The organism is Mycobacterium sp. Root265, from assembly GCF_001428895.1.
Lineage (GTDB): Bacteria > Actinomycetota > Actinomycetes > Mycobacteriales > Mycobacteriaceae > Mycobacterium.
On sequence record NZ_LMJA01000022.1, the window covers coordinates 1 to 57,251 of the forward strand.

Genomic DNA, 57,251 nt, shown 5'->3' on the forward strand with positions numbered 1-57,251 from the left:
CCGAGTTCGCGGCCGAACCCGGAGCGTTTGACTCCGCCGAAGGGCAGCTCGGCGCCTTCGGCGCCGACGGCGTTGACGAAGACCATGCCGGCCTCGATCTTGTCGGCCACCCGCTTGGCCTGCTCGGGGTCGGTGGTGAACACATAGGAGCCCAGCCCGAAGGGGGTGTCGTTGGCCAACTCGACCGCGGCGTCCTCGTCGGGCACCTTGTAGACGGTGGCCACCGGCCCGAACAGTTCCTCCTTGGCCGCCGGGGAATCCGGGGACAGCCCGGTGAGCACCCCGGGCGGGAAGAACGCCCCRTTRCGSKRGCCYTCRGWRGTCAGCGAGGCGCCCGCGTCCACGGCGCGCTKGACCTGCTCATCGAGGCGCTGCGCGGCGGCCACCGAGGACAGCGGGGCCAGCCCGTCGGCCTTGGCCAGTACTTTGGCGGTGAATTTGTCGAGGAACTCGTCATAGACGCCCTCGGCCACGATGATGCGTTTGGCGGCGTTGCAGGCCTGCCCGGTGTTCTCGAAACGGCCATCGACTGCGGCGTCCACGGTGGCATCGAGGTCATCGGAGGACAGCAGGATGAACGGATCCGAGCCGCCCAGTTCCAGGACGACCTTTTTCAGGTTGCGCCCGGCGATCTCGGCGACCGCGGCCCCGGCGCGCTCAGACCCGGTCAGYGAYACCCCCTGGATGCGGGGGTCCGCGATCGCCTCGGCGATCTGTTCGTTGGTGGCATARACGTTGACGTAGGCGCCCTCSGGRTAGCCGGCATCGAGGAACAGCTGCTGCAGGGCGGCGGCGGATTCGGGGCAYTGCGGGGCGTGTTTGAGCACGATCGTGTTACCCAGCACCAGGTTGGGACCGGCGAATCGGGCCACCTGGTAGTAGGGGTAGTTCCACGGCATGATGCCCAGCAGCACCCCGACCGGGCCGCGCCGGATCAACGCCGAGCCTTCCCCGTCGAGCAGGTCGATGGGCTCGTCGGCCAAAAACTTTTCGGCGTTATCGGCGTAGAACTCATAGATCGCGGCACTGAACTCGACCTCGCCGACCGACTGATCCAGCGGCTTGCCCATCTCACGCTGGATGATCCTGGCCAGCTCGTCCTTGCGTTCGTTGTGCAGCGCGGCGACCTTGCGGATCAACCCGGCACGATCAGCCACACTCGTGGTCTTGGACCACCCCGTGAACGCTGCAGCCGCCGCCGACACCGCCGCCTCGATCTGCTCATCGGTCGCGGTGGGATACTCCTTCACCACATCACCGGTCGCCGGNGACCACCCCGTGAACGCTGCAGCCGCCGCCGACACCGCCGCCTCGATCTGCTCATCGGTCGCGGTGGGATACTCCTTCACCACATCACCGGTCGCCGGRTCAACTACCGCGTACAGACTCATCGGTTCGCCTCACTCAATTTTGTTCGATTACAGCATGATTCAACGACTTTATGGACCGGCTATGACTGCGCTGATGAAGTCATGGCACGTCTGTCGCATCTGCGACAAGGGCATACTCGGGGATTCCAGCACCACCTGCACGGCCAGTCCGTCGAGCATGCCGATCAGCATGTTCGCCTGCACCGCCGAATCCCCCGGGCGGGCCAGGCCTTCATCCTGCGCTGCCCCGATCACCCCGGCGACGACATCTCGCCATTGGCCGTACAGACGATCGTTGATCTCCTGCAGCACCGGCTCCCGGCTGCCCTCCGCCCACAACGCCAGCCACACCTTCCAGGCGCGCACCGAGAGTTCGTCGTTGGGCAGATAGGACTCGACGAGATCGTGCAGGATCGCCAGGCTGTCCTTGCCCGACGCCAGCAGTTCCTGGCGCCGCGCCAGCGAGTCGGTCAGGTTGTATTCGAACGCCGCGGCGATGACCTCCCGCTTGGTCTCGAAGTAGTAGTGCACCGTCCCCGAACTGACACCGGCTTCCTTGGCGACGTCGGAGAGTCGCAGGGCCGGAATCCCGGCCGAGGCGATCACCGCGCATGCGGCGGACAGGATCTGCTGCCTGCGCTCGGCTTCCACGCTGGGGCGCGGCATCGGGTCCTCCAGTCAGCAGGGTGGGGTGCGGTCGCTCCGATGGTACAAGTGGGGATAACTGGCCGTCCGGTCAACTGCGCAGGTGTCAGCTCAGATTGCGCGAGATCACCAGCCGCATGATGTCGGAGGTGCCCTCCTCGATCTCCTCCAGCTTGACGTCGCGCATCCATTGCTCGACGGGGTACTCACGCGAGTATCCCCACCCGCCCAGCGTCTGCACCGCCGCGTGCGTGACGAACATGGCGGTCTCCGAAGCCGTCAGCTTGGCCATCGCCGCGATACCGCGAGCCGGTGCACCGCTGTCGATGATGCGCGCCGCGTGCAGCGTCAGCAGCCGGGCCGCCTCGATCCGGGTGGCCATGTCCGCCAGCCGGAACGCCACCGCCTGATGCTCGATGATGGGAACTCCGAACTGCTTTCGGGTCTTCGCGTACTCGAGCGCGTACTCGTAGGCCGCGCGCGCCGCGCCGACGGCGGCTGCTCCGAGCACCACCCGTGAGATGTCGAAGGTGCCCATCAGACCGTAGAAGCCCTGGCCCTCATCGCCGAGCCGGTCTTCCTCGGGAACGAACACGCCGTCGAGGAAGATCTCCCGGCACACGATCGCGCGCTGTCCCATCTTCTTCATCGGCTCGCCGAACGTCAGCCCCTCGGCATCCTTGGAAACCAGGAATGCGGTGATGCCCGCCGAACGTTTGGTGGGGTCCGTCTTCGCGAAGATCACATACTGCTCGGCGGCGCCGGCATTGGAGATCCAGGCTTTCTGCCCGCTGATCCGGTACCCGCCCTCGACCCGGCGTGCCGTGGTGGCGATGGAGGCGGCATCCGAGCCGGATTCCGGCTCGGTGGTGGCCAGCGAGGTCATCACCGCGTTCGGTCCGGTCAGCGGGGTGAGCCAGCGCTTCTTCTGTTCCTCGGTGCCCAGCACCATGATCGGATCGGAGAAGAAGCCGTTGGAACACACCAGGTTTCCGATGCCTGGGTCCCCGAAGCACAGCTCTTCCTGAACCAGACACTGCGTGAAGACGTCGGTGAAGCCGCCGCCGCCGTACTCCTCGGGGATCATGAAGTCGGTGATGCCGACGGCCGCCGCCTTGGCGAAGATGTCGACCGGGGTGACGGTGTCGGCCTCGTCGACCTCGCGCCCACGGGGGCGGATCTCCTTGGCCGCGAAATCGCGGCACAGCTCGACGATCTGGCGCTGCTCGTCGGTGAGCGGCCAGGCGGGGATGTTGGTGGTCACGGCGACCATGGGTGTCTCCTTCGGGTTAACGCGATGAATCGGTGTAAATGGACTTGCCGAGCCACTGCCCGCCGTCGGCGACCAGTACCTCCCCGGTGATGTATCCGGCGCGCGCACTGAGCAGGAACGCGGCGGACTCCGCGATCTCGGCGGGTTCGGCGAAACGGTTGGCCGGCACACTGGCCAGGACGTCACGGCGGGCCTGCTCGGTGCCCCACAGCGCGGCGCCGGCACCCGCGGTCTCGGTGGGGCCCGGGGCCAGGCAGTTGACCCGCACTCCGCGCGCACCCCACTCGACGGCCAGCGTGCGGGTCATGGCGACGACCCCGCCCTTGGCGGCGGCACTGTGCACCGTGCCGGGGTGTCCGTGCCAGGCGTAGCTGGCGATGATGTTGAGCACCGTGCCGCCACCCTGGGCCAGCATGTGCCGCGCGGCGGCGTGTGTGCAGTAGTAGGTGCCGTTGAGCACGATGTCGGTGACGGCCTTCCAGCCGCCCGGCGACAGATCCTCCGACGGCACCACGAAATTGCCCGCGGCGTTGTTGACCAGCGCGTCGAGACGGCCGTGGCCGGCCACCAGGGTGTCGACCGCGGTGGCGACGGCCGCGTGGTCACGGACATCGCACACCACCGCCTCGGCCCGGCCGCCGGCGGCGGTGATCAGACCCACCGTCTCGTCGAGCGCCTCCTTGCGCCTGCCGAGAACGGCGGCCACACCACCGGCCAGCGCCCAGCGCTGCGCGATGGCGCGGCCGATGCCCGAACCACCGCCGGTGATCAGGGCCACGCGGCCGGAGAATTCGGTCGAATTGTCCAGAGTGGCCGGTGCTGTCATCGTTGATTGCCTTCCAAATCGGTTTCTGCGCAATGGGTTACCACCAGGGCATCGACGGCGAGCGCCCCCGAGGCGGTGGCGCGGACGGGATTGAGTTCGATCTCGGAGATGTCTGGGCGTGCCGCGATCAGCTGGGACACGGCGACGACCGTGGCCGCCAGTGCCGCGACATCCACCGCGGCGCGGCCACGCCAGCCCTGGAGCAGCGGCGTCATCCGCAGTCCGTGCAGCATCGCCATCGCGGTATCCGTGGACAGCGGTGCGCATTCCATCCGGATATCGCGTAGCACCTCGGTCTCGGTGCCGCCGGCCCCGACGACCACCATCGGGCCCAGCTGTGGATCACGGCGGGCGGCGATCAGCACCTCGACGGCATCGGGTCGCCGGTCCTGTTCCTCCAGGACGTACTCCCCCGCGCCGAGACGCGCCCGCATGTCCTCGAATGCGGCGGCGGTCTCGTATCGATCGCGCAGGTTGACGCGGACCCCGCCCACCTCGCTCTTGTGTTCCAGCCACGCGGCTTTCAGGACCAGCGGCGCGGTGAGGTCGTCGACAGCCGCAGCGAGTTCGGCGCTGTCACGCACCACCGCACCGCGCGGGAACGCCACCCCGGCTTCGGCGAGCAACGCCCGCGCAGCCCAGTATCCGGGCTCGACACCGGGCAGGCCGATAGCGATCTCCGGCGCGGCGGCTTTCGGTGTCGGGGTGGTGTCGGCCAGCGCGGCGAGCACCCTGGTGACCGCCTCGATGCGGCCGTAGGTCGGCACACCGCCATCCCACAAGGTTTGTGCGGCAGTTGAATCCGGCGCCATGGTGTGCACAAGCACCGGTACGCCCATGGCGCGCGCGGCCGTCCCGATGCGCTGAGCCACCGCCACCTCCGCGGCGGTCAGGTCAGGAACGTCCTGTCCGTAGCACCCGAAGTATCCCGTCAGCACCACGGCGTCCACATCGCCTGCGGCGCCGACCTGTTCGACGATGCGGGCGTAGTTGTCGAGGTCCTGCTCGCCGGCCCCGGCCAGGTCCACGGGGTTGGTGTAGGCGGCCCCGGCGGGTAGTTGTGCGTCGAGCCGTTGCGACAGGTCTTCGGAGAACTGCGGCACGGCCAGGCCTGCGGCGGTGGCCACATCGGCGGCGATTCCGCTCTGCCCGCCGCTGTCACCGACGATGGCGACGCGCCGTCCGCGGAGGGCAGGCACGACGAGCAGTCCTCGCGCCACATCGATGAGCTCGGCGGGGGTGGCGACCCGCACCACCCCGGCGGCACGGCAGGCCGCGTCGACCACATCCAGCGAGGAGGTCAACGAACCGGTGTGGGTGCGGGCCAGCCGCGAACTGGCAGTGCTGGCACCGACGGTGAGCAGCACGGTCGGCTTCCCCGCCTCTCGCAGGGTCGACAAGGTGTCGAACAACGCCTCGCCGTCGGTGAAGCTCTCCAGGTAGAGCGCGATGACACGGGTGTCGTCATGACCGGCCAGGTCGGCGAGTACGTCGGTTGCGGTGACATCGGATTGGTTGCCGATCGAGACGAAGCGCGAGACTCCCAGTCCGTGCCGCCGACCGATCGCGATGAGTTCCGAGCCGAGTTGGCCGCTCTGCGACACGATGGCCATCGGTCCCGGTGTCGGGATGCCCCACATCAGCCGAAGCTCGTTGGTGGCGTCGTAGATGCCCAGGCTGTTGGTGCCGATCAGCCGGGCGCCTGCGGCCGTGATGCGGGCGGCCAGTGCCGCCTCGTCGGCGATACCGGAGGTGATTCCGAGGAATCCGCGGGTGCCACGCGTCAGTGCCGCGTCGACCACACCGTCCACGTGCGCAGCCGGGACACACAGTGCCACCAGTTCCGGCGTCTCAGGGAGATCGGAAATACTTGCCGCACAAGGATGGCCGAGTACGTTGTCAGCCCGTCCGTTGACCAGGTGCACCGCGCGGCGGTGTGCACCGGTCAGCGCGCCGGAGGCCAGCCAGTAACCCCACTTGGCAGAGTCCTCGGAGGCGCCGACGACAGCGACGGAGGACGGATCGCTGAACACTCGCAGATCCGTGGTGGGTGCGGCGATCACGACGTCAACTCGGCTTTGATCTCGGCGGCGGCGCGCCGGCCCGACGCGATGGCGCCGTCGATGTAGCCGTTCCACACGCTCGAGGTCTCCGAGCCGGCCCAGTGGATGGGCCCGCAGGCGGTGCGCCAGCCGGTCTCGCCGTGCTCGGACCAGACCCCCGGCGCCGGATTGGCGGCGTAGCCACCGCGCGCCCAGGCGTCCTGCGGCCAGTTCTTCTCGGTGTACAGCGACGGCGCGGCCGCGACGGCACCGAACAGTGCCGTGAGCGTGGCGAGCACGTCGTCACGGCGGTCGTCCTGTGACAGCTGCGACCATCGATGCTGGCGGTCGGCATAGACGAAGGACACCAGCACCCCGCAGTGCCCGTCCTCCGGCGAGTTGTCGAAAACGACTCCCACGGAGTGGTTTCCGTACACGGTGGCCTCACCCGAGTACCCGGCCTCGCGCCAGAACGGCGTGGAATAGACGGTGTGGATTTTGGCGACATCGCCCATCGGGCTGCGTTCCATCCAGCGGTTGCGGGCCTGCGGCAGCGGCGGGGTGAACGGGATGCGCACCGAGGCGCCGGGTGAGGTTGCGACCACGATGTGCTGCGCGCGGACCTGACCGCGCGCGGTGTCGAGCTGCACCGTCCCGTCGTCGAGGGTGTGGATGTGCCGGACCGCGGCGTCGAGGTGCACGGCATCTCCGAGGTGCGCGGCGATGGCCGCGGCCACCGACTGGGCGCCCGCGGTGAAGCGGCGCTCCTGGGCGCACCCCTCGGTCTCCATCAGCTGGTCGAAGCCACCGGCGGACGCGATGTAGAACAGGAAGTGGAACAACGAGATATCGCGGGGTTCGACGGTCCACACGCCCTGGACGGCCAGCGCCAACCGGATGCGGGCGTCGCCATCGGGCACCGCGTGGTCCAGATAGGACTGCACGGTCTGGCTGTCCCATTCCGAGATCTCCGGTGTCGCAGTGGGATTCTCGAGATCGATGGTGGCCGCCAGCGCGTCGATGGCCTCGGTGGCGGCAACGTACTCGGCGACGCCGGGGGCGTCGACGGGTCCGGCTCCCCGGAACGGCCGGCAGATACCGTCGGTCCACAGCTCCAGGTGATCGCCGGCGTTGTAGGTCGGGAATGTGGCGCACCCGAACCGCTCGGCGGTCGCCAGCAATCGGGTCTGGGTCGGCCCCACCCACTGACCGCCGTGGTCGAGTACCACCCCGTCGTCGAGGCGCTCGGAGAGCGTCCGCCCGCCGACACGGTCGGAGCCTTCCAGCACGACGACGTCGATACCGGCATCGTGCAGGTCCAGTGCTGCCGAGAGCCCGGCGTAGCCGGCCCCGATCACGGCCACGGTCGCCACGGCGGGCAGCGGTCCGGCAGGCGAACTGGGGGGAGAACTCGGGGTCATGGCGGCGAGCTTAATTATTAACTGGCTCACCAGTCAAGTATTTTCGTGATGTGCGCCAAGCGGTTGACAAGTAGTGGCGGCCGCCACACACTCTTTCTAAACTGGCCCGCCAATCAGAAATGAGTCGCTGTGCAAACTACCCCGCTGGATCAACAGCTCCAGGAGCGGCTGACCCTGATCGATACCGGAGACCAGACGGATACCACGCTGGCTGACCTGCCCCTTCGCGATTTTCTGTTGGCGGTCATCATCCTGGCCCTGTCGATCGCCGCACTGATGTGGTGGGCGTACTGATGACCGAGACCGCACGCCGGGGACTGCCGGCAAGCAACACCGCCACCGAACCGGACCCCACACTCACCGATCTGCCGCTGCTCCCCCGCGAACGGATCTGGGGTTTCTGGCAGCACTCGTCGGTCAATGTGGGCCTCGCGATCGCCACCTGGGCCTTCCTGCAAGGGGCCGCCGTCGCCTACTACGTGGGGCTGGCCCAGGCCATCGCCACCATCGTCATCGGGTACGGCCTCAGCGTGCTCGCGGTGGCGCTGGCGCCGTGCATGCCGTCGGTGAAGTACGGCATCGAGCAGTTCGTCGGGCTGCGCAGCACCTTCGGCGAGATCGGCGCCCGGGTGGTGATGGTGGCGGTGTCCACCGTGCTCGCCGCGGCCTGGTCGGCCGTGCTGGCCATCATGTTCGGCCACGGCATCGTCATCGTCGTCAATCAGTTGTTCGGCATCGAACTGTCCCAGACAGGTGCAGCGGCAAGCCTGCTGGCGCTGGTCGCCATCGCGGTCTCGGCGCTCATCCTGGTCCGCGGACCTGTCTCGGTCGAAACCGTCTGCCGCATACTGGCGCCCATGCTGATGGCCGTCCTGGTCGGCATCATCATCATCGTCTTCACCGACAACACCTGGTCGGAACTCATGGCCTTGGCCCCGTTGGGTGGCGTCAGCGAGGACAACCATCTGAGCTTCGTGCTCGCCGTGGAGCTCAGCATCGCCGGCGGTTTCGCGTGGTGGCCCAACCTGGGCAACCTCGCCCGCCTCACCCGGAGTTCACGCGCGGCGTTCTGGCCGAACTGGGTCGGTGTCTTCGGCGCCTCGGTGGTGGCGGCCGTGGTCGGCTCGATCGCCGCGCTGTCACTGCAGATCGAGGAACCCACGCAGTGGTTCATCCCGCTGGCCGGTGTCGTCATCGGCATGGTGGCGCTGGTCATCGTGTGCTTTGCGAACATCACCGCGATCCTGTCCCAGGGCTACGCCTCGATGGTGGCGCTCAAAGGCGGTGGCGGGCGGCTGTTCCGCGCCGCGGCCTGGCCGTGGCTGGTCGCCGCGATCCTCGGCCCGGCCGCGATCCTGGTGTTCTTCCCGACCGCGGTGTACGAGAACTACGGACGCTTCCTGTCCTGGGGTGCGATCGTGCTGGCCCCGCTGTGTGCGGTGCAGATCGTCGACTACTTCATCCTGCGGCACCGTCAGCTCAGCGTGCGCGACCTGTTCCTGCCCGCCGACCAGTCGGCCTACGGGTACTGGAAGGGGGTCAACTACGTGGCCTTCGCCGCGGTCGCAACGGGTGCGGTCACGTATTCACTGCTGCTCAATCCGGTCACCTATGAACCCAGCGCGCTGTTCCGCTACACCACCGCGTCGATACCGGCGTTCGTCGTCGCCGGCATCACGCACTACACGCTGACCCGGCTCGTGGTGCAGCGCCTCGGCATCGGCGGATATCCCCTGCGGCACAACACCGCTCGATAGGTCAGCCGCCGGTGCCCGTATCCCGGCCCGTGTTCTGATACCCGGCCACGAGCTCGACGCTGTCCCCGACATCCACGGTCACGACGTCCTCCTGGGGCTGCTCGAAGAAGGGCAGCTCCAGCAGGCCGTGGAAATCGCCGGTGTCGACGAAGGTGTGGGCGCGGGCGAACAACGGTTGCACGTCGAACACCCGGACCCGCAGCTTCTCATGGCTGAGTCTGCCGAGTTCCCTGCCGGACTCGGGATCGGTGATCACCTGACCGGTGCCGGACTGCACCGCGAAGATCATGCCGACCGCGAGGCCGCACTCTGCCCCGCGGTTGATGACGAGCGTGTAGTCGTCCTCGATCAGCGCGACCTTGCCGGTGATCGGCTGCGCATTCACGAAGCCGCCAGGGAATTGCTCTCTGACATGGCCATTTTGGCGGCCGACCCGGCCTGGATGCGGGGTCGCAGGCGGTACGCGTCGACCTGGACAGGCGCGTTGTCACGGTCGGCTTCGTCCTGTTCGGTGCCCAACGCGAGTTCGACGGCCGTCTTCGCCTGGAAGAGCGCGATGACCGCCTGCTGATGCCGTTCGGATCCCAATGAGTTGAGCGCCAGCGTCAGCTTCTTGTCGACGTAGACGACCGAGCGGGACAGGTCGGACTCGGTAGCCGCCGGCTCGGCAGGACTCCTGTTGAACCAGCGGTGCCCGAGCGCGCCGAGGGCGATCGAGCAGACCGGAACCACGACGACGCTGCACATCAAGCCCAGCGTGCCGGTCGCGGCGATGGAGCCCACGACGCCGAGCAGCATGCCGATGGCGACGACGGCCAGCACCTGGAGGGCAGCCGGTACCGCTTCGATGGCGCGCCAGATCTGGGCGACGAGGTGCGCGGAGAATCGTGCGACACCGGCGACCGCCTTGCCGACGGCCGATGCGGTCGTGGCCGTTGCCGTGGCGACGGTGCGCCCGAAGTCGTCGACCTGTTTGCGGCTCATCGGAGCCTTCGGCATCGACCACGCGCGCTGCTGCGCCGCGGGCTGCTCGGGAGCAGGAGCCGCGGCCTCAGCAGCGGTCGGGGCACCGGGCTGCGGGTCTGCAGCCTCGGCGGACGAGTTCACATTGATCACATTTGCATCAGCAACCACACCCGTATCATCCCCCGACGGGCGCTCGATCAGCCCGTGGCGCGCCGTCTCAGAGACGAATCCACTGGCCGAGGAACCAGAATCCCCAGCCGTCGCCATTGCCCGCGCGCATCGGTTCCACCCGCTGACCGTTGTGCATGAACGGCTGGTGGTCGTTGCGGGCCTGGTCGATATTTCGTCCCTGCCAGTTGTTGTTCTGCGGCGCGTTGTTGTTGTTCTGCGGTGCGGGAGCGCAGGCCTGCGCGTTCGGCTGCCCGCAGGGACGGCCGGGATCGGCGCTCGCAGTGCCGAGGCCCACGCCGAGCAGACCGGCCAGGGCGATACCGCCGGCGAGGATCGGGGCGGCGGTCCGACGAGTGAGCAACATGGGCGACTCCATTCATTCGTGTGTGTTCACGCGGCACCTCACCGCCACACGAGAAAGACGCTATGGCCGCCGATTGGGTCGCCACTGTGGTGACGTTAGGCGCCCGCTGTGCATTCGATAACAGAACGAAATACGTTCGGCTACAGACCTATTGAGTACTATCGACCGTCTACACCCGGCGCGGGTGAGGCCGGGTAGGTCGGCGGGATCACATAAACGGGGCCGGCCGGGCGGTAGCCGTCATCCGGCTGGTTGAGTAAGGGCGGCTGCAACGGCGGTGGCGGCGCACAGTCGGTGCCGACCAGTTCACACCATCGGGCTTCCACGTCACGGGTGAAGTTCTCGTCGGCGCAGCCGGCCGTGGACAACAGGATCAGCGAACCCACCAGAGCCGCCGGAAACGTCCGCACAGTCGATCCCCCTCTTGCGCCCGGGCCTCCCGACGGCAATGGTTACACGCCCGTGGCGATCTGCGGGAATCTGCGGTTGATCCCGTCGATCATGCCGTGCAGCTGGTAGAGCTCTTTGCGCAATTGCGCGGTGTTGACGCGGTGGGGGCGGGCCGGCGATCCGACGGGCCTGCGGGCGACCCGGGCCTCTTCGTCCTCGATCTTGCGCGAGGTGTCTTCGACCTGTTCCCACAGCGCCCCGAGCAGCAGTCGGGCCTGTGCGATGTTCGCGGATTCGTCGGTGTCGTTCTCGGCCATCGGGGTCATCGTCGCACCCGCGGGCCTGCGGGCGCCAACGGACGCCTTGGGCCTCCCCATTCGCTCTACAGGACGCAACTGCCGATGCGCCACGACTCGGCCGGCGACGCACGAGTGACTCAAGCACTCGATTCGGGACAGGTTGATTCTTGTCGTTGCGTTATTCCGTTCCAATTCCGCGCCTGCAGCGCATTATGCGATTACAGTCTGCACAAATTGACGATGGGGGCATATCGTGGCGGCCAAGCAGTCGAAGCGCGCAATAATGAACCACCGGCACCGTCATGGTACCGGCGGGCTCCCGGTTCGGCGTTGGCTGGCTGCCGGTGCCGCTTCGGCGGGGATGACGGCCACGCTATTCGGGCTCTCCCTAGCGAGCCCGGAGATCAGTATCGCGGCCGCCGATGACGGCACACCATCAAGTTCTGCTGGATCGACCACCGCAGACTCCGCCGATACCGGCGGCGCTAGCAGTGCCGCCGGGCCGCAGGGGGACCCCAATTCGGCAGACCGTGAGTCCGGTACTTCGCTGACCCATTCGGCGGCGCCGCGAACGATCGAGTCGGACGCTCTCGACAATGGCGGGAAAGAGCGGGATGTAACTGCTGCTAGTTCCAGTGCCGACGACAATAAAGACAGCTACGAAGTGGATACAGCGATCAGCTCCACTGGAACAAGCACGCTGAGGTCGGACGGATCATCCGCGGATCACGGCGTGCTGCCCGCCACGGCCACCCAACGTGACGGCAATGTGACCGCATTCGCTGACAACGTCACTGAAACGCCCTCGGGCATAATCACTCCCGTCTTATCCGACTCCGATTCCGGTGCTACCAAAGATTCGGCAGAGGTCGGGTCCCGTACGGAAACAGTGACGCCTGCTCAATCGGTAGTGGTGGCGGTCAACGGGCCTGACGACCGACGGCAGTGGGTTGCGGACCAGATTGCTGCGTTGATTGGAACCGGCAGGACGATCATCTCGGTGCTGCCTGTAGGCGAACCGTTCAAAAGCTGGCTCTACGACTCGCTCGCCGGAACGCGCCGCACCCTGTTCAATCAGGCGCCCTGGCTTACTCCGGTTCAGATCAGCGGAGAAGGGACCGCCCCAGTCGTCGGCACCCTAGGCGCTGTCGATCTGGAGGGTGATGTCATCCGATATGCGATCGTCACGGGCCCGACATCGGGCAGCCTGATCATCGACGACGACGGAACATTTACCTACGTCCCCGATGCCGGATTTACCGGCGTCGACAGTTTTGTAATCTCGGCGGTCGATATCGGCGCGCATTTCAACCTGTTGGACCCATTTCGTAGCGCCAGCTCTCTATCGTCCTTGTTGGTGAACCAGAGCGCTGTCAGCTTTGTGTTCAGTTACACGACGGGATCGCAATACTGGACTGCTGAGGCGCGGTCGGCCCTGCAGAGAGCCGCCGCGAACTTGTTGGGAAACTTCATCGTGACGAGACCGGTAATTCTCACCTACGACATCACCGGCCAAAATTCGTCGAGCACCAACACACTAGCCTCGGTGGAGAGTCCACTTATCAGCTCGGAAGCTGGCTTCTTCCCTACCGTAGTGCAGCACAAATTGCTTACCGGAGTCGATGCGAACGGCGTCATAGCTGATGGCCAAATCGACTGGAATTTTGCCTATCCTTGGGCATTTGGCGATCCCGTTGCGGTAACGCAATATGACTTCACCACCGTGGCTATGCACGAATTGCTGCACTCCTTTGGGTTTATGTCTTATGTGGAGCTCTCAACGTTGACTTCTCGGCGAAACTGGACCCTGTACGACAGCTTTCTCGTCGCCGCCGACGGCACTAGGCTGATCGGATCGGACTACCGCTTCAACTCGGCACGATCCCCCGAACTGCGGGGCGCCAGCGGCGGGGTCCGCTTCGGCGGCGCCGGCGCGGTCGACGCTCATGGCACTCTCGTGCCGCTATATACGCCGGCGACGTGGGCCCAAGGCAGCTCGATATCCCACGTGGATGGCAGCACGTTCACAGGACCGACCCGAATGCTGATGAACCCGCAGGTGCCGCCCGGCATGGGCCCCCGCACGCTCAGCGCGGTCGAGCGGGGCATCATGCACGACTTGGGGTACACACTGACGCCGATGAATGCGACATCCGTGCTCACGTTTGTCGGGTTCATCTTCCTGCGCCGCAAAGCTGGAGCGCGCACGAAGGCAGCCTGATCGAGTAAAACGTGATCGGAACCGGACTCGGACGTGCCGCGGGCTCCGCCACGCTGTGACTTGAGTCTCTCGACCACATCGGAACGCGCGTTGAGGCCATGAGTGTTCGTCCATAGCAATGGCAGTTCCGACTCCGACGACTAATACGACTCTCAGATCGTCTACGCGCACGAACCGAATACGGACCTGCGAATCTGCGCGATACTGACGCCGCCTGCGCCCACCGCACCGCTCCCCACCCTTACGGAGTCGGAGTGAAGCCGGTACTGCCAAACGTTGGACCGGTCGAGGCGTGACTGATCTGCGTTCAGCCATGCAGATCTCGTCCGAAAGCACATGATATGCGGACCGCCAGCGACAAGCTGCCTGCCTGCACCGCCGCGCAAGCCACCCCGCGAAACCGGTGCGTGATTTGGATCACTCCTGGGTACTCAAGCCCGGTTGGCTTCACCCTGACGGCGTCGGAGGTTCACATGAGCGAAGCACCCACTCTCAAGAAGGCGCTCAGTCAGCGTCAGCTGACGATGATCGCGATCGGCGGTGTCATCGGTGCCGGGCTGTTCGTCGGATCCGGTGTGGTGATCGGCGATACCGGGCCAGGCGTCTTCATCACCTACGGGATGGCCGGGGTGCTGATCATCATGGTGATGAGGATGCTGGCCGAGATGGCCGTGGCGAACCCGTCCACCGGGTCCTTCGCGGACTACGCACGCAATGCGTTGGGGCATTGGGCCGGGTTCTCGGTCGGGTGGCTGTACTGGTACTTCTGGGTCATCGTCGTCGGGTTCGAGGCGATCGCGGGCGCCAAGATCATCCAGTACTGGATGGACGTCCCGCTGTGGTTGTCCGCGCTGATCTTCATGGTGTTGATGACGGCGACCAACCTGTTCTCGGTGGCGTCCTACGGGGAGTTCGAGTTCTGGTTCGCCGGCATCAAGGTGGCCGCGATCATCGCGTTCATCGGGCTCGGCCTGGCTTTCATCTTCGGGTTGTGGCCGGACAAATCCGCCGACTTCTCCAACCTGACGAGTCACGGCGGATTCATGCCGTTGGGCTTCGGCGTGATCACGGTCGGCATCGTGACCGTCATCTTCTCCATGGTCGGTGCGGAGATCGCGACCATCGCGGCGGCGGAGTCTGCGGATCCGGAACGGGCGGTGGCCAAGGCTGCCAACTCGGTGATCCTGCGCATCCTGGTGTTCTACGTGGGCGCGGTGTTCGTGCTCGTGACCATCGTGCCGTGGAACGACGAGAACGTGGCCGCGTCTCCGTTCGTCGCGGCGTTCACCGAGATGGGCATCCCCTACGCCGACCACGTGATGAACGCCGTCGTGCTGACCGCCGTTCTGAGCTGTCTGAACTCGGGCCTCTACACCGCGTCCCGGATGCTCTTCGTGCTCGCCGCGCGCCGGGAGGCGCCACCGGCACTGGTGAAGGTCACCCAACGCGGAGTCCCGGCCAATGCGATCCTGGCGTCCTCGATCATCGGATTCCTGTGCGTCATCGCCGCGGCCGTCTCCCCCGACACCATTTTCGCGTTCCTGCTCAACTCCAGCGGCGCGATCATCCTGTTCGTCTACCTGTTGATCACCATCTCGCAGATCGTGCTGCGCTACCGCACCCCGGACTCCGAGCTCAAGGTCAAGATGTGGCTGTTCCCAGTGCTTTCCATTCTCACTGCACTGGGGATCGTCGCGATCCTGGTGCAGATGTTCGTCGATACCGCCCTGCGGTCCCAACTGGTGCTCAGCCTGCTGTCCTGGGCGGTCGTCATCGTGCTCTACGCGGCGAACAAGTGGTTCGTGAAGAAGCGTCCGTCCGCACCTGCCGAGGTGTCCACCGGCCCGCCGCACCGCGTACTTGTGCTGGCCAATCAAACCGTCGACTCTGACGAACTGCTCGGGGAACTGGGTCGTATCGGCGCGGACCGGGATGCCGAGTACATGGTGGTGGTACCGGTCAGTCCCGTCGACACCGGAGCCGCGGCGACCCACGGGCCGCGTGACGTCACCGAAGCCACAAGGGAGGCAGCGCAAGCCAGGCTCGACACCACACTGTCTTCGTTGCAGAGCCAAAGCCTGCAGGCGCAAGGAGAATTGGGCGACGAGCGACCGCTGCGCGCGCTGGAGCACGCCGTGGCACAGTTCCACCCCGACCAGATCGTGATCGCGACGCTGCCGCCGGAATTCTCGGTCTGGCAGCGCTTCGACGTGGTGGACCGCGCCCGCGCCAAGTTCAAGGTTCCGGTGACCCACGTCGTCGCGAAGTCCGTTGTGGCCGGGCAGGTTCCACAATGACGATCATCGCGGCGTTCAGTGCCAGCGGCCACGGACCGGCACCGCTGCACTTGGCGGCCCAGATTGCGCGGAGCAGCGGAGAGCGCATCGTCGCGGCGGCGATCGTCGAGAGTCCGTCGCCGCGCAAGCCGGAGATGTTCGAGGTGGAGTACCTCAACCATGTGGGCGAACAAGCACAGCAGTCGCTGCAGGCGATGGTCGAGCAACTTCCCGATGACCTGGATGTGCAGCAGATCGTGCACCGGGCGTCCTCGGTGCCCGCCGGCCTGGTGGAACTCGCGGCTGAGGTGAGCGCCGACCTCGTCGTCGTCGGCTCGTCGTCGGCCGGCGCGCTCGGGAGGATTGCGCTGGGCAGCGTCACCGATCGGCTGGTCCACACGGCGGCCGTTCCAGTGGCCATCGCGCCGCGGGGATATCCCGCCCAGCCGGGACGCATCGAACGCCTGACCGTGGCCTACGGCGGACGGGCAGACCAGGTGGGATTGGTCGCGACCAGCGCGGAGCTCGCCGAGCGGTGGTCGGCGCGGCTGCGGATCGCGTCCTTCACCGTGCGGCCGGTGACCATGTTCAGCGGTTCCATCGAAACGGGGGCCGAGGACCTCGTGGTCAAGCAGTGGGCGCGAAGCACCCAGGAGGGCATCGCCGCCCAGTTGGAGACGGTTCGTTCGGGTCTCGGCGATGTCGACGTGGTGATCGGGGCCGGGGCCACGTGGCGTGATGCGGTGGAGGCCATCGAGTGGGGCGCGGGCGATATCCTGGTGCTCGGATCGGGTGCGGCCGGCCCGGTGGCGCAGGTGTTCCTGGGCTCGGCCGCGGCGAAGATCCTCCGGCACGCGCCGGTGCCCACGCTGATCATGCCGCGTCGGACGGCGCACTGACAGAACCGTTCCGCCGGCACGTACCGTCGTAGTCATGGTGTTTGCACGGGAACTGGGTGCGATCAGGAACGGCCTGGGTCGCGCGCTGTTCGGCTTGGTCGCCGGCCCCGAAGGACCGGACAACCGGGCCCGTATCCACGGGACGCCGGGACCGCGGTGGTTCGCCGAGGACCGCCCGATCCGCCGTGTTCATGGCGACGCCTCGATGTTCGTCGGCGGATTGCGGGCACTGCTCCTGCAGTCGCTGCATCCGCTGGCGATGGCCGGGGTGGCCGAGCACTCCGACTACCGGGGCGATCCGTGGGGGCGCCTCCAGCGCACCAGCACATTCCTCGCCGTGACGACGTTCGGACCGGCTGCCGACGCGCAGCGCGCCGTCGACAAGGTTCGCGGCATCCACCGCCGCGTCAACGGGGTGGCGCCCGACGGAACACCGTACGACGCGTCGGATCCGCACCTGCTCGAATGGGTGCACATCGCCGAGATCGACAGCTTCCTGAGGGCACATCAGCTCTACGGCGCGCAACCTCTGGACCAGACCGGCCGTGACGAATACATCGCCGATACCGCCCGCGTCGCGGAAGCGCTCGGCGTGCAGAACCCGCCGCGCACCGAGCTCGAGCTCCGGGAGCGCATCGAGGCGTACAGACCGGAGCTGCGTAGCACGGCGGCGGCACGCGACGCCGCACGCTTCTTGTTGTTGACGCCGCCGTTGCCCCTGCCGGCCCGCGCTCCCTACGGTGCGCTGGCCGCCACGTCCGTGGCGACGCTGCCGCAATGGGCGCGAAAGCCGCTGTGGCTGCCGTACTTTCCATCGCTCGACGCCACCGTGGCGAGGATGTCCGGGCGGATGATGGTCGGCGGCATTCGGTGGGTGCTGGCGGCCGCTCACGACGACGAGCGCGCGACGACTTCCTAGATCAGCGCGGCCGCAAGAGCAGCGCCGAGCCGCCGGCCGGACAACCATGCCGATTCCACCCTCGGTGCGCCCGACGGGCACCATGCGTCCCCACAGATCCCCAGCGGACGGCCCGAAGTCACCAAGCCGAACTCGGCGTCCCCATGGGTGCCTGCGGGCTTGGCGAAGGTCCAGCGGTGCGCGTGTGTCCACGCCGGTTCTTCGGTGATGCCCGTGACGCGACGCAGTGCCGAAAGCACGGGCGCCACAGCGTCATCCGGGTGGTCCAGGTGCATCCGCGCCCGCGCCGCCGTGGTGTGCGCGACGAGCACTGCCGCGCCGTCCCCACGTCGGGCTCCGTCGTCGGCGACGAAGGATAGGTCCGGGTGGTCGTTGACGAATACGGCGTCGGCGAACGACCAGATGCGCTCGGCCCAGCCGATCGCCACGGAGATGACCGGTTCGTAGTCCACCCACTCGCACGCGTCGGGCGCCAGGCGCGCGGCCTGCGGGTCGGGCATCGCCAGCGCCACGGCGTCGTGGCTGAGATCATCCAGGGAATCAACTGTCGACTCCAAGCGGACGACGTCTTCGGGCAGCAGATCGCGAACGAGTGATCGCAACCCGGCCGGCGCCGCGAAGCGGATCGGCCCTGCGGTGACGTCCCGGACGTCCGGTGACATCACGTCGAACGTGTCCGTCCAGGGGCGCGCGAGTCCTCGGGAGACCCATCCGTCGGCGACGGTGGAGAAGGCCGGGTCTTTGGCGGTGAAGTATGCGGCCCCCATGTCGACGCGACGTCCGTGCAACGTCGGCGAGGCCATGCGGCCACCCGGGGCACGGCCACGCTCGAACATCTCGACCGAGATGCCGCGCTCTCGCAACGCCTGCGCACATGCCGCGCCGGACAGACCCGCACCGATGACCGCTACGCGTGGTGTTGCCATGCCCGCGAGGGTAGCGGCGCACGAAGATGTCTCCACAAAACGAACACTTCCAGCGAATGTGCATTCGGAGATGTCAAGGTTGCCTAACGTTCCGGACCGTGAACAAACTGACGTTGGCGATAATTTTGGTGGGTGCCGGACTTGCGGTTGCACCGTTGTCCCAGGCCGAAGAGTGCGACTCCAAATACTCCGGTGCCTGCGTGCCGACCGACAGCGACGTCGACTGCGCCGGCGGCAGCGGAAACGGTCCGTCGTATGTCCAGGGACCGGTGACCGTGGTCGGCAACGACATCTACGATCTCGATCGCGACGGTAACGGGGTGGCCTGCGAGTCCTAGCTATGACTGCGGCGACGCCGGTGCCCCCAGCCGGACTCCAACCGACGCTCAGGAGTCGTGAGCAGTTTCCTCGGCTCTGAAGGCGCTGTGGTCGAGGTCAACCCGCATTCGTCAGCAGTAAGGCTGCCTCGTTGTAGGGAAACGCTTGGTAGAGCAGCCGGGAACGCGGTAGGACGAGGGCCGCCGCCTCGGCCTTGCTCATCACGCGCGGGTTGGCGAGCGGGACAGCCCGTCCACGCTTGCGCAGCACCGTCGACCCGCCCGCCAGCACGTTCTTCACCCAGTCCGTCTGTGGGCCGTAGCCGATGAGGATGGCATAGCCATCATGAGTCTTGAATACCATAAGGGGCGTTCGATATCGCTTGCCCGACTTCCGCCCGGCGTGCTCGAGCGTCCCGAGGTTCGGAAGCCACGGTGTGATCGCGCGTGCCGCCGGATTGGTGACTCGCTTGTTGAACTCTGCAATTCGGCGAGGCACGCGCATTCTCGGAGTGTAGGTATTCGTCGAAGCTCCGTCACCGCCTCGGGTGCGGTGACAGGGAGCTGCCAATGACAGCAACCACTAGAGACTCGAGCCGCAACAGGCCCCTGGCTACAAGAACTCGCGTGCCCCCAGTCGGACTCGAACCGACACTTTGCAGATTTTAAGTCTGCTGCCTCTGCCAATTGGGCTATGGGGGCTGCTCCGGAATCAGAGACTAGTTGCCCGCCATCGAGGCGCCCGCGCCAGCCGTCCGATACCGCGGCACGGCCCGGCGCCATGAAGCTAGTTCGGCGGCGCTGGTGGTGGTGGTTCGTATGGTGTGTACCACCACCATTGCGCGCGTTCCCCGGTCGGGCCTGTGCACGGTGGCACGTCGGGCGGGGGTTTGGTGGGTGGTCGGGCCAGGGATCGGTTGGTGAGGGGTTCGCCGTCACTGTCGGTGACGGTGAGTTGTTCTGCTGGTCCGGTGAGGGTGATGCCGCCTTTGTGGTGCATGCGGTGGTGGAACGGGCACAGTAGGACCAGGTTGGATAGCTCGGTGGGCCCGCCGTTCTCCCAGTGCACCAGGTGATGGGCGTGCAGGCCGCGGGTGGCGCCGCAACCGGCGACGACGCAGGTCTGGTCGCGGTGCTCCAGGGCGCGGCGCAGCCGGCGGCTGATCGTTCTGGTCGCCCGGCCCACCCCGATGGGTCGGCCGTGGCGTTCGAACCACACCTCACACGTGGCATCACAGAGCAGATATCGCCGGTCTTCTGCTGTCAGCGCAGGCCCCAGATGCAGCGCGGCGACGGGCTTTTCGACATCGACATGGACTACGACGGTGGTGTGCTGGCCGTGCGGGCGCCGCTGCGCTTCGGTGTCCCAGCCGGCCTCGATGAGGCTCATGAACGCATCCACCCCGTCCGGGAACGGCGGTGCCTGCTCGGACACCGTGGTTTCAGCCCCGCTGTCGCGGGCCCAGCCGTCCTCGGGGTCGATGGAGTCCTGGGCGTCGTGGTCGCGTTTCCAGTCCGCGACCAACGCATCGCGGTGGGACTGCAGGCCGGCCTCGAACTTCGCGGCCTCCACCTTGGGGAGCCGGATCCGGTAGGTGGTGTAATCGTCCTGCTCGATGCGGCTGAAGGAGCGTTTGGGTTCGGGCTTGGACTCGGGTCCGGGGCGGGGTTCCTGTTTGACCGCGGTACGCAACTGGGTCACGGTGGCGTACTGCACCAGATGTGCGTAATGCTCATCGCAGCCCTGGCCGCCGTGTTCGGCGATCACCCCGAGCTGATCCAGCGACACCCGTCCCTCCCGCAACCCCGCGACGCAGCGCTCAAGCTCGTCGATGCGGTGGGCGATGGCGACCATGGTGTCGGCGTTACGCGGTGAGACACCGGTCTTCCAGGCCACCAACGCCTGCAGGGAACGACACCCCGTGGCACCCCACAGGGCGTTGCCGTCGGCGGCGCCTCTGCCGTCGATCTCGGCGATGATCTCCACCAACCGACCATCGAGGGCGTTGCGCTGCCCGATCAGCTCACCCATCTCCTCGAACAACACCTCGATACGCCGCACCGGAGGCACGTGATCGGCGTAAGCGGTTGCGGGAGGCGGCATACCACGATTCTAGAAGAGGGGTACGACAAGTTCTGGCGACAGTCGCGACCAGCGCAGCACCGACCGAAGACGTCAGAAAGGCGACCGGAACCGTCAAGATTGCGTAGAGAACGACGCAGTCCACCCGATCACGGCGCACCGTGGAACGATGACCCACACCCCTGAAGGCGACAGCGTGCTGCGGCGGCTGTGGCACCGAGTCCTCGATGGCGATACCCCTTGGGGCTCAATGTCCGTCCGCCCACAACGCTGGGGCGCCACCTCATACCGGATCGTCATCTACCCACCCGGTATCACCAGAGAGGAGTGCCGCCGGGTGCGGGTATGGCGCGGCTTTCCGGAATGGGGTGTGTTGCTGTGGTTGTCCGCGGCCGCCACCCTGTCCGGGCTCACCGACCCGGGCACTGCCGCCGCGATTGCCACAACCGCGGCGTTGTCCGCCGGAGCTACCTCATTCGCTCGGGCAAAGACCCTCCGCAAGCAGGTGCGCTCCGCGGAAGTGACACTGCCGTATCCGAATTCTGACGTCGACATGCTCGTCCGCGCCCGCCTGATTGAGAGCATCGGCACCACCATGACCGACGCCGACAACCGGCTCCGTGACGGGAAACTGTCCCCCAGCGATCACGAAGCCATGTGGTGGCGGGCTTATGACCAACTCGAACGCGAGACCGTCATCCCGCCTGTCGGACGCTACGGAGTCATCAGATGATCGACCTGTTGGCCGCCCTCATCCTGCTCTGTGCACCGGCCGCCGCCCTGTACGCCATCCGCTGCGCCATCCAGCGACAGTTCCGCCGCGAGCGCGACGGAGATGCCCTCAGCTCGTCGGCGGCTCATAAGGCACCTCGGGGTGCTCACGAGCCCAATCTCGTTGCTGCTCGGCCACCTTGCGATGGGTGCGGGCCAGCCAGGCCAGCCCACCCGCGATCAGCAGCACTGCCACCACCACGCCCACCACGCCGGCGGTGACCGAACTGTTGGCGAACGAAAACAGCCCGATGACGAGTGCCAGCACACCCAGGCCGACGGCTATCAGTCCCGGCGAATTCTTGCCGGCCTTCATCGTCTCGCCGGCGTGCTGACGGGTGGTACGGGCGTGATCGACGGGATCTCCGGAATGGTCGGGCATGTCAGCCTTCCTATTTCGCTATTCGTACGCCGGGTACTGGGACTGCTTCAGTGACCGCGCCAGATGGACCGCATTGCGCGCCGCGGCCGCAGTGGTCGACGCCACCTGCGAGGGCACCTCGTCGAGATCGTTGTAGTCGACCGACTCCATCGCGCGGCCGTTCCAGTAGGTGCTGCCCTGCGCCGGAATGCTGTAACCGACGTCGTTGAGGGCCTGGAACACATCGGCGATCACCTTGTGCGCGCCGTCCTCGTTGCCGACCACGCTGACGATCGCCACCTTGCCGGCCATCGCGGGGCGGCCTCGCTCGTCGGTGTTGGACAGCTCGGCGTCCAACCTTTCCAGCACACGCTGGGTCACCGACGACGGATGCCCCAGCCAGGTCGGGGTACTCAGCACGAGGATGTCGGCTGCCAGCACCTTCTCCCGGATCGACGGCCACTGATCGCTGTCGCCCATATCCGCTTCGACGCCGGGAGCGATGTGAAAGTCCACACAACGCACCGATTCGCATTCGGCACCTTCGCTTCGCAGCGTTTCGAACAGATGCTCGGCGATCAGTTCACTGCTGGACGGGGCCGGGCTCGGCTTGAGGCTGCAGACCAGGGCGAGGGCACGAATCTCGGTCATGGTGTACGTGGTACCCGGCTCGCCGCGGACCCAATCACGGTCGTTTCGCCGAAGCTGAGCCCGGGTACGCGGTACGGAGCGCGGCACCACAGCCCCAGGGCCGGCGCTACAGCCCAAAAAACCACTGCAGCAAGGAGATCACCATGACTGCACCAACCATCAATTCGACCGGCGATGTCGTCGACTACCTGCGAACGCAGCACGAAACCATCAGGGCGCTGTTCCAGGAAACCCTCGATGCGTCGGACGCCGAGACCCGTGACGAAGCGTTCACCCGTCTTCGCACCATGCTGGCCGTGCACGAAACCGCCGAAGAGATGGTGGTGCACCCGCGTGTCCGCCGCAAGGTCGGCGACGGCGCGCAGATCGTCGATGACCGGCTGGCCGAGGAGCACGACGCCAAGGTCATGTTGCGCGACATCGAGGATCTGCCACGGGACAGCGCGGAGTTCACCAAGGCGTTGATCCACCTGCAGGCCGCCGTGCTCAAGCACGCCGAGGCCGAGGAAGAGCTCGAATTCACCGCCCTGGAAGCCGAATTGGACAAGGACGAACTCGCCAAGCTCACCGAAGCCGTCGAGATCGCAGAACGCATCGCACCGACGCACCCGCACCCCGGCGTCGAATCGGCCGCAGCCAACTTTGCGGCCGGACCCTTTGCGTCCGTCCTGGATCGGGCCCGGGACGCACTCAGCGGAGCCTTCGCCTCCACACGTTCCTGACTACGGCCGACAGAACCCCGAGACCCGCACGGTCTCGGGGTTATGGCATGTTCACCCGCTCCGACCCGCCGACACCGACGGCGCGAAGGTCACCGACGGCCGGGGTAGCCGCCACCGCGCACAACCCTCGTCGATCGCGTCGTCGACCGCGGCCGCGATCGCCTTCAACTCGGCCTTGTCGCCCTCCATCCAGACCGCCATCGGACCGCCGGTCAGGCTGATCCGGGTCAGCGCCGAGCCGTCGGCGCGCAGTTCTGCGATCCGGCCCAGCAGCCGCTCGGCGGCCGCACCCCAGTCCAGCGGCCCCGAAGCCTGGACATCGCAGTGCAATCCGATCACCGCCAGACAGCCTTGCCCCGGCACAGCGGGGCATTCGCCGTCGACGTGTACGTAGGTGTCGTGATGTGCGCAGGCCATCAGGACGTCGATGTGCTGTTCGCACGACACCACGAACCGGTTCACACCCAGATCCAGCGCGCACACGATGGGCTCAGCGGTCCCGCCGCAGCGCAGCACCACCTGCCCGGGGCGCACTCCGCACTGTCCCGTCAGGTCGAGTTCGTCACCGTCGCCGGCGTACACCGTCACACCGTGCGCCCGCACCCATGCCGCCACCGACGGATCATTGAGCACTGTTGCGGGCAACCCACATCCGGCAAGGGGTAGCAGCCGCCTGATGGCCCGCATCGACACGGGCAGGCGGTGCCGCGCAGGCGTCGCGGGCATGTCGATATCTGTCATCAAACCGGTCTACGCGCACCTGCTGCGCAGTCCCTGTGCAGTTGCGCATACCCCGCACAGACACGGCCGGTGCACAGAGACCGTAAAGATGCCTCCCGCCGGCGTAAAGGAACCGTCAACGCCCAGGTCAAACCCCGATCCACGGGCATACGTTGGCGTCCGCAGCCACCACTTCCGGAGGCTGCGTCAACGAGCGCAGGAGTGCTGATTCCATCGTGACAACTGCCCTGTCCACCGTCCTCTACCTCGTGCTGACGGTGGCGATCTTCGCCCTGCTCGGCCTGGTGCAGCGATTGGTCGAACGGCTGTGAACTACGCCAACGCCATCGGCCTGGTGCTGGCGATCGCCATCGCCCTGTTCCTGGTCGCCGCCCTGCTCTTCCCCGAGAGGTTCTAGTGAGTACGACAACCGCGGGAATCGTCTTTCTCGCAACACTGGTGCTCGCCCTGGCGGTGACACACGCACCAATCGGCGACTACATGTACCGGGTCTACAACGGCGACAAACATTCTCGGGTGGAGCGCGGCATCTACCGCCTGATCGGCGCCGACCCCAAGGCCGAACAGACCTGGGGCGCCTACGCGCGCAGCGTGCTCGCCTTCTCCGCCGTCAGCGTCGTGTTCCTGTTCATTCTCCAACTCCTGCAGGGCACCTTGCCGCTGCACCTGAACGATCCCGGCACCGAGATGACACCGGCGCTGGCCTGGAACACCGCCGTCAGCTTCGTGACGAACACCAACTGGCAGGCCTACTCCGGGGAATCCACCCAGGGGCACCTGGTCCAGATGGCCGGCCTGGCGGTGCAGAACTTCGTGTCCGCGGCCGTCGGCATGGCGGTGGCCATCGCGTTCGTGCGTGGACTGGTCCGGCGCAGTACCGGCGACCTCGGTAACTTCTGGGTCGACTTGGTGCGCGGCAGCCTGCGAATCCTGTTGCCAATCTCGATCATCGGCGCCATCGTGCTGATCGCCGGTGGTGTCATCCAGAACTTCACCGTGCACGACCAGGTGATCAACACCCTCGCGGGCGGCCAGCAGACCATCCCCGGTGGCCCGGTGGCCAGCCAGGAGGCCATCAAGGAACTCGGCACCAACGGCGGCGGCTTCTACAACGCAAACTCAGCGCATCCGTTCGAGAACCCGACCACCTGGACGAACTGGATCGAAAACCTGTTGCTCCTGCTGATCCCGTTCGCGCTCCCGCGCACCTTCGGGCGGATGGTCGGCAGCAAGAAGCAGGGTTACGCGATCGTCGCCGCCATGGGAACCATCGCCACCCTGAGCGTCAGCCTGCTGATGCTGTTCCAGCTGCAGGCGCACGGCACGGTACCCACCGCGGTCGGCTCCGCGATGGAAGGCGTCGAACAACGCTTCGGTGTCGCCAACTCGGCGGTCTTCGCCGCATCGACGACGCTCACCTCCACCGGTGCGGTGAACTCGTTCCACGACTCGTACACCAGCCTCGGCGGCATGATCACGATGTTCAACATGCAGCTCGGTGAGATCGCGCCAGGTGGCGTCGGTTCCGGTCTCTACGGCATGTTGATCCTGGCCATCATCACCGTCTTCATCGCCGGTCTGATGGTCGGCCGGACACCGGAATACCTCGGCAAGAAGATCACCCCACGTGAGATCAAGTTCGCCGCAGCGTATTTCCTCGTCACACCGCTGCTGGTGCTGACCGGCACCGCGCTGGCCATGGCCACACCCGGGCAGCGCGACGGCATGCTCAACACCGGACCGCACGGGCTGTCGGAGGTGTTGTACGCCTTCACCTCGGCATCCAACAACAACGGCTCCGCCTTCGCCGGACTGTCGGTCAACACCGAGTGGTACAACACCGCGCTCGGTATGGCCATGGTGTTCGGCCGGTTCCTGCCCATCATCCTGGTGCTGGCCTTGGCCGGATCGTTTGCCGCCCAGGCCAGAACGCCCGATTCGGCCGGCACGCTGCCCACTCACCGCCCGCAGTTCGTCGGGCTGCTCGTCGGCGTCACGATGATCCTGGTCGCCCTGACCTTCCTGCCCATGCTCGCCCTCGGGCCCCTCGCTGAAGGAATTCACTGATGTCCATTGCCACTGTCGATTCACCGGCATCCCCGCACACCAAGACCACCAGGAGCACCGTGCAAGGCGGGCTGCTGGACCCGAAGATGCTGTGGAGGTCGCTTCCGGACGCGCTGCGCAAGCTCGACCCGCGCACACTGTGGCGCAACCCGGTCATGTTCATCGTCGAGATCGGCGCGGCCTGGAGCACCGTGCTGGCGCTGACCGATCCCAGCTGGTTCGCCTGGCTGATCGTCGGATGGCTTTGGCTGACCGTCGTTTTCGCCAATCTGGCCGAAGCGGTGGCCGAGGGCCGTGGCAAGGCACAGGCCGACAGTCTGCGCAAGGCTAAGACCGACACCCTGGCGCGGCGGCTCACCGCTTCCGGCGCCGAGGAAGAGGTGGCCGCACCCTTGCTCCAGCAGGGTGACGTCGTGGTGGTCGAGGTCGGGCAGACCATTCCCGGCGACGGTGACGTCATCGAGGGCATCGCCTCGGTGGACGAGTCGGCGATCACCGGCGAATCCGCCCCCGTCGTGCGCGAATCCGGCGGCGACCGGTCCGCGGTGACCGGCGGCACCACCGTGCTCAGCGACCGCATCGTCGTGAAGATCACCCAGAAGCCTGGTGAGAGCTTCATCGACCGGATGATCGGCCTCGTCGAGGGTGCGAGCCGGCAGAAGACCCCCAACGAGATCGCGCTGAACATCCTGCTGGCCTCGCTGAGCATCATCTTCGTCTTCGCCGTCGCCACGTTGCAGCCGCTGGCCATCTTCTCCAAGGCCAACAATCCCGGCGTCCCGGATTCGTTGTCGCTCACCGGTGACGGCATCACCGGCATCGTGATGGTCGCCCTGCTGGTCTGCCTGATCCCGACCACCATCGGCGCGCTGCTCTCCGCGATCGGCATCGCGGGTATGGACCGGTTGGTGCAACGCAACGTGCTGGCCATGTCCGGGCGTGCGGTCGAGGCCGCCGGCGACGTCAACACCCTGCTGCTCGACAAGACCGGCACCATCACCCTGGGCAACCGGCAGGCGGCGGCCTTCCTGCCGCTGTCCGGCGTCACCCCCGAAGCGCTGGCCGACGCCGCCCAGTTGTCCAGCCTGGCCGACGAGACTCCCGAGGGCCGATCCATCGTGGTGTTCGCCAAACAGGAGTTCGGATTGCGCGCCCGCACCCCCGGCGAACTCGACCACGCCTACTGGGTCGAATTCAGCGCCACCACAAGGATGTCCGGTGTCGACATCGCCGGACACAAACTACGCAAGGGCGCGTCCGGCTCGGTGGCAGAGTGGATCCGCGCCGAGGGCGGCACCGTGCCGGAAGAACTCGGCGAGATCGTCGAAGCCGTCTCCATAGCCGGCGGTACACCCCTGGCTGTCGGCGAGGTTCGGGACGGCACCGCGTCGGTGCTGGGCGTCATCCACCTCAAGGACGTGGTCAAGCAGGGCATGCGGGAACGCTTCGACGAGATGCGCCGCATGGGGATTCGCACCGTGATGATCACCGGCGACAACCCGATGACCGCCAAGGCGATCGCCGACGAGGCCGGTGTGGACGACTTCCTGGCCGAGGCCACCCCCGAGGACAAGATGGCGCTCATCAAGAAGGAGCAGGCCGGCGGCAAACTCGTCGCGATGACCGGCGACGGCACCAACGACGCACCCGCACTGGCGCAGGCCGATGTGGGGGTGGCCATGAACACCGGGACGTCGGCGGCCAAAGAGGCAGGCAACATGGTGGATCTGGATTCCGACCCCACCAAGCTGATCGAGATCGTGGAGATCGGTAAGCAACTGCTGATCACCCGCGGCGCACTGACCACGTTCTCGATCGCCAACGACATCGCGAAGTACTTCGCCATCATCCCGGCGTTGTTCGTCGCCCTGTTCCCCGGCCTGGACCTGCTGAACCTGATGCGGCTGCACAGCCCGCAGTCGGCGATCCTGTCCGCGGTGATCTTCAACGCACTGGTCATCATCGCGTTGATCCCGTTGTCGCTCAAGGGTGTCCGCTACACGCCGGCCAGTGCGTCGAAATTGTTGAGCCGCAACCTCTACATCTACGGCCTCGGCGGCATCATCGCACCGTTCATCGGCATCAAACTGATCGACCTGATCGTCCAACTCTTCCCGGGAATGTGACATGAACTTCGCCAATACCCTCCGCCAGCACACCGCCGCGCTGCGCGCGCTGCTGGTGCTCACCCTGATCCTCGGCATCGCCTACCCGGTGTTCATCTGGCTGCTGGCCCAGCTGCCCGGCCTCAAGGACAAGGCCGACGGGTCGCTCATCGAACTCAAAGGAGCGCCGGTGGGCAGCACCCTGATCGGGCAGCTCTACACCGACGCCGACGGCAACCCACTGCCGCAGTACTTCCAGTCCCGTCCGTCGGCGGCCGGCGACGGCTACGACCCGATGTCGACCAGCGCATCTAACCTCGGTCCGGAGGACATCGTCGACACCGCCGATCGCACCAGCCTGCTGACCGATGTATGCAGCCGCAGCCTGGCCGCCGGTGAACTCGAGGGCGTCAGCGGGGCCCGGCCGTTCTGCACCGATTCCGGCGTGGGCGCCGTGCTGTCGGTGCTGGGCACCCGCGACGTCCGCGGCATCGTGACCGACCCGGCCCGGGTCATCAGCGTCAACGAACTCTGCCCCGCGACACCGTTCATCGCCACCTACGAAGGGGTGGCCGTGGAATGCGCCGAACCGGGCGCGAACTACGCGACCGGCCAGATCGTCCCGATCCACGGTGACGTCGCCGTGCCGGCGGTGCCCGCCGACGCCGTCACGGCCAGCGGCAGCGGCCTGGACCCGCACATCTCGCCGGAGTACGCGGCCCTGCAGGTGAACCGGGTTGCGGCGGCCCGCGGGGTCAGTCCCGAACGGGTGCGTGCCCTGGTCGCCGAGTACACCGACGGCCGTGCGCTGGGCTTCATGGGCGAACCACGGGTCAACGTGTTGCAGCTCAACCTCGCACTCGACGGGGCCGGTGAGTAGCTTGCGGATCAGCGCGATGAATTCGGGTGGATGATGGGCAGGTGACCGACCGACCGAAACGCGGGGAGCTGCGCATCTACCTGGGCGCGGCTCCCGGCGTCGGCAAGACCTTCGCCATGCTCGGCGAGGCGCACCGCCGGCTGGAACGCGGCACCGACCTGGTGGCCGCGGTGGTCGAAACGCACGGCCGCGCGAAGACCGCCGAACTCCTGGACGGCATCGAGATCGTCCCGCCGCGGTACATCGAGTACCGCGGCACCAGGTTCCCCGAACTCGACGTCGACGCGGTGCTGGCCCGGCGCCCAGAGGTCGTGCTGGTCGACGAACTGGCGCACACCAACACCCCGGGCAGCGCGAACGCGAAGCGCTGGCAGGACATCGAGCAGCTGCTGGCCGCGGGCATCACGGTGATCACCACCGTCAACGTCCAGCACCTGGAGAGCCTCAACGACGTGGTCGCGCAGATCACCGGAGTCGAGCAGCAGGAGAAGGTGCCCGATGAAGTGGTGCGCGCCGCCGACCAGGTCGAACTGGTCGACATCACGCCGGAGGCATTGCGGCGCAGACTCTCCCACGGCAACGTGTACTCCCCCGAGCGCATCGATGCGGCACTGTCGAACTACTTCCGGCGCGGGAACCTGACCGCGCTGCGCGAACTGGCGTTGTTGTGGCTGGCTGATCAGGTCGATGCCGCGTTGGCAAAGTACCGCTCCGACAACCAGATCACCGCGACCTGGGAGGCCCGCGAGCGCGTCGTCGTCGCGGTCACCGGGGGCCGGGAATCCGAGACCCTGGTGCGCCGCGCCTCGCGGATCGCCTCGAAATCCAGTGCGGAACTGATGATCGTGCACGTCGTGCGCGGCGATGGGCTGGCCGGTGTCTCGGCACCGATGATGGGCAACGTGCGCGACCTCGCCGCCAGTCTCGGTGCGACGCTGCACACCGTCGTCGGTGACAACGTGCCGGCCGCGCTGCTCGAGTTCGCCCGCGATATGAACGCCACCCAACTCGTGGTCGGCACCTCACGCAGGTCCCGGTGGGCGCGCATCTTCGACGAGGGCATCGGCGCGACCGTGGTACAGAACTCGTCGAGCATCGATGTGCACATGGTCACCCACGACGAGGCTGGTCGCGGATCGGTGCGGCGGACCCCCAAACCGTGGCAACGCTCGGCACTTTCGTGGCTGGCCGCGGTACTGGTGCCGACGGCGCTGTGCGCGCTGACCGTGCTGCTGCTCGACCCGTACCTGGGCCTCAGCGGTGAGAGCGCCCTGTTCTTCATCGGCGTGCTCGCGGTTGCGTTGCTCGGTGGTGTGGCGCCGGCAGCGCTGTCGGCGGTGCTGTCGGGCCTCCTGCTCAACTATTTTTTGGCCGAACCGCGGCACACCTTCACCATCTCCGAACCGGACAGCGCAATCACCATCGCCGTGCTGGGCATGATCGCCGTCGCCGTCGCCGCCCTGGTCGACGGCGCGGCCAAGCGCGCCCGCGAGGCACGGCGCGCCTCCCAGGAGGCCGAACTGCTGGCACACTTCGCGGGTTCGGTGCTGCGCGGCGCCGACCCGGCCGCCCTGCTGGAACGGGTGCGAGAGGTGTATTCCCAGGGCTCGGTCAGCCTGCTGCGCGAACGCGCCGGGGAGGCCGAAGTGGTCGCGTGTGCCGGCGCGGACCCGTGCGCGAGCGTCGACACCGCCGACACCGCCATCGAAGCCGGCGATGACGAGTTCTGGTTGCTCCTTTCCGGCCGCCGGTTGGCCGCCCGCGACCGCCGGGTCCTCGGCGCCGTCGCCAGGCAGGCCGCCGGGCTGGTGCGGCAACGCGAGCTGATCGAAGAGGCCGGCCGGGCCGAGGCGATCGCGCGCGCCGACGAACTGCGCCGTTCGCTGCTCTCGGCGGTCAGCCATGATCTGCGTACCCCGCTGGCCGCGGCCAAGGCCGCGGTGTCCAGCCTGCGCAGCGAGGACGTCGGCTTCTCCGCGGAGGACACCGCCGAACTGCTGGCCACCGTGGAGGAATCGGTCGACCAGTTGACCGCGCTGGTGGGCAATCTGCTGGACTCGTCGCGGTTGGCCGCCGGCGTGGTCCGGCCGGAGTTGCGCCGGGTGTATCTGGAGGAGGCGGTTCAGCGGGCGTTGCTGGGAATCAGCAGGCGGACAACCGAGTTGGTGGACAGAGTGAAGGTCGAGGTCGGCGACGCGGTGGCGCTGGCCGACGCCGGACTACTGGAGCGGGTGCTGGTGAACATCATCGACAATGCGCTGCGCTACGCGCCCGCCAGTCTGGTGCGGGTCAATGCCGGACGGGTGGGCGAGCGGGTGCTGATCAACATCGTCGACGAGGGCCCGGGTATCCCGCGCGGCGCCGAGGAGCAGCTGTTCGCGCCGTTCCAGCGCCTCGGCGATCAGGACAACACCACCGGCGTCGGGCTCGGTCTGTCGGTGGCAGGGGGCTTCGTCACCGCCATGGGCGGGACCATCGCGGCCAATGACACCCCCGGCGGCGGGCTGACCGTCGTCATCGATCTGGCGGCACCGGACCGGGGCGAGCGAAGCGACGGGGAGATGAGTTCGGGCGAGCGAAGCGACGGGGAGCTGACACAGTGACCAGGGTGCTGGTGATCGACGACGAACCGCAGATCCTGCGGGCACTGCGGATCAACCTGTCGGTGCGCGGTTACGAGGTGACCACGGCGGCCACCGGCGCCGACGCGCTGCGGGCGGCCGCCGACCACCGCCCCGATGTGGTCATCCTGGACCTCGGTCTGCCCGACATCTCCGGCATCGAGGTGCTCGCCGGGCTGCGCGGCTGGCTGACCGTGCCGGTGATCGTGCTTTCGGCGCGCACCGATTCCTCGGACAAGGTGGAGGCACTCGACGCCGGCGCCGACGACTACGTCACCAAACCGTTCGGCATGGACGAGTTCCTGGCCCGGTTGCGGGCGGCGGTGCGGCGCGCCAGCAGCACCACCGAGGACGACCAGCCCGTCATCGAAACTTCGTCTTTCACTGTCGATCTGGCCGCCAAGAAGGTCACCAAGAGCGGTGTCGAGGTGCATCTGACCCCCACCGAGTGGGGCATGCTGGAGATGCTGGTGCGCCACCGCGGCAAGCTCGTCGGCCGCGAGGAACTGCTCAAGGAGGTGTGGGGGCCCTCCTACGCCAAGGAGACCCACTATCTGCGGGTGTACCTGGCTCAGCTGCGGCGCAAGCTCGAGGTCGACCCGTCGCACCCCAAGCATCTGATCACCGAAGCCGGGATGGGATACCGCTTCCAGGAGTAACCGCACGAGGGATGATGGTCAGGTGAGCATCCTCGGCCGAAAACGCGCAGACCTGCGCATCTACCTGGGCGCGGCTCCCGGTGTGGGTAAGACCTATTCGATGCTCGGGGAGGCGCACCGCAGGATGGAGCGCGGCACCGATGTCGTTGCCGCGGTGATCGAGACGCACGCCCGCCGCAAGACCGCCCAGCAGCTCGCGGGCATCGAGGTCATCCCGCCGACATACATCGAGCACCAGGGCACCCGGTATCCCGAACTCGACGTCGACGCGGTGCTGGCCCGGCGGCCGCAGGTCGTGCTCGTCGACGATCTCGCCCATGCGAACACGCCGGGCAGCCGCAACGCCCATCGCTGGCAGGACGTGGAGCTCTTCCTCGACGCGGGCATCACGGTGATCACCACCGTCAACGTCCAGCACCTGGAGAGCCTCAACGACGTGGTCAGCCATATCACCGGCACCGCACAGGCCGAACGCGTGCCCGACGAGTTCGTCCGCGCCGCCGACCAGATCGAACTGGTCGACATCACCCCGGAAGCGTTGCGGCGCAGGATGGCTCACGGCAACGTCTATCCGCCCGAGCAGGCCGCCGCGGCGATGGAGGACTACTTCCGGCCCGGCAACTTGACCGCGCTGCGACAGCTGGCGCTGCTGTGGCTGGCCGATCAGGTCGACACCGCGCTGGCAAAGTACCGCACCGACAAGAACATCACCGACACCTGGGAGGCTCGCGAACGTGTGGTGGTCGCGGTGTCCGGCGGACCCGAGTCCGAGACCCTGGTGCGGCGCGCCTCGCGGATCGCGTCCCGGTCCGGCGCGGACCTCAAGGTGGTGCACGTCATCCAGGGCGATGGGTTGATCGCCATCTCTCCGCAACAGAAGAAGGTCGTGCGCGAGCTCGCGGCCAGCCTCGGCGCGACGATGCACACCGTCGTCGGCGAGGACGTCGCCGCCACCCTGCTCGATTTCGCGCGCAGCAACAACGCCACCCAGGTGGTGCTCGGCACCTCCCGCCGGTCACGGTGGGCGCGCATGTTCGACGAAGGCATCGGCGCGCAGGTCATTCAGCAGTCCGGCAATGTCGACGTGCACATGGTCACCCACCCCGAGGCGCATACCGGGATCTCGTGGTCCCGGCAGTCGACGGTGCGGCGGCGTGTCCTGTCATGGCTTGTCGCACTGGTCATTCCGGGGGTGACATGTGCGGTGACGACATGGTTACCGGCCGGCGCGCTGGGCATCGGCGGTCAGAGTGCGCTGTTCTTCACCGGGGTGCTGCTGGTGGCGCTGCTCGCCGGGCTGGGTCCGGCCGCCCTGTGCGCGCTGCTCTCGGGCCTGCTGCTCACCTACTTCCTGGTGAGTCCGGTGCACAGCTTCACCGTCTACGACTCCGACAGCGTCGTCACGGTGCTGGTGCTGCTGCTGGTCGCGGTGGCGGTGGCAGCGCTGGTGGACCGGGCGGCCCGCCGCGCGGCCGAGGCACGCCGCGCCTCGCAGGAAGCCGAACTGCTGGCCCTGTTCGCCGATTCCGCGTTGCGGGACGCCGATCTGACCCTGCTGCTCGACCGGCTCCGGGAGACCTATACCCAACGCGCGGTGAGCATCGTGGCCGCCGAAGGCAGTCTGATGGCCTCCGTCGGCCCGGATCCGTGCGCCGACGTGGACGCCGCCGACACCGCCATCGAGGTCGGTGATCACGAGTTCTGGATGCTGATGTCGGGACGGACGCTGACGGCGCGGGACCGCCGCGTACTCAGCGCGGTCGCCGAACAGGCGGTGGCCATGCTCAAACAGCGTCATTGACTCAGTCGGCGTAGGTGGCGGCGAAGGTGCCCGGCGTCATCCCGGTGACCCGTCGGAAGTCACGGCTCAGGTGGGCCTCGTCGGCGTAACCCAAATCGGCGGCAACCGCCGCGATCGTCGTCGCCCCGCTGCGCAGCCGCCACGTCGCATCCTGGATTCGGCGGCGGCGCACCAGCCACTTCGGGGTCAGCCCCACCCGGTGCCTGGTGAGCCGCTGCAGCGACCGCTCGCCGATGGCGAAATGCGCGCAGACATCGGCGACGCGAGTCACGTCCGGATTGTCCTCCACATAGGCGACCACGTCGTTGATCAGCAGGCCCTGCTCATCGACCGGTAAATAACCGCGCAGGAAGTCGTGGTAGCGGTCGACCGCGGCGGATTGCGCCTGGGCCGCAAGGGGATCGACCGTCATGATCGCCCGGATCTGCGCGGCCAGGGACCCGCCCGCCGGTCCGAACAGATCCGCCAACTCGATATGGCTGTCGGTCCACCGCGAGACCTCCCCGCCGGTGAGCAGGGCCCCGGCGGCAGGCTCGAACATGACCCCGGCAGCCCATCCGTCACCGCTCAGCGGGGTGCCGGCCAATCCCGACGCCGGGCCGTAGAAGCGTGCGTAATCGCCGGTGACGACCAGCAGGCACACCGGGTACTGCAGCACCCGCTGGGTGAAGACCTCCCCGGCCGGCACCTGCCACACGGGCATCCAGAACCGCCGGACCAGCCCGGCGAATTCGGGGCTGGTGGCCGGTCGCGACATGTGGATGGCGGCACGGTGTGCAGGGTCGAGCAGGTGGGCGGGCTCGGCGGCGACGGAGTTGTCGGGTTTGTCCAATTCGCCCACCGTCTCGCTGCCTATCGTCGGCTCATGACCGATTCGAGTGTCGCAGAGACCTATGACGAACTGGCCGAGGGCATGGCCGCGGTGATCGCGACCCTGCGCGCCGAACACTGGGACAAGCCCAGCCCGTGTGACGGCTGGACGGCGCGCGATGTGCTCGCCCACCTGATCGACACCGAACGCGACTATGTGACCGGGCACGGCCTGGCGCTGCCGGCGCGGCCCGAGTTGGATGATCCGTGCGCAGCCTGGTCCGCGCATGCCGACGCCATGCGGGAACTGCTCGCCGACCCGGAGGTCCCCGCGCGTGCCTTCGACGGTCATTTCGGGCCGACCACCATCGGCGACGCACTGCTGCAGTTCTACGGATTCGACCTGATCGCGCACCGGTGGGACCTCGCCGCGGTCACCGAGACGCCCTACCGCTTCACCGAACCGGAGCTCGACAGCCTGGAGCAGAGCATCGCCGGCTGGGGTGAGGCGCTCTACATGGATGGCATCTGTAAGCGCGCCGAAACCGGCGGCGGCACCGACCGGCAGACCCGGGTGCTGGCCGCCCTCGGGCGCACCGGCTGAAACTTCTCCGTGGTTGCAACCGCGTTGCAACGTGACGCAGATTACGGTTTGCCCTATGTCCGGCTATCGCGAACTTTTCGACGCCAGTATCACCGACCCGTCGGCGTTCTGGGCCGACGCCGCCAAGGGCGTCACCTGGACCAAGGAACCCACGCGGGTGCTCGACGACAGCAACCCGCCGTTCTACCGCTGGTTCCCCGACGGCGAGCTCAACACCTGCGCCAACGCGCTCGACCGGCACATCGCCGAGCGCGGTGACCAGGCCGCGCTCATCTATGACTCCCCCGTCACCGGCAGCAAGCGCGTCTACACCTACCGCGAACTGCTGGACCAGACCGCCCGGTTCGCCGGCGTGCTGCAGGGGCTCGGCGTCGCCAAGGGCGACCGCGTCGTCATCTACATGCCGATGGTGCCCGAAGCCGTCATCGCCATGCTCGCCTGCGCACGGCTCGGGGCGGTGCACTCGGTGGTGTTCGGCGGGTTCGCCGGCCACGAGCTGGCCACCCGCATCGACGACGCCCGCCCCACGGTGGTGGTCTCGGCGTCCTGCGGTATCGAACCGACCCGCACCGTCGAATACAAGCCGATGCTCGACACCGCGCTGCGGCTGGCCGAGCACTCCACGCCCAAGTGCGTGATCCTGCAGCGCGAACAGCATCCGTGCGAGCTCGTGGAGGGCCGCGATGTGGACTGGGCGCAGGCGATGGCCGCCGTGCAACCGGTCGCGCCGGTGCCGGTGGCCGCCACTGACCCGCTCTACGTGCTGTACACCTCGGGCACCACCGGCAAACCCAAGGGCATCGTCCGCGACAACGGGGGGCACGCGGTCGCGCTGCTGTGGACCATGCGCCACCTCTATGACATCGAGCCCGGCGAAGTGTTCTGGGCCGCTTCAGATGTCGGCTGGGTGGTCGGGCACTCCTACATCGTGTACGCGCCGCTGCTGCTGGGCGCGACGACCGTCATCTACGAGGGCAAGCCGGTCGGCACCCCGGATGCCGGCGCGTTCTGGCGGGTCGCCGCCGAGCACAACGTCAAGGCATTGTTCACCGCGCCGACCGCGATCCGGGCCATCAAGAAAGAGGATCCCGACGCCAAGCTGCTGGCCGACTACGACCTTTCGAATCTGAAGTACCTGTTCCAGGCCGGCGAGCGGCTGGACCCCGGCACCTACGCATGGGCTTCGGAGAAGCTCGGCATCCCGATCATCGATCACTGGTGGCAGACCGAGACCGGCTGGGCGATCGCCGCCGACCCGATGGGCGTGGAGAAGCTACCGGTCAAACCCGGCTCGGCAACGGTGCCGATGCCCGGCTACGACGTCCGGGTGCTGCGCCTCGACGGCTCGGAATGCGAACCGGGCGAAGAGGGTTCGATCTGCATCAAGCTGCCGCTGCCCCCGGGCACGCTGCCCACGCTCTGGGGTGAGGACGATCGGTACGTGTCCTCGTATCTGACGGCATTCAAGGGCTATTACCTGACCGGGGACGGCGGGCACATCGATGACGACGGCTACCTCTTCGTGGTCGGGCGCACCGACGATGTCATCAACGTGGCCGGGCACCGGATGTCCACCGGATCCATCGAGGCGGTGCTGGCCGGCCACCCGGCGGTCGCCGAGTGCGCGGTCATCGGGGTGGCCGACGAACTCAAGGGGCAGGTGCCGCGCGGGCTGGTGGTACTCAAGTCCGGCTTCTCCCCCGACGGGGTGGCCGCTGAGCTGATCGACGCGGTGCGCAACGACATCGGCGCCGTCGCGAGCTTCAAGTTGGTGGATGTGGTTGCCGCCCTGCCCAAGACGCGATCCGGAAAGATCCTGCGCAAGACCATGCGCGGTATCGCCGACGGCCGTGACGAACCGGTGCCGTCCACCATCGAGGACCCGTCGGTGCTGGAGGCGCTCAAGGAGACCCTGCACCCGTCCTGATGGAAGTCGCCGAAACTGTATTCCAGACGGCACAGTGCGAGTGCACACCTTCTGGAATACAGTTTCGGCGCCGGGGCTAGAAGGTGATGCGCAGCTTCTCCCAGCCGCGCACCGTCGACGTCGGCGCCAACTGAGCGGTGTCATAGTCGATCTCCCAATCGGGGAACCGGTTGAGCAGTTCGTCGAGCGCGACCCGGCCCTCCAGGCGGGCCAGGTTCGCCCCCAGGCAGTAGTGCAGACCCTTGCCGAAGGTGAGGTGGCTGATGTTGTCACGGTGGATGTCGAACCGGTCCGGTAGCCGGTAGCGGCGCGGGTCGCGGTTGGCCGCGCCGAACAGCAGCAGCATCGCGCTGCCCGCCGGCACGGTCTGGCCGTAGGCCTCGAAATCGCGTGCCACCCAGCGCGCGACGTGCGGCCCGGTGGGCTCGAAGCGCAGCGTCTCATCCACCACCCTGTTCAGCAGCGAGCGGTCATCGCGCACCGCGCGGCGCTGCTCGGGATGCTCGGCGAGCACCTTGGCCAGCCACCCGATGAGCCGGCCGGTGGTCTCGTTGCCCGCGCCGGCGACCACCTGGGTGTAGTGCAGCACCTCCTTGCGGGTCAGCTTGCGGGTCACCCCCGACTGGTCCTCGAACTCGACGTTCAGCAGGGCGGTCATCAGATCGTCGGACGGGTTCCGCGAGCGCCACTGCACGTAATCGGCGTAGATCCGCCCATCGGCGATCTTGTCCGCATCGCGTACCTTCATCGGGGCTCCGGGTTTGGTGCGCAGGTTCGCGTCGTTGGCGTCGCGGACCCCTATCTGCTCGGATTCCGGTATGCCCAGCAACATTCCGATGACCCGCATCGGCATCATGGCGGCCAGCTCGGCGATGATGTCGAATCCGCCGGAGCCGACCTGCGGGTCCAGGCAGCGCACGCAGAACTCGCGGATCTGATCCTCGATCGCGGCCATCCGGCGCGGGGTGAACACCCGTGACATCAGCGCCCGCAGCATCGAATGCACCGGCGGGTCCTCGAACATCATCACACCGCCGGGCATGTCGAAATCGGACTGCACCAGTTCCAGGATGTCACTTCGGCTGTTGGAGAACGTCTCCCAGTCCGAGAGTGCCTGCTCGACGTCGCTGTGCCGGGACAGCGCCCAGAATCGGTACTTCTCGTTGTAGTAGAGCGGCGCCTCGTCCCGCAGCGTGGCATAGGTGGGATAGGGGTCGTGCACGATCCCGACGTCATACGGGTCGTAGTAGACCGTCACTTCAGGCAGCTCCCGGCGTCCACCGGCAGGGTCACCCCGGTGACGTAGCGCGCCTCATCGGAGGCCAGGAACAGCACCGCGTTGCTGATGTCCTCGACCTCGACCCACGGGATGGGCAGCATGTGGAAGGTCCGGCAGATCGGCTCCAGGTCCGCCTGCCCCGGGTTCTCCAGGTCCGGGCGGAACATCCGGTAGGTCTTCTCGTTCATCAGCATCGGGCTGTTGACGTGGGTGGGGTGCACCGAGTTGACCCGGATCGAGTGCTGCCCCAGTTCGACGGCGAAGGACCGCATGAGGCCGACCACCCCGTGCTTGGCCGCCACGTAGTGGCCGGTGTGCGGGTAAGCCTTGGTGCCGGCCACCGAGGCGGTCAGGATGATGGATCCGCCGCGTCCACCGGCCAGCATGTGCGGCACACCGGCTTTGACCGATTTCCACACCCCGCTGAGGTTGACGTCGATCATCTCCTGCCAGAGGTCTTCGGACATCCGGTCGAGCTTGACTCCGGTGGTGCCGATCCCGGCGTTGGCCGCGATGATGTCGAGTCGCCCGAGTTGTTCCACGCCGCTGTCGACGGCGGCCTGCACGGCGGCGGCGTCGCGGACATCGACCTCGGCGGTGACGATGCGGCGTCCGAGGTTCTTCACCAGGTCCGCGGTTTCGGCGAGATCCTCGGCGGTGGCGCCCAGAGCAGGCGAGTTCTCGAAGGTCTGGCAGATGTCGATGGCGATGATGTCGGCGCCTTCTGCCGCCAACCGGACCGCGTGGCTGCGGCCCTGCCCGCGCGCCGCGCCGGTGATGAATGCGACCTTGCCTTCGACCCGACCAGCCATGACACCGTCCTCAGAAAAGTTTGGGCAGTCGCCCAACAGTTAGGCTGTGGCCATGTCTAGCAGCACCGCGGTAAAGAGGTCAAGGGACGGCGATTCAACCACACGCCGTGCATTGATCAGGGCGACTGCCCAGATCATGCTGGACGAAGGCTATGCGGCGGCGACCTCGCGGCGGGTGGCCGCGCAGGCCGGGGTGAAGCCGGCGCTGGTGCACTACTACTTCCCCAGCATGGACGAGCTGTACCTGGCCGTGCTGCAGGCCGGTGCCGAGGTCAACCTGGACCGGCAGCGCCAGACCCTCAGCGCCGACGCTCCCCTGCACGCGTTGTGGGAGCTGAACAACACCACCGGAGCCCAGCTCTGGATGGAGTTCATGGCGCTGGCCAATCACCGCAAGGCCATCGCCGGCGAGATCGCCACCTACGCCGAACGATTCCGCGATCTGGAGGAGGCCACGCTCAGCGCGGCGCTGCGCGCCCACGGCGTGGACACCGAGGCGTTCCCGCCGGTGGTGATGTCGATGATCGTGGCCAGCCTGGCGCGCATCATGGTGCTCGAAGAGGGCCTGGGGATCACCCGCGGTCACCGCGAGGCGAAGTCCTTCGTCGACGGCTACTTGAACCGGTTCGAGCTGCCCGGCAGGCCGGCTTAGAGACCGGCGCGTTCGAGAGCTTCTTCGTACTCCTCATCGGCGACCCGCTCACTCTTGCCGGCGGCCACCGCACGTTCCCAGACGGCCACGACCTCGTCGGAGACCAGCGCGAACTTCGCATCCCAGGTCTCGGAGTCGAACCGCCAGTAACCCGTGACGTCGAGCTGGTCGACGGTCCAGCCGGCACCACGCAGATACTTACGCACCGAACGTGATTCGGCGGCCTCGCCGGCGAACCAGCAGTACCCGCGGCCGGCGGGCATGTCGTACTCGCGGACCAGCCGGGCGAGCTCGCCGGCCGCATGGCCGTTCCCGGTACCCACCGACGCAATGACGGTGACGTCCGGGTGCGCGGGCAGGTAGGCCAGGTCCTCCTCGTCGGCCACCTCCACGATCGCGGTGACCGGCATGCCGCCCGGCAGGCTCTCGATGATGCGAGCGGCAGCAGGCAACCCGGAGAGGTCGGCCACCAGCAGCTGCCATTCGGTGCTCGGTTCCGGGCGGTACCAGGACCGGGCGTGGTCGAGCCCGACCCGGTCACCCGGTGCGGCGCCGGCGGCCCAGGTGGTGGCAACCCCGCGCGCGTGCAGCACGACATCGATCACGATGCGGTCGCCGTCGGAGTAGCGGACCGAATAGTTACGGCCCTCGCCACCCGAGTCCGGGAAGTAGATGCCGACGGCGGAGTCCCCGCCCTGTTTGACGTCGAGGACCTCGGGTTCCTCGACCCGCAGGGTGATCCGGCGCAACCGCGGGTTCAGGAGTTCCGCCTCGACGACGGATGCATGCGAAAAGCTCATGTGGATACACGCTAACTCACAACGCTCAGGCCGCGAGGTGTCCCCACATCGGGCCCAATTCCGTCCACGGACCGATGGCCGCGATCTTCCCGTCGACCAGCACGACCACCCTGTCGGCCTGCGCCAGCGCCGCGCGTTTCGACGACGCACCGAGCACGGTGATGCCGCGAGCCCGTAGTCCGGCCCACAGCGCCACCTCGGTCACCGCGTCGAGTGCACTCGAAACATCATCGGCGAGCAGCAGTTCCGGCTGCACGGCCAACGCTCTGGCCAGCGCCAGCCGTTGCACCTGACCCCCGGACAACCGAACTCCGCGGTGGCCGACCAGCGCATCGGCGCCACCGGCCGCCTCGATGTCTCGGCCCAGCTGCGCGTCGGCGACGGCCTGCCCGATCTCGCGGTCGTGGTCGAGACGGATGTTGTCGGCGAACGTCCCCGAGAGCACCCGTGGCACCTGCGCCACGTGCGCGACCTGTCCTGGTCGCAGGAAGGTCTGGGCATCGTCGACTTCCACCCCGTTCCACCGGATGGTGCCGGTGTGGCCGACCAGACCGCACAACACCGACAGCAGAGACGATTTGCCCGACCCCACCTGGCCGAGGAGCAGGACCAGTTCGCCTGCCTCGACGGTGAGGTCGACGCCGGTGACGCCGCGGGTCCCGTCCTCGTGCACCGCGGTCAGCCGGCGAAGCTCCAAGCGGTGCAACGCGGTACGGGGTGTCCGGCCGGGAAGCGGGGCCGTCCCGGCCTGCAGGTCGACTCCGGCCGGTATGTCCATCAGGTCGGCGCCGCCGGCGAAGCGGGTGGTCTCCAGCTGCCAGGCGCGGGTGCCGGGCGCTCCGGTTACCACGGCGCCGGCCACGCTGCCGAAATAGTCGAAGCCCGCGACCGCGCCGGAAACCATCAGTGCCGCAGCCAGACTCCATCCGTCGATCAGGTAGACGATCCACGCGGCGACCACACCCAGCTGCACCATCACCACCGGCACACCGAACAGGACCGACTCGATCCGGTGCTCACGCACCGCGGCCTGGACACGGCCCCCGTCGACACCATCGAGGTGTTCGCGCACATCGCTCGTGGACGCCGCGAGCTTGACCGTCCGCACACATTCCAGCACCGACACCAACGTGCGGCCGAAGTGCGCGCGGGTGGTGGACGCGGCCGCGGCCGACCGTCCTGCCATCGGGCGCCCCGCCACCGACGCGACCGCCGAGGCGATCATCACCGCCAGCAGGATCGCGCCCGCGATCGCCGTCCCGCTCAGGAACGAGGCGAAGACGACGATGATCAGTCCGCTGACGACGTCGTTGCAGCGATCGGCGTAGCGCAGGAAACGGTCGGAATCCAGCACCCGGGACACCACTTCGCCCGGCGGGGTCCGCTCCAGACGGTGCTGCCGGGTCTGGGCGTCCAGGACGGTCATCCGGATCCGCAGGGAACAGGCGGCCCACCACGGGACGAATCGACGCACCGCCCAGGCGAGGAAGAACGGTTCGGCGACGATGCTGACCACCGTGGCCACGGTGAGCGCCACCGAGGTCTGGCCCTGCTCCAGACTCTCGACCAGCCGGCCCCACACATACCCGCTGACGGCACCGGTCGCCCCCACCAGCCCGGTGACCAGGAACAGTGCGCTGCCCAGCAGTCCCCATGCCGGCAGGACGGCCACCATGCGGGCGATCCCGCGGGTCAGGCTGGACCCGGTGCCCAGGTCGGTGCCTGCGGGCCGGTCGCCCTGCCGTCGCAGACCTCCGACCGTCGTGTCGCTGTGTGCCGCAACGCTTCTGGGCGGCGTGACGTCCACGTGCTGCGCGCCGGAGGCATCGAGCAGCCGCCGGAACGGCCCGGCGCGTGACTCCAGTTCGGCGCGCGACCCCTGGTCGATGATCCGGCCGCCGTCGAGCACGGCGATGTGATCGGCCCGCTGCACCGTGCTCAGCCGATGAGCGATCAGGATGCCGGTGCGGTCGGACAGCAGGCGATCCGCGGCACGGACCACCCGGTCCTCGGTGAGCGGATCCATGCGCGCGGTGGCCTCGTCGAGTACGACGACCCGGACGTCACGCACCAGCAGCCGGACGAAGGCCACGAGCTGTTCCTCACCCGCGGACAACGTGGTTCCACCGGGCCCCAGCAGGGTGTCGACACCGTCGGGCAGGCTGTCGATCCACGAGGTGAGGTCGAGTTCGGCAACCGCCTTGAGCACCCGCTCCCGCGGCAGGTCCGCGAACAACGTGATGTTCTCGGCCAGCGTCCCCGCCAGGATCTCGGTGCGCTGGGTGACCACCCCCACCGAGGACCGCAGCTGCTGCAGGTCGAGATCCAGCGCGTCGACTCCGGCGATGTACAGCGACGCGGGTTCGGGATCGACGGCCCGGGACACCAATGATGCGAGCGTTGATTTCCCCGAACCTGTCCGGCCGACCAGCGCGCAGGTCGTGCCCGCGGGGACGTGCAGGTCGATGCCGTCAAGGGCGAATGTGCCTTCGGCATAGGAGAAGTGCAGGTCGTCGAACCGGATGTCGACCGCTCCTGCGGGAATCGGTTCGCCACCAACGGGTTCCGACTCGCTGTCCATGAGCTGGCGGATGCGGATGACGGCACCCATCCCCGCCTGCAGCTCGGGTAGCTGGCGGGCGAGCTCGGCGATCTCGTTGACCAGGGTGGCGCTGACCAGGAAGAGGGTGATGAGCTGGGCGATCTCGAGGCCGCCGCCGGATACCAGCGCCACGCCGGCCACGACGACACCGGCCAGCAGCGCGTGCAGCAGCCCGCCGGCGCGCAGGGTGATCCGCGATTCGACCGACACCACGGCGCGGACCCGTTGCAGTACGTGGCCCGACAGTTCGGCACACCGCCGGAGCAGGAAGGCCTGGCCGAGGCTGGTACGCAGATCATCTCGTGCGGCGATGCCCTCTTCCATCATCGCGGCGTGTTCCGTCCAGGCGATCTCCTCGACCACCTTGCGGTCGCTGAGCTGCCGCAGCAGCGGCCGGATCACCAGAACTGTCAGCGGCGCGACCACCGGAAAGATGAACCAGGCGGGCCACCAGGTCAGGCCGGCGACGATCCACATCGGCACGGTGGACACGAGCGTGCGCATGGCGTCCCAGAGCTGTTGGCGCGCCAGCGACCCGACCTCGTGGGTGTCGTCGTCGACGCGGTCCAGCACCTCGCCGACCGCCTGCTCCGAGAGACGGTCCAGCGGCTGATTCAGCGCCGCGGTGAGCAGGTCGGCCCGCAGTGCGCCCTCCGCGCGGTCCACGACGCTCGCCCAGAGGGTGCGTCCGAGAGTGTCGAGCACGGCGTAGCCGAGCAGGCACAGGGCCAGTGCCGCGAGGGTGGTCCACACCGGCGTCGCCGCCACCCGCCCGATGATGACGGTGCCCAGGGCCTGCAGGGTCGCGGCAATCGCCATCGCGATCAGGGCCGTTCCCGCGCCGCGCCGACGAAGACGGCGCCAGTCCACGGTGCGATCCGGATGCGAAGTCATCGCCTCGCAAGGTACGCGTCGCGTCAGTCGGCGGGCCAGGCGCGGCGGCGCAGCAGCCGTAACCCGTTGAGGGCCACGATGATGGTCGAGCCCTCGTGCCCGGCCACACCCAGCGGTAGGGGCAGGTACCAGAACAGGTCCCACACCACCAGCACCACGATGAAGGTTCCGGCGATGGCGAGATTGGCCAGCACCATCCGGCGTGCGCGCCGGGCCAGGGCCAGCACCGCCGGTATGGCGGCCAGGTCGTCGCGGACGGTGACCGCGTCCGCGGTCTGCAGGGTCAGGTCGGCACCGGAGCTCCCCATCGCGATCGACGCGTGGGCGGCCGCCATCGCCGGAGCGTCGTTGACCCCGTCGCCGACCACCAGCACCCGCCCGGGCAGTTCCCGCACCGCGGCCACCTTCTGATCGGGCAGCAGTTCGGCGCGCACCGCGGCGATGCCCACCTCGTCCGCCAGATGTGCTGCGGCCCCGGCATTGTCGCCGGTCAGCAGCACCGGTGGATGCGTGGTGAGACCCGACAGGGCTCGCACCGCGGTCGCCGCGGCGGGGCGCGCGGTGTCGCGCAGCCCGATCACCCCGGCCACCACCCCGTCGATGACGACGACGACCGCGGTGACGCCGGACCGCTCCATCTGGGCCGCCTCGGGTATCGTCGGACCCGGTGCGCCGGCGGGATTGACCACCTCGACGCGGTGGGTCTGAACCGTCGCCCGCACGCCGCGCCCGGGGACGGCCCGGAAGTCCAGCGCCCGCGGGATGTCGAGCCCACGGTCGCGGGCGTGCGCCACGATCGCACGCCCGAGGGGATGTTCGCTGTACTGCTCGGCCGCCGCGGCCGACCGCAACACCTCGCTCGACGTGGCGGCCACCACCCGCGGTGTCCCCGTGGTGAGGGTGCCCGTCTTGTCGAAGGCGACGGTGTCCACGGTGGCCAGTTGTTCCATCGCGACAGCCGATTTGACCAGCACGCCACGCCGTCCCGCGGTGGCGATCGCCGACAGTAGCGGCGGCATGGTGGCCAGCACGAGCGCGCACGGGGAGGCCACGATCATGAACGTCATCGCCCGCAGCAGCGCCGAACGCAGGTCCTCCCCGAACAGCTGCGGCACGACGAACAGGGCCAGCGTCGCGGCCACCATGACCACCGAGTAACGCTGCTCGACCTTCTCGATGAACAACTGGGTGCGGGCCTTGGTGGCCGACGCCTCGGCCACCAGGGTGACGATGCGCGCCACCACACTGTCGGCCGGGTCGCGGATCACCGCGGCCTGCAAGGCGCCCGCGCCGTTCAAGGTGCCTGCGAAGATCTCGTCGCCGACACCCACAGCGACCGGTAGCGACTCGCCGGTGATCGACGACTGGTCGACATCCGACGCGCCGCTGCGCACCGAGGCATCGGCGGGAATACGCTCCCCGGGCCGCACCTGGATGCGGTCGCCCACCCGCAGCTCGGTGGCCGCCACCACGCGCTCGACACCGTCGTCGATCAGGGTGGCGCGCTCGGGCGCCAGATCCAGCAGTGCGCGCACGGAATCGGCGGTCCGCGTGGTGGCAAGGTCCTCGAGCGCGCCCGAGGTCGCGAAGATGACGATCAGCAGAGCGCCGTCGAAGACCTGGCCGATCGAGGCCGCGCCCACCGCGGCGAGCACCATCAGCAGGTCGACATCGAGGCGCCGTTGCCCGAGCTCGCGCAGTCCGTCCAGCCCGGGCTGCCACCCTCCGGCGGCGTAGCACGCGAGATACAGGACCCACCAGACGATCTCCGGTGCGCCGAGCAACTGGGTAGCCAGTCCGAGCGCGAAGAACACCAGGGCCAGGGCCGCCCAGCGCACCGAGGGCAGCGACCACGCCCCTCTTCGCGTCGACCGGCGTGTTCGCGCTTCTGCATCCCGAACGTCCGTCATCACGTTGACATCAAAACATGTAGAGTTATACATGTCTAAAGGTAAACCGGCGTCGTGGTTCAATTGACGAATGGGACACGGCGTCGATGGACTCACCCCTGCGGTGACGTCACTGGACCCCGCCTCGGCCGCCAAGGTCGCCGAGACCCTGCAGGCCCTCGCCTCCCCGAATCGGCTGCTGATCCTCACCCGGTTGCGCCAGTCGCCCTGCACGGTGACCGACCTGTCGGCCGCCGTCGGCATGGAGCAATCCGCGGTCTCCAATCAGCTGCGACTACTGCGCGCGCTTGGCCTGGTGGCCGGCGATCGGGCAGGCCGCAACATCGTCTACCGATTGTTCGACAACCACGTCGCACAGCTGCTCGATGAGGCGGTTTATCACATCGAGCATCTGCGCCTGGGCGCGCGCGACGACACCGCCTGAACCGCGACACCCGGCGTTTTACCGCATCGCTTTTCGATATCCGCCGCCTCGGCAATACAGCTGTATGGAGCAAATCCCGCGGAGTTAGCACCTGAGCCAAAGCGGAAGCCGCTGACCGGCGCAGCAAAGATCTTGAACACTGGGCAGAACGTTGCTGGGAAGCGCCACCGCGATTTCTGGGAAGTCGGCCTCAGTTGCTACCGGTAACCTCCGGCCGCCGCGCGACGGTTCCGTCGGCCCTGGCTACCTGCTAACTTCGCTGATTGTGTGCACCCCACCGGGGGGAACGCCGTTATTCGGACGACTCAGGAGTGAAACACCGTGAAGACCACGAGCATCGCGGCCGCGTTTGCGGCTGCGGCCATCGCAGCCGCAGGGGCGATCACCGCGTTCGGTGCGCCGATCGCGATTGCCGACGACCTCAACACCGTGAACACCACCCATCTCGGCAGCCAGGCCGAGCTCACCGACGGCAATGTCGTGCAGGGCTGGACGGTCACCGGCCTGAAGGTCAGCACCGACACCATCCCGTATCAGCCGCAGGGCACCCTGTGGGAGGCCACCGCCACCGACAAGGCCATCCAGGGCAGCGCCCAACCCATCGTGTCCAACTTCAACGCCCGCGCCCGGGACGGCCAGACCTACCGCGCGCTGTTCGGCGTCCCGACCGCGCAGGGTGTCAACCCGTCAGCCATCGCGCAGGGCCAGCAGACCTCCGGCAAGGTCTACTTCGACGTCACCGGTTCCGCGCCGGACAGCGTCGTCTACGCCACCAACGCCACCGACCTGATCGTCTGGGTCACCCCGCCGCCGGCGTCCAGTTCCGGTGGTGGCGCCGCGGCCAGCGGCACCCGGACCTACCAGGCCCCGGCCGCGACGACGCCGTCGACGTCAAGCACCGAGACCTCCACCACCCAGACCCCGGCCGCTCCGGCGGACGCCGAGGCGACCACGCCCGCACCCACCACGGTGCCGGCGGGCAGCCAGGGCACCCCGCTGCCCGAGGGCACCGCCGAGACCGCCCCGGTGCCGGCCGGCAGCCAAGGCACTCCGCTGCCCGAGGGTGAGCCCGGCCTGACCCCGGCCGGCGTGCAGGAAGCTCCGGTCCCCGCGGCCGCCGCTCCGGCTCCGGCCGCCGAAGGCATCGCGCCGGCCCCGGCCGCCGTGGAAGGCGCCCCGGCAGCCCCCGTGGCCCCGGCCGAGGCCGGCAGCCAGGGCACCCCGTTGCCCGAGGGCGCGGCACCGATCACCACCCCGGTCATCGCACCGCCCGCCGCCTGATCCACACCGAAAAAGTCCGGCGCCCTGGCCAAAAGCCAAGGCGCCGGACTTTTTTCGTCAGGCGATCAGGAGTGCGTGGTCCACCAGTTGTACAGGTGATCCAGCGTCGGCCCCGCCGGACGACCCTGGGTCACCGCGATCATCTGCTGGTCGATATCGGTCCACGCCAGCATCGGATTGTCGTTCTGGATGCCGCAGACCAAGGTCCCGCTGACCTCGTGCAGCGACGCGTTGTGCCGCCACGGTCCGGGTGACTGGATCCGGCCCGGGCAGTCCACCACGGTCGACGTCGACGCCAGATCCTCGATGGCGGCATTGAGCGCGGCGGTGTCCAGCAGCAGTGAGTACGTGGCGGACATCGGGCCGCCCGGGTCCCTGTTGACCGTGCAGGCGATGGTCGACATCGCGCCTTCCAGCCGGGCCACCGGCTTGCACGCGCCATCCGGGTAGCCCTTGGGCAGCGCCTTCATCAGCCGCGCGTTGGGATCATCGGCGTCGTCCGAAGCCGGTTCCGCCGCTGAGGTTTCCGGTGCCGCGGACCGTTCGGCGGCGGGCTCATCCGGCGCCGACGGGCGCAACAGCAGATACGCCGCCCCGGCACCGATGGCCAGCACGGCGGCGCTGATCCCGATGATCAGGCCGATATTCGGTCCGCGCCTCGCCGGCGGGCGCGGGACGACGGGCGGAGGTGAACCACCCGAATTCCATGTGCTCACGCCGCTCCCTCCTCACGTTTCACCGTTACCACGCTAGGCGATGGACAGCGCAATGCCGTCCAGGATGTCGTGCTCACTGACCACGAGTTCGCTCAACCCGGCCCGTTCGGCCAGCACGCGGGTCAGTTCCTGCACGATGATCGCCCCACCCGGGATGACATCGGCCCGGCCCTCGTGCATGGGACCGAGCGCCAGTCGCTGCTCCCCGGTCATCGCGAGGAGCTGCTCGCAGACCGGCAGCAGATCGCTGAAAGCCGTCCGCGACAGATGAATCGCGGCCGGGTCGTAGGCCGGCAGCCGGTGTGCCAGCGCGGCCAGCGTGGTGAAGGTGCCCGCCACGCCCACCCAGGTGCGCGCGCCCTCGACCGGCACGACCGCCAGCGCCTCTGCGAGCCGTTCCCGCACCACCGCCCGGGCGGCGCCGATCTCGGCTGCCGTCGGCGGATCCGAATGCAGGCAGCGTTCCTTGATGCGCACGCAGCCGATGTCGGCCGAGAAGGACGCTGTCACCTCGGAGGCACCCAGCACCAACTCCGTGGATCCACCGCCGAGGTCGACGACGACGAAAGGCGCTGCGTCGGTGTCCAGTTCACCCACCGCTCCGCGGAACGACAGCTCGGCTTCCTCGGTGCCGGTGATCACCTCCGCGACCGCGCCCGGCGACACCGAACCCAGCAGCCGCGCGGTCATCGCGAAGAACTCGTCACGGTTACCGGCATCCCGGGCCGCCGACGTCGCCACCATGCGGACTGTGCGCACGCCGTGCTCACGCATCAGGTCGACGTAGTCGGACAGTGCGGACTCGGTGCGCGCCAGCGCTTCCGGCGCGAACTCCCCGGTGGCGTCCACACCCTGGCCCAGGCGCACGATGCGCATCTCGCGGTGCACATCCCGCAGCCGCCCGTCCTCGCCGGGTTCGGCGATGAGCAGCCGGATCGAATTGGTCCCGCAGTCGACTGCGCCGACCGTCATGTCCACACCTCGCTGTCCAGGATTCCGGCCATACCGGGTTCGGCGGCCAGCAGGGCGAGCGCCTCATCGCCGAACGGGTTCACCCCCGGCCCCTTGGCCAGTGCGTGCGCCATCACCACGTGCAGGCACTTGACCCGGTCGGGCATACCGCCGCCGGTGAACGTGGTGCCCAGCGATTCGATGGCATCGCGTTCGGCGAGGAAGGATTCGTGGGCGCGCAGATAGGCCGCGGCCAGCTCCGGATCCTCGGCCAGCCGGTCGGTCATCTCCCGCATCAGGCCCGAGGACTCCAACCGGCTCGCCGCGGCGGTCAGCACCGGATGGGTCAGGTAGTACAGCGTCGGGAACGGGGTGCCGTCGGGAAGTTTGGGTGCCGTCTTCACCACGGCGGGTTCGCCGTTGGGGCACCGGTACGCGATCTCCAGGACGCCGCGCGGCTCACGGCCGAGTTGCTGCGCGACGGCGTCCAGGTCGGCCTGGTCAACCACCGGCGGGCGGGGGGTCAGCAGGGACGTCGACCGATTCGGCAGGCACGGGGGCCGGCGTGATCACCGGCGAAACCCCATGTGGGGCATCGGCAATGGTGTGCCACAGCGAGGTGTACCACGGGTCACCGGATTTCACCTCCGGGGCATCGGGGCCGGTCACCGGGGCCGCGGTGGCACCGGGGGGCAACTGCACCTGATAGGGAATGTCGCCGGGCATCACGAAACCCAGACGTTCGCGGGCCTGGGCCGCGATGAACACCGGGTCGGCGAGCTTGATCTTCTGCTGCTCCAGATCTGCGATCTGCGAACGGAGCTGCGCTTCAACGGTTTTCAACTGATTCATCTCGGTTCGCTGGGCGAAGTAGGTGCGCACCGGGCCGGCGATGGTCAGCGTGAGCACACACACCACCGCGGCCAGGATCGCCGCCCGCCGGGCAGCCGACCCGAAGCGCTGATCGGACTGCTGCTCGGCGGATTCGGCGACCGATTTGCGGATCGCCTCGGCGACGGTGTCCTGGCCGGCATCCGGGGATGCTGCCCCAGTTTCGCGGACCTCGGCCGCTTCCCGCGCCTCGCGGCCCTCCCGGCTCTCGATGGCGCGCGGTTCACGCCGCGACGCCGAACGCGGACGGCCCGCCCCGCCCGCCTTGCCCGGCCGGGGGGCCGGGCCGCGGCGGCGCGGATCGGGCCGTTTCGCGTCGGGCATGGAGCGTTTCTACTGGCTCGCAGGCGCGAAACGCGGGAAGGCCAGGTCACCGGCGTACCGTGCGGCGTCGCCGAGGGCTTCCTCGATGCGCAGCAACTGGTTGTACTTCGCCACCCGCTCGCTGCGGGCCGGCGCACCGGTCTTGATCTGACCGCTGCCCACCGCCACCGCCAGGTCGGCGATGGTGGTGTCCTCGGTCTCACCGGAACGGTGGCTCATCATGGTGCGGTAGCCGCTGTTGTGCGCCAGCGACACGGCATCCAGGGTCTCGGTCAGCGTGCCGATCTGGTTGACCTTCACCAGCAGCGCGTTGGCGGCACCCTTCTCGATGCCCTCCTCCAGGCGCTCGGGGTTGGTGACGAAGAGGTCGTCACCGACCAGCTGCACCCGGTCGCCGATGGCGGCCGTCAGTGCGACCCAGCCGTCCCAGTCGTCCTCGGACAGCGGATCCTCGATGGAGACCAGCGGGTACCCGTCGAGCAGACCGGCGTAGAACTCCGCCATCTGCTCCGCGGTGCGGGTCTCCTTCTCGAACGCGTATCCGGTGCCCTCGGTGTGGAACTCGGTGGCCGCCACGTCGAGCGCCAGCGCGATCTCGGTGCCGAGCTTGAAGCCGGCGCCTTCGATGGCGGTGCCGATCAGATCGAGCGCGGCCTTGGTGCCGGGCAGATCGGGCGCGAAACCGCCCTCGTCACCCAGACCGGTGGACAGGCCCTGCTTCTTGAGCACCGACTTGAGCGAGTGGTAGACCTCCGCACCCCAGCGCAGCGATTCCTTGAAGGTGGCCGCGCCGATCGGGGCGATCATGAACTCCTGGACGTCCACCCCGGTGTCGGCGTGGGCGCCGCCGTTGATGATGTTCATCATCGGCACCGGCAGGATGTGGGCGTTGGGTCCGCCGATGTAGCGGAAGAGCGGCAGGCCGGCCGACTCGGCCGCACCGCGGGCCACCGCCAGGGACACGCCCAGGATGGCGTTGGCGCCCAGCCGCGACTTGTCCGGTGTGCCGTCCAGGTCCAGCAGCGCCTGGTCGATCAGCCGCTGGTCGTCGGCGGACAGCCCGATGACCGCCGGGGCGATCTCGTCGAGCACGGCCTCGACGGCCTTCTCCACGCCCTTGCCGCCGTAGCGGCTACCGCCGTCACGCAACTCCACAGCCTCGTGCTCGCCGGTCGAGGCGCCGGAGGGCACTGCGGCCCGGGCGACTGTTCCGTCGATCAGGGCCACCTCGACCTCAACGGTCGGGTTACCGCGCGAATCCAGGATCTCGCGGGCTCCGACCTGTTCGATGATGGGCACGGGCTCCTCCTTGGTGAAGACTGATCTCTTACTGGGTCTTGTGCTCATAAGAGCCTAGAGGTTGCGCGTCGGCGCGGCGTGCTCAGATGGGATGACCGTCGGCGTAAGCGGTGGCCCAGTCCCGGACGCTGCGCGCGTACTGGTTGGACAGGTTGTAGGCGCGCAGCGCCTCCATCCAGCCCCGCGGGGTCGACAAGTCCTTGCCCCGCCAGCACAGATAGCCCGCCGCCGAGAGCGCCGCGTCGTCGAAGTTGTCCGGGCTGATGACGTTGTCGTTGTTGGCGTCCACCCCGTACAGCCGCCAGGTCTCCGGGATGAACTGCATGGGCCCCATCGCCCGGTCCAGGTGCGGATCCCCGTCCAGCGCTCCGTTGTCGGTGTCGAGGATCTGCATGTTGCCCAGCGTGCCGTCGAGCTGCACACCACGGATCGGTGGGCGCACGTCGCCGTTCGGCGCGATGGTGGCCCCCTGATAGGTGCCGTGATGGCTCTCGATCATCCCGATACCGGCCAGCGTCGTCCAGGCCAGATTGCACTTGGGGTTGACCACCTGGGCCACCCGCGCGGCATAGGCGTAGGCCTCCAGTGCCTTGGCCGGGATGCCGATCGCCGGTGCCAGCTCGGCCGCCCAGTCGCCGAGCTGGTCGGCGGGCCGGCCGGTGGCGTTCGTGTCGATCTCGGGGACCGCGGCGCCGCGTGGCGGCGGCACACCCTCGGGAATCGGGTCACCGGTCTGGAACGAACAACTGGAGGCCAGCAGCAGCAGCGTCGCGGTCAACACGGCGGCCACCCGCCACCAACGGAGCCGTCGTGTCACCGCGCTCGGTGCCGGTTCCGGGTCGGAGACCACCGCGGGAACGGTCGGCGCCGGGCGCGACACACTCCCTATGTCGGACAAGGCTCTCCCTCAAACCACCGGCCAATTGGGGCCGATATCCCCCGATCAAGAGTAACGGTGGCGCCGACCGGCATCCCTGAACGAACGCTTGGGAGCTGAATACCGAGGTATGCCTATCCAATGTCTGTCGAACAGGTACTGTGCTGACATTCACTAGAGGAGGTTCGATGGGACGGCATTTCGCCTGGCAGATACCGGTTGTCGCGGCAGCACTCATTCTCAGCGGATGTTCGAGCAACAGCTCGGACAGCGGCTCGGACGCGTCGACCTCGAGTGCCACGTCGGGCGCGTCGGCGACCAGCTCTGAGGCAGCGGCCCCCAACCCGCTGACCGAGAAGGTCGGCGACGAGTACAAGGCGTATTCGATCGCCCAGGTCGATGAACTGATTGCCGCCGTCAAGGTGTTCACCGACGCGGTCCGCGCTGGTGACGTGAAGGCCGCCCAGGACGCCTACGCGCCGTCCCGTATGCCGTGGGAGCGCATCGAGCCGCTCGCCGAGCTCATTCCGGACGTCGACGGCAAGGTCGACTCCCGCGTGGACGACTTCGCCAACGAAGACGATCCGGCATTCACCGGCTGGCACCGCCTGGAGTACCTGTTGTTCGTCAAGAACACCACCGATGGCGGCGCCCCGTTCGCCGACCAGCTCGACGCCGATATCGCCGGGCTGAAGGACGAGATGGCCAAGCTCGAGGTGCCACCGCTGAAGGTGGCCACCGGAGCCTCCGAGCTCATCGAAGAGGTGTCGTCCGGCAAGATCACCGGTGAAGAAGAGCGGTACTCCAAGACCGACCTGTGGGACTTCGACGCAAACCTGCAGGGTTCACAGGCCGCCGTCGACAAGCTCACGCCGGCCCTTCAGGAGGTCGATCCCGCGCTGCTCGGCAAGATCGACGGCGGCATCACCGAGATCTACGCCACCCTGCAGCCCCTGCGCCAAGGTGACGGCTGGGTGCTCTACTGCACCGAAAACGACCCTTACCCGTCTGACCGGTGCCCGGCCGTCACGGTGACGCCCCAGGTCATCGATACTCTCAAGGCGCAGTTGGCCGGCTTGTCCGAGAATCTGTCGCAGGTCTCGGGAGTACTGAAACTGCAGTGACGCAGGAGTCACCACGTCGCGGGATCTCCCGCCGCGGATTCGTCGCGGGTGCCCTCGGTACCGGCGCCGCGGTGGGAGCGGGCGCGCTCGCGGGCTGTTCCTCGGACAGTGCGTCGCCCGGGGTCACCGCCACCGAACGGTTCATCGAATTCGAGGGCCCGCACCAGGCCGGGATCACCGCGCTGCCCATCCCCGAACAGGGGCTGATCGCATCGTTCAACGTGCACGCCCGCAACCGCGCCGAACTGACCTCGACGCTGCGCGAGCTCACCGACGAGATCCGCGGCCTGATGGCCGGAAAGCCGCCCGAGACAAGGGATCCCGCCTATCCACCGGTGGACTCCGGGATCCTCGGCGAGAAGCCGCCCGCCGACAATCTGTCCATTGTGGTCGGTGTCGGGGCATCCCTGTTCGACGGCCGCTTCGGGTTGGCCGATCGCAAACCCCGCGAGCTGGTCACCATGCCGTTCCTGGCCAATGACCGGCTGGATCCCAAGCTGTCGCACGGCGACATCTCCATCATCTTCGAGTCCGGCCACAACGACACGATGCAGTTCGCGTTGCGGCAGTTGATGCGTCGCACCCGCAGCGATCTGGTGTTGCGCTGGATGATCGACGGCTACGCCCGGGGCATCGGCGCCGGGCGCGCCGCCGTCAGCTCGAACAAAGACGCCGCCACCCCGCGAAACCTGCTGGGGTTCAAGGACGGTACCTCCAATCTTGATGTGGCCGACGACGCCGTGATGAATCGCCATGTGTGGGTGGGTGCCGACGACGACGAGCCCGACTGGGCCGTCGGCGGGACCTATCAGGCCGTGCGCATCATCCGGAACTTCGTCGAGTTCTGGGACCGTACCCAGCTCATCGAGCAGGAGGCACTGATCGGCCGTGCCAAGGTCAGCGGCGCACCGCTCGGCATGACCGGCGAGTTCGACGACCCGGACTTCCCGGCGGACCCGGACGGCGCTCGGATCAAGCTGAACGCGCACATCCGGCTGGCCAACCCGCGCACCCCGGAAACCGAAGAGAACCTCATCCTGCGCCGCGGCTTCAACTACTCGCGCGGTTTCGACGGCGCCGGCCGCCTCGATCAGGGCCTGGCGTTCGTCGCCTACCAGCGCAGCCTGCAGAAAGGCTTCCTGACCGTGCAGGAACGGCTCAAGGGCGAGCCGCTGGAGGAGTACATCATGCCCGTGGGCGGCGGGTTCTTCTTCGTGCTGCCCGGGGTGACGGGCCACGACCGGTTCCTCGGCGACCGGCTCGTCGACTACTAGTCGTAGTAGAGTCCCGCTCGTGACCACGCCGGCAAGACGCGCGCACCGGCTGCGCGCTGGGCTGGTCGGTGTCAGCGCAGCGGCCGGCACCACCGGTGCGCACGCCGCCGCGTCGGGCGTGTTCCCGCACGGCGCCGCCCTGGTCGCGGCGCTGCTGGTGTGCGCCACCTCGGGTGCGGCCGCGGCCGGCATCCGGCTGCAGAACCGGCACGCCCAACTGCTCGCACTGATCGCGGCCCTGGGCGCCGCGCAGTTGCTCGGTCACCTCACCCTGGCGTTGGCCGGCGGCCATCACGGTGGGGGCGGTCTGGGCCTGAGCCCCGCCATGTTCGCGGCCCACGCCGGGGCGGCGGTGGTGCTCGGTATCGCCATCGGCGCCGTCGAGCACCTGTACCTGGTGTGCTCATCGGTGCTGCGCTGGCTGCGGCTCTTCGCGACCGTCAGCCCGCGCCCGGCGCCTCCGCGCACCCGGCGCCGTACCAACAACGTTGTCGCACAGTCACTTCTGTGGCGTACCGGGCTGGGCATGCGCGCCCCGCCGATGGGTGGCGTCGCGACCGCATAGCGGTCGCTCCTGTCACGATGCCGCGCCCCTCCGGTCGCGGCCGTCCGCACGCCTGCTTCATCGGGCGCTGCGTCCCACCCATCGCTTCTGCTGAAGGCAGCTTTCATGACCCAATCCGGCGACACCGTCGAATCCACGTCCACCACCGACCCAGGACCACCGCGGCGCAGTTGGCGCCCCCTGGTGGTGCGCCTGCACTTCTACGCGGGCGTGCTTATCGCCCCGTTCATCCTGATCGCCGCGCTCACCGGCGGCCTGTACGCGATGGCCCCGTCCATCGAACGCGTCGTCTACGGCGACATCCTGACCGTGCCGGAATCCGGCCGGCCCATCGCGCTGGACGACCAGGCCGCCGCCGCGCAGAACGCCTTCCCGGCGTTGACCATGACCGGCATGCGCCCGGCCGCCGATCCGGGTGACTCCACCCGAGTGTACTTCGCCGACCCCTCCCTCGACGCGGAACTGCAGCGTGCGGTCTTCGTCGACCCGTACACCGGGCGGGTGCTCGGCGACGAGGCGAGCTGGCTGGGTTACCTGCCGGTGAGCACCTGGCTGGACGGCTTCCACCGGCACCTCAACCTCGGCGAACCGGGCCGCGTCTACAGCGAGCTCGCGGCCTCCTGGCTGTGGGTGGTCGCCCTCGGCGGCGTGGTGCTGTGGCTGACCAAGGCGGCCGCCGAGCGTCGCCGCA

At 67.9% G+C, this 57,251-nt stretch carries 54 protein-coding genes, 1 tRNA gene and 1 pseudogene (1 of these 56 running past the window's edge); 26 read left to right on the forward strand and 30 right to left on the reverse strand.

The window, feature by feature from the left end; translation table 11 throughout:
* From ASE48_RS16550 to ASE48_RS16575, 6 genes are all read right to left on the reverse strand, one after another.
* Window positions 1–1,268, reverse strand: a 1,268-nt coding sequence (locus tag ASE48_RS16550; RefSeq protein WP_156409262.1) for an NAD-dependent succinate-semialdehyde dehydrogenase, incomplete at both ends; no start/stop codon positions are given.
* Between the two features lie 171 nt (window positions 1,269–1,439).
* Entirely contained in the window at window positions 1,440–2,036 is a 597-nt protein-coding gene (locus ASE48_RS16555; RefSeq protein ID WP_057168207.1) for a TetR/AcrR family transcriptional regulator, read from the reverse strand.
* 85 nt (window positions 2,037–2,121) lie between these two features.
* A complete protein-coding gene (locus ASE48_RS16560; protein ID WP_057168208.1) occupies window positions 2,122–3,288 on the reverse strand; it encodes an acyl-CoA dehydrogenase family protein in 1,167 nt (388 codons plus the stop codon).
* A gap of 16 nt (window positions 3,289–3,304) precedes the next feature.
* On the reverse strand, window positions 3,305–4,114 hold the full coding sequence (locus tag ASE48_RS16565; RefSeq protein WP_057168209.1) for an SDR family oxidoreductase: 810 nt from the start codon (window positions 4,112–4,114) through the stop codon (window positions 3,305–3,307).
* Window positions 4,111–6,177 (reverse strand): acetate--CoA ligase family protein, encoded by a 2,067-nt coding sequence (locus tag ASE48_RS16570; protein ID WP_057168210.1) that lies wholly within the window; start codon window positions 6,175–6,177, stop codon window positions 4,111–4,113. Before ASE48_RS16570 ends, ASE48_RS16565 begins: the two co-directional genes overlap by 4 nt.
* Complete coding sequence (locus ASE48_RS16575) at window positions 6,174–7,577, reverse strand: flavin monoamine oxidase family protein (protein ID WP_057168211.1); 1,404 nt, start codon at window positions 7,575–7,577, stop codon at window positions 6,174–6,176. Before ASE48_RS16575 ends, ASE48_RS16570 begins: the two co-directional genes overlap by 4 nt.
* 129 nt (window positions 7,578–7,706) lie before the next feature.
* Here ASE48_RS16575 and ASE48_RS32725 point away from each other — a divergent pair, with 129 nt between their 5' ends.
* Together ASE48_RS32725 and ASE48_RS16580 are read left to right on the forward strand one after the other, a co-directional pair.
* Window positions 7,707–7,871 (forward strand): hypothetical protein, encoded by a 165-nt coding sequence (locus tag ASE48_RS32725; RefSeq protein WP_156409240.1) that lies wholly within the window; start codon window positions 7,707–7,709, stop codon window positions 7,869–7,871.
* On the forward strand, window positions 7,871–9,334 hold the full coding sequence (locus tag ASE48_RS16580) for a cytosine permease (RefSeq protein WP_057168212.1): 1,464 nt from the start codon (window positions 7,871–7,873) through the stop codon (window positions 9,332–9,334). Before ASE48_RS32725 ends, ASE48_RS16580 begins: the two co-directional genes overlap by 1 nt.
* Window position 9,335: 1 nt before the next feature.
* On the opposite strand, the gene ASE48_RS16585 is transcribed toward ASE48_RS16580, so the two are convergent.
* The 5 genes from ASE48_RS16585 to ASE48_RS16605 form a co-directional block, all read right to left on the reverse strand.
* Window positions 9,336–9,719, reverse strand: a complete 384-nt coding sequence (locus ASE48_RS16585; protein WP_156409241.1) for a hypothetical protein — start codon at window positions 9,717–9,719, stop codon at window positions 9,336–9,338.
* Window positions 9,716–10,468 (reverse strand): hypothetical protein, encoded by a 753-nt coding sequence (locus ASE48_RS16590; RefSeq protein ID WP_200962180.1) that lies wholly within the window; start codon window positions 10,466–10,468, stop codon window positions 9,716–9,718. The genes ASE48_RS16585 and ASE48_RS16590 overlap by 4 nt, the downstream gene beginning before the upstream one ends.
* 49 nt (window positions 10,469–10,517) lie before the next feature.
* Entirely contained in the window at window positions 10,518–10,835 is a 318-nt protein-coding gene (locus ASE48_RS16595) for a hypothetical protein (protein ID WP_057168213.1), read from the reverse strand.
* Window positions 10,836–10,993: 158 nt separating this feature from the next.
* Window positions 10,994–11,245 (reverse strand): hypothetical protein, encoded by a 252-nt coding sequence (locus ASE48_RS16600; RefSeq protein WP_156409242.1) that lies wholly within the window; start codon window positions 11,243–11,245, stop codon window positions 10,994–10,996.
* Between the two features lie 42 nt (window positions 11,246–11,287).
* Window positions 11,288–11,542: a hypothetical protein gene (locus ASE48_RS16605; protein WP_156409243.1), complete on the reverse strand. Its 255-nt coding sequence runs from the start codon at window positions 11,540–11,542 to the stop codon at window positions 11,288–11,290.
* Between the two features lie 235 nt (window positions 11,543–11,777).
* Here ASE48_RS16605 and ASE48_RS16610 point away from each other — a divergent pair, with 235 nt between their 5' ends.
* The 4 genes from ASE48_RS16610 to ASE48_RS16625 all read left to right on the forward strand — a co-directional run bounded on the left by ASE48_RS16610 (window position 11,778) and on the right by ASE48_RS16625 (window position 17,839).
* On the forward strand, window positions 11,778–13,745 hold the full coding sequence (locus tag ASE48_RS16610) for an Ig-like domain-containing protein (RefSeq protein ID WP_156409244.1): 1,968 nt from the start codon (window positions 11,778–11,780) through the stop codon (window positions 13,743–13,745).
* A gap of 473 nt (window positions 13,746–14,218) precedes the next feature.
* Window positions 14,219–16,042: an amino acid permease gene (locus ASE48_RS16615; protein WP_057168217.1), complete on the forward strand. Its 1,824-nt coding sequence runs from the start codon at window positions 14,219–14,221 to the stop codon at window positions 16,040–16,042.
* The gene (locus tag ASE48_RS16620; RefSeq protein ID WP_057168218.1) at window positions 16,039–16,920 is read left to right on the forward strand and encodes a universal stress protein; all 882 of its coding nucleotides are present in this window, start codon (window positions 16,039–16,041) and stop codon (window positions 16,918–16,920) included. The genes ASE48_RS16615 and ASE48_RS16620 overlap by 4 nt, the downstream gene beginning before the upstream one ends.
* A 34-nt stretch (window positions 16,921–16,954) precedes the next feature.
* A complete protein-coding gene (locus tag ASE48_RS16625) occupies window positions 16,955–17,839 on the forward strand; it encodes an oxygenase MpaB family protein (protein WP_200962182.1) in 885 nt (294 codons plus the stop codon).
* Here the strand turns inward: ASE48_RS16625 and ASE48_RS16630 are convergent.
* Window positions 17,836–18,765, reverse strand: coding sequence for an NAD(P)/FAD-dependent oxidoreductase (locus ASE48_RS16630; protein ID WP_057168219.1), 930 nt, complete (start codon window positions 18,763–18,765; stop codon window positions 17,836–17,838). The two genes, ASE48_RS16625 and ASE48_RS16630, sit on opposite strands and share 4 nt — an antisense overlap.
* A 98-nt stretch (window positions 18,766–18,863) precedes the next feature.
* On the opposite strand from ASE48_RS16630, the gene ASE48_RS16635 reads away from it, so the two are divergent.
* Window positions 18,864–19,103, forward strand: coding sequence for a hypothetical protein (locus tag ASE48_RS16635; RefSeq protein WP_057168220.1), 240 nt, complete (start codon window positions 18,864–18,866; stop codon window positions 19,101–19,103).
* 97 nt (window positions 19,104–19,200) lie between these two features.
* Here ASE48_RS16635 and ASE48_RS16640 read toward each other — a convergent pair whose 3' ends face one another.
* From ASE48_RS16640 to ASE48_RS16650, 3 genes are all read right to left on the reverse strand, one after another.
* Window positions 19,201–19,587: a nitroreductase family deazaflavin-dependent oxidoreductase gene (locus ASE48_RS16640; protein ID WP_057168221.1), complete on the reverse strand. Its 387-nt coding sequence runs from the start codon at window positions 19,585–19,587 to the stop codon at window positions 19,201–19,203.
* Window positions 19,588–19,710: 123 nt separating this feature from the next.
* A tRNA-Leu gene (locus ASE48_RS16645) sits at window positions 19,711–19,784 on the reverse strand.
* 85 nt (window positions 19,785–19,869) lie between these two features.
* Complete coding sequence (locus ASE48_RS16650) at window positions 19,870–21,186, reverse strand: HNH endonuclease signature motif containing protein (RefSeq protein ID WP_057168222.1); 1,317 nt, start codon at window positions 21,184–21,186, stop codon at window positions 19,870–19,872.
* A 148-nt stretch (window positions 21,187–21,334) separates the two neighbouring features.
* On the opposite strand from ASE48_RS16650, the gene ASE48_RS16655 reads away from it, so the two are divergent.
* Window positions 21,335–21,898 carry a DUF6611 family protein gene (locus ASE48_RS16655; protein WP_156409245.1) on the forward strand — a complete coding sequence of 188 codons (564 nt, stop codon included), beginning with the start codon at window positions 21,335–21,337 and terminating at the stop codon, window positions 21,896–21,898.
* Window positions 21,899–22,006: 108 nt separating this feature from the next.
* Here the strand turns inward: ASE48_RS16655 and ASE48_RS16660 are convergent, their stop codons facing one another.
* Both ASE48_RS16660 and ASE48_RS16665 read right to left on the reverse strand, forming a co-directional pair.
* The gene (locus ASE48_RS16660) at window positions 22,007–22,318 is read right to left on the reverse strand and encodes a DUF308 domain-containing protein (RefSeq protein ID WP_057168224.1); all 312 of its coding nucleotides are present in this window, start codon (window positions 22,316–22,318) and stop codon (window positions 22,007–22,009) included.
* A gap of 18 nt (window positions 22,319–22,336) precedes the next feature.
* A complete protein-coding gene (locus ASE48_RS16665) occupies window positions 22,337–22,948 on the reverse strand; it encodes a flavodoxin family protein (RefSeq protein WP_057168225.1) in 612 nt (203 codons plus the stop codon).
* 143 nt (window positions 22,949–23,091) lie between these two features.
* Between ASE48_RS16665 and ASE48_RS16670 the strand changes: the two genes are divergently transcribed.
* Window positions 23,092–23,670, forward strand: a complete 579-nt coding sequence (locus ASE48_RS16670) for a hemerythrin domain-containing protein (RefSeq protein ID WP_057168226.1) — start codon at window positions 23,092–23,094, stop codon at window positions 23,668–23,670.
* A 51-nt stretch (window positions 23,671–23,721) separates the two neighbouring features.
* On the opposite strand, the gene ASE48_RS16675 is transcribed toward ASE48_RS16670, so the two are convergent.
* The gene (locus tag ASE48_RS16675; protein WP_057168227.1) at window positions 23,722–24,411 is read right to left on the reverse strand and encodes a hypothetical protein; all 690 of its coding nucleotides are present in this window, start codon (window positions 24,409–24,411) and stop codon (window positions 23,722–23,724) included.
* A 215-nt stretch (window positions 24,412–24,626) separates the two neighbouring features.
* Between ASE48_RS16675 and ASE48_RS32230 the strand changes: the two genes are divergently transcribed.
* From ASE48_RS32230 to ASE48_RS16710, 8 genes and pseudogenes are all read left to right on the forward strand, one after another.
* Complete coding sequence (locus tag ASE48_RS32230; protein WP_082614243.1) at window positions 24,627–24,722, forward strand: potassium-transporting ATPase; 96 nt, start codon at window positions 24,627–24,629, stop codon at window positions 24,720–24,722.
* Window positions 24,719–24,808, forward strand: a complete 90-nt coding sequence (locus ASE48_RS16680; RefSeq protein WP_149447175.1) for a potassium-transporting ATPase subunit F — start codon at window positions 24,719–24,721, stop codon at window positions 24,806–24,808. The genes ASE48_RS32230 and ASE48_RS16680 overlap by 4 nt, the downstream gene beginning before the upstream one ends.
* Window positions 24,808–26,478 (forward strand): potassium-transporting ATPase subunit KdpA, encoded by a 1,671-nt coding sequence (kdpA, locus tag ASE48_RS16685; protein ID WP_057168228.1) that lies wholly within the window; start codon window positions 24,808–24,810, stop codon window positions 26,476–26,478. Before ASE48_RS16680 ends, kdpA begins: the two co-directional genes overlap by 1 nt.
* Window positions 26,478–28,604 (forward strand): potassium-transporting ATPase subunit KdpB, encoded by a 2,127-nt coding sequence (kdpB, locus tag ASE48_RS16690; protein WP_057168229.1) that lies wholly within the window; start codon window positions 26,478–26,480, stop codon window positions 28,602–28,604. Before kdpA ends, kdpB begins: the two co-directional genes overlap by 1 nt.
* Before the next feature lies 1 nt (window position 28,605).
* A complete protein-coding gene (locus ASE48_RS16695; RefSeq protein WP_057168230.1) occupies window positions 28,606–29,463 on the forward strand; it encodes a potassium-transporting ATPase subunit C in 858 nt (285 codons plus the stop codon).
* 41 nt (window positions 29,464–29,504) lie between these two features.
* Complete coding sequence (locus ASE48_RS16700) at window positions 29,505–32,066, forward strand: DUF4118 domain-containing protein (protein WP_442928728.1); 2,562 nt, start codon at window positions 29,505–29,507, stop codon at window positions 32,064–32,066.
* Window positions 32,063–32,743, forward strand: coding sequence for a response regulator (locus ASE48_RS16705; RefSeq protein ID WP_057168232.1), 681 nt, complete (start codon window positions 32,063–32,065; stop codon window positions 32,741–32,743). Before ASE48_RS16700 ends, ASE48_RS16705 begins: the two co-directional genes overlap by 4 nt.
* Window positions 32,744–32,765: 22 nt before the next feature.
* A pseudogene (locus tag ASE48_RS16710) lies at window positions 32,766–34,538 on the forward strand (sensor protein KdpD); the annotation flags it as partial.
* Between the two features lie 7 nt (window positions 34,539–34,545).
* On the opposite strand, the gene ASE48_RS16715 reads toward ASE48_RS16710, so the two are convergent.
* On the reverse strand, window positions 34,546–35,385 hold the full coding sequence (locus ASE48_RS16715; RefSeq protein ID WP_057168233.1) for a helix-turn-helix domain-containing protein: 840 nt from the start codon (window positions 35,383–35,385) through the stop codon (window positions 34,546–34,548).
* Window positions 35,386–35,409: 24 nt separating this feature from the next.
* Between ASE48_RS16715 and ASE48_RS16720 the strand changes: the two genes are divergently transcribed.
* Window positions 35,410–35,958, forward strand: coding sequence for a maleylpyruvate isomerase family mycothiol-dependent enzyme (locus ASE48_RS16720; protein WP_057168234.1), 549 nt, complete (start codon window positions 35,410–35,412; stop codon window positions 35,956–35,958).
* Entirely contained in the window at window positions 35,876–37,885 is a 2,010-nt protein-coding gene (locus ASE48_RS16725; protein WP_082614246.1) for a propionyl-CoA synthetase, read from the forward strand. Before ASE48_RS16720 ends, ASE48_RS16725 begins: the two co-directional genes overlap by 83 nt.
* Window positions 37,886–37,961: 76 nt before the next feature.
* On the opposite strand, the gene ASE48_RS16730 is transcribed toward ASE48_RS16725, so the two are convergent.
* Complete coding sequence (locus ASE48_RS16730; protein WP_057168236.1) at window positions 37,962–39,152, reverse strand: cytochrome P450; 1,191 nt, start codon at window positions 39,150–39,152, stop codon at window positions 37,962–37,964.
* A complete protein-coding gene (locus ASE48_RS16735) occupies window positions 39,140–39,976 on the reverse strand; it encodes a mycofactocin-coupled SDR family oxidoreductase (RefSeq protein ID WP_057168237.1) in 837 nt (278 codons plus the stop codon). Before ASE48_RS16735 ends, ASE48_RS16730 begins: the two co-directional genes overlap by 13 nt.
* Window positions 39,977–40,028: 52 nt before the next feature.
* Here ASE48_RS16735 and ASE48_RS16740 point away from each other — a divergent pair, with 52 nt between their 5' ends.
* Window positions 40,029–40,628 (forward strand): TetR/AcrR family transcriptional regulator, encoded by a 600-nt coding sequence (locus tag ASE48_RS16740; protein WP_082614274.1) that lies wholly within the window; start codon window positions 40,029–40,031, stop codon window positions 40,626–40,628.
* On the opposite strand, the gene ASE48_RS16745 is transcribed toward ASE48_RS16740, so the two are convergent.
* Genes ASE48_RS16745 through ASE48_RS16755 form a run of 3 tightly spaced genes read right to left on the reverse strand, consistent with a single transcriptional unit; the run spans window position 40,625 to window position 46,834 of the window.
* On the reverse strand, window positions 40,625–41,428 hold the full coding sequence (locus ASE48_RS16745; protein WP_057168239.1) for a siderophore-interacting protein: 804 nt from the start codon (window positions 41,426–41,428) through the stop codon (window positions 40,625–40,627). The genes ASE48_RS16740 and ASE48_RS16745 overlap by 4 nt on opposite strands.
* A gap of 25 nt (window positions 41,429–41,453) precedes the next feature.
* Window positions 41,454–44,924, reverse strand: a complete 3,471-nt coding sequence (locus tag ASE48_RS16750; RefSeq protein ID WP_057168240.1) for an ATP-binding cassette domain-containing protein — start codon at window positions 44,922–44,924, stop codon at window positions 41,454–41,456.
* Window positions 44,925–44,947: 23 nt separating this feature from the next.
* Window positions 44,948–46,834 carry a heavy metal translocating P-type ATPase gene (locus tag ASE48_RS16755; RefSeq protein ID WP_057168241.1) on the reverse strand — a complete coding sequence of 629 codons (1,887 nt, stop codon included), beginning with the start codon at window positions 46,832–46,834 and terminating at the stop codon, window positions 44,948–44,950.
* 70 nt (window positions 46,835–46,904) lie between these two features.
* Between ASE48_RS16755 and ASE48_RS16760 the strand changes: the two genes are divergently transcribed.
* A complete protein-coding gene (locus ASE48_RS16760; protein WP_057168242.1) occupies window positions 46,905–47,258 on the forward strand; it encodes an ArsR/SmtB family transcription factor in 354 nt (117 codons plus the stop codon).
* 321 nt (window positions 47,259–47,579) lie between these two features.
* Entirely contained in the window at window positions 47,580–48,539 is a 960-nt protein-coding gene (locus ASE48_RS16765) for an MPT63 family protein (RefSeq protein ID WP_057168243.1), read from the forward strand.
* A gap of 65 nt (window positions 48,540–48,604) precedes the next feature.
* Here ASE48_RS16765 and ASE48_RS16770 read toward each other — a convergent pair whose 3' ends face one another.
* From ASE48_RS16770 to ASE48_RS16795, 6 genes are all read right to left on the reverse strand, one after another.
* On the reverse strand, window positions 48,605–49,255 hold the full coding sequence (locus ASE48_RS16770; protein WP_057168244.1) for a hypothetical protein: 651 nt from the start codon (window positions 49,253–49,255) through the stop codon (window positions 48,605–48,607).
* A gap of 33 nt (window positions 49,256–49,288) precedes the next feature.
* Window positions 49,289–50,227: a Ppx/GppA phosphatase family protein gene (locus tag ASE48_RS16775; protein WP_057168586.1), complete on the reverse strand. Its 939-nt coding sequence runs from the start codon at window positions 50,225–50,227 to the stop codon at window positions 49,289–49,291.
* Complete coding sequence (locus ASE48_RS16780) at window positions 50,224–50,715, reverse strand: DUF501 domain-containing protein (protein WP_057168245.1); 492 nt, start codon at window positions 50,713–50,715, stop codon at window positions 50,224–50,226. The genes ASE48_RS16775 and ASE48_RS16780 overlap by 4 nt, the downstream gene beginning before the upstream one ends.
* Window positions 50,708–51,421 (reverse strand): FtsB family cell division protein, encoded by a 714-nt coding sequence (locus ASE48_RS16785; RefSeq protein ID WP_057168246.1) that lies wholly within the window; start codon window positions 51,419–51,421, stop codon window positions 50,708–50,710. Before ASE48_RS16785 ends, ASE48_RS16780 begins: the two co-directional genes overlap by 8 nt.
* A 9-nt stretch (window positions 51,422–51,430) precedes the next feature.
* Window positions 51,431–52,720 (reverse strand): phosphopyruvate hydratase, encoded by a 1,290-nt coding sequence (gene eno, locus ASE48_RS16790; protein ID WP_057168247.1) that lies wholly within the window; start codon window positions 52,718–52,720, stop codon window positions 51,431–51,433.
* A gap of 82 nt (window positions 52,721–52,802) precedes the next feature.
* A complete protein-coding gene (locus tag ASE48_RS16795) occupies window positions 52,803–53,537 on the reverse strand; it encodes a lytic transglycosylase domain-containing protein (protein ID WP_057168587.1) in 735 nt (244 codons plus the stop codon).
* Window positions 53,538–53,785: 248 nt separating this feature from the next.
* Between ASE48_RS16795 and ASE48_RS16800 the strand changes: the two genes are divergently transcribed.
* The 4 genes from ASE48_RS16800 to ASE48_RS16815 all read left to right on the forward strand — a co-directional run.
* On the forward strand, window positions 53,786–54,721 hold the full coding sequence (locus ASE48_RS16800; RefSeq protein ID WP_057168248.1) for an EfeM/EfeO family lipoprotein: 936 nt from the start codon (window positions 53,786–53,788) through the stop codon (window positions 54,719–54,721).
* The gene (locus tag ASE48_RS16805) at window positions 54,718–55,995 is read left to right on the forward strand and encodes a Dyp-type peroxidase (protein ID WP_057168249.1); all 1,278 of its coding nucleotides are present in this window, start codon (window positions 54,718–54,720) and stop codon (window positions 55,993–55,995) included. Before ASE48_RS16800 ends, ASE48_RS16805 begins: the two co-directional genes overlap by 4 nt.
* A 19-nt stretch (window positions 55,996–56,014) precedes the next feature.
* Entirely contained in the window at window positions 56,015–56,560 is a 546-nt protein-coding gene (locus tag ASE48_RS16810) for a hypothetical protein (protein WP_057168250.1), read from the forward strand.
* A 105-nt stretch (window positions 56,561–56,665) separates the two neighbouring features.
* On the forward strand, window positions 56,666–57,251 hold the start of the coding sequence (locus tag ASE48_RS16815; protein WP_057168251.1) for a PepSY-associated TM helix domain-containing protein. Its footprint extends 842 nt past the window's final position; the window shows 586 of its 1,428 coding nt (coding positions 1–586); the start codon lies at window positions 56,666–56,668; its stop codon lies off the right edge, out of view.

What these genes read in the sequence shown, in the direction of transcription:
- ASE48_RS16720 (WP_057168234.1), top strand. Translation starts at nt 35,410, where the DNA reads ATGACCGATTCGAGTGTCGCAGAGACCTATGACGAACTGGCCGAGGGC.
- ASE48_RS16725 (WP_082614246.1), top strand. Translation starts at nt 35,876, where the DNA reads ATGGCATCTGTAAGCGCGCCGAAACCGGCGGCGGCACCGACCGGCAGA.
- ASE48_RS16775 (WP_057168586.1), bottom strand. Translation starts at nt 50,227, where the DNA reads ATGACGGTCGGCGCAGTCGACTGCGGGACCAATTCGATCCGGCTGCTC.
- ASE48_RS16565 (WP_057168209.1), bottom strand. Translation starts at nt 4,114, where the DNA reads ATGACAGCACCGGCCACTCTGGACAATTCGACCGAATTCTCCGGCCGC.
- ASE48_RS16675 (WP_057168227.1), bottom strand. Translation starts at nt 24,411, where the DNA reads ATGACAGATATCGACATGCCCGCGACGCCTGCGCGGCACCGCCTGCCC.
- ASE48_RS16580 (WP_057168212.1), top strand. Translation starts at nt 7,871, where the DNA reads ATGACCGAGACCGCACGCCGGGGACTGCCGGCAAGCAACACCGCCACC.
- ASE48_RS16735 (WP_057168237.1), bottom strand. Translation starts at nt 39,976, where the DNA reads ATGGCTGGTCGGGTCGAAGGCAAGGTCGCATTCATCACCGGCGCGGCG.
- ASE48_RS16555 (WP_057168207.1), bottom strand. Translation starts at nt 2,036, where the DNA reads ATGCCGCGCCCCAGCGTGGAAGCCGAGCGCAGGCAGCAGATCCTGTCC.
- ASE48_RS16755 (WP_057168241.1), bottom strand. Translation starts at nt 46,834, where the DNA reads ATGACGGACGTTCGGGATGCAGAAGCGCGAACACGCCGGTCGACGCGA.
- ASE48_RS16745 (WP_057168239.1), bottom strand. Translation starts at nt 41,428, where the DNA reads ATGAGCTTTTCGCATGCATCCGTCGTCGAGGCGGAACTCCTGAACCCG.
- ASE48_RS16625 (WP_200962182.1), top strand. Translation starts at nt 16,955, where the DNA reads ATGGTGTTTGCACGGGAACTGGGTGCGATCAGGAACGGCCTGGGTCGC.
- ASE48_RS16560 (WP_057168208.1), bottom strand. Translation starts at nt 3,288, where the DNA reads ATGGTCGCCGTGACCACCAACATCCCCGCCTGGCCGCTCACCGACGAG.
- ASE48_RS16785 (WP_057168246.1), bottom strand. Translation starts at nt 51,421, where the DNA reads ATGCCCGACGCGAAACGGCCCGATCCGCGCCGCCGCGGCCCGGCCCCC.
- ASE48_RS16750 (WP_057168240.1), bottom strand. Translation starts at nt 44,924, where the DNA reads ATGACTTCGCATCCGGATCGCACCGTGGACTGGCGCCGTCTTCGTCGG.
- ASE48_RS16670 (WP_057168226.1), top strand. Translation starts at nt 23,092, where the DNA reads ATGACTGCACCAACCATCAATTCGACCGGCGATGTCGTCGACTACCTG.
- ASE48_RS16605 (WP_156409243.1), bottom strand. Translation starts at nt 11,542, where the DNA reads ATGGCCGAGAACGACACCGACGAATCCGCGAACATCGCACAGGCCCGA.
- ASE48_RS16760 (WP_057168242.1), top strand. Translation starts at nt 46,905, where the DNA reads ATGGGACACGGCGTCGATGGACTCACCCCTGCGGTGACGTCACTGGAC.
- ASE48_RS16575 (WP_057168211.1), bottom strand. Translation starts at nt 7,577, where the DNA reads ATGACCCCGAGTTCTCCCCCCAGTTCGCCTGCCGGACCGCTGCCCGCC.
- ASE48_RS16615 (WP_057168217.1), top strand. Translation starts at nt 14,219, where the DNA reads ATGAGCGAAGCACCCACTCTCAAGAAGGCGCTCAGTCAGCGTCAGCTG.
- ASE48_RS16660 (WP_057168224.1), bottom strand. Translation starts at nt 22,318, where the DNA reads ATGCCCGACCATTCCGGAGATCCCGTCGATCACGCCCGTACCACCCGT.
- ASE48_RS16655 (WP_156409245.1), top strand. Translation starts at nt 21,335, where the DNA reads ATGACCCACACCCCTGAAGGCGACAGCGTGCTGCGGCGGCTGTGGCAC.
- ASE48_RS16695 (WP_057168230.1), top strand. Translation starts at nt 28,606, where the DNA reads ATGAACTTCGCCAATACCCTCCGCCAGCACACCGCCGCGCTGCGCGCG.
- kdpB (WP_057168229.1), top strand. Translation starts at nt 26,478, where the DNA reads ATGTCCATTGCCACTGTCGATTCACCGGCATCCCCGCACACCAAGACC.
- ASE48_RS16740 (WP_082614274.1), top strand. Translation starts at nt 40,029, where the DNA reads ATGTCTAGCAGCACCGCGGTAAAGAGGTCAAGGGACGGCGATTCAACC.
- ASE48_RS16620 (WP_057168218.1), top strand. Translation starts at nt 16,039, where the DNA reads ATGACGATCATCGCGGCGTTCAGTGCCAGCGGCCACGGACCGGCACCG.
- ASE48_RS16800 (WP_057168248.1), top strand. Translation starts at nt 53,786, where the DNA reads ATGGGACGGCATTTCGCCTGGCAGATACCGGTTGTCGCGGCAGCACTC.
- ASE48_RS16595 (WP_057168213.1), bottom strand. Translation starts at nt 10,835, where the DNA reads ATGTTGCTCACTCGTCGGACCGCCGCCCCGATCCTCGCCGGCGGTATC.
- ASE48_RS16650 (WP_057168222.1), bottom strand. Translation starts at nt 21,186, where the DNA reads ATGCCGCCTCCCGCAACCGCTTACGCCGATCACGTGCCTCCGGTGCGG.
- ASE48_RS16665 (WP_057168225.1), bottom strand. Translation starts at nt 22,948, where the DNA reads ATGACCGAGATTCGTGCCCTCGCCCTGGTCTGCAGCCTCAAGCCGAGC.
- ASE48_RS16640 (WP_057168221.1), bottom strand. Translation starts at nt 19,587, where the DNA reads ATGCGCGTGCCTCGCCGAATTGCAGAGTTCAACAAGCGAGTCACCAAT.
- ASE48_RS16630 (WP_057168219.1), bottom strand. Translation starts at nt 18,765, where the DNA reads ATGGCAACACCACGCGTAGCGGTCATCGGTGCGGGTCTGTCCGGCGCG.